The organism is Streptomyces sp. NPDC058685 (assembly GCF_042714725.1).
In the GTDB taxonomy this organism is placed as follows: domain Bacteria; phylum Actinomycetota; class Actinomycetes; order Streptomycetales; family Streptomycetaceae; genus Streptomyces.
The window spans coordinates 115343-173013 of sequence record NZ_JBHXSL010000010.1; the positions used below are offsets into that span (position 1 = coordinate 115343).

Genomic DNA, 57671 nt, shown 5'->3' on the forward strand with positions numbered 1-57671 from the left:
GGCCGGTTGGGCACCACCGTGCTCGCGGTCACCCACGACCAGGGCGAGGCCTTCGCGCTCGCCGACCGGGTCGTGGTCATGCGTGAGGGCCGGATCGCGCAGGCGGGGACGCCGCTGGAGGTCTGGCAGAAGCCGGCCGACGCGTTCGTGGCCCGCTTCCTCGGCTTCGACAACGTGGTGTCCGCGACGGTCAGCGGTACCGCCGCGGACACACCGTGGGGGAAGGTCCCGGTCCCGGACGGTTCGCGACAGGGCGAGGCCCGGTTGCTGGTACGGCCCACGGGCGTACGCCTCACGGGCGCCGGCGACGGGATGCGGTGCACGGTCGCGAGCCGTTCCTTCCGCGGAAACCATGTGGCCGTGCGGCTTCGGCCGGCCGACGGCCCGCCGCTGGAGGCCGAGTGCGCACCGGCCGACGCACCGCACGAGGGTGCCGAGGTGGGTGTGGTCTTCGCCGCCGACGACGTGGTGGTGCTGGGCTGACCCGCCGCCGACGGCGCCCGCAGCAGGACGGCGAGCCATGGCGACGCGGCGTGATCGACCCGGCCCTCCTTCGTGATCGCCTCCCAGCGCTCGACCTCTCAGATGTGTCGATAACGCCTAAAATGACCATGTAGCCTCCCGGGCACGGGGTCTGGGACCGCCGAGCACAAGGGGTGTGAAGCCGGTATGAGGACCACCCGGGCCGACTCCGACGCCCCGACCCCTGCGCGCCCCTCGAGAACCGTTTCGGGGGCGTCGCGTACTGTCCGGCGCACTGCTCTGGTGGGCGCGTGCGCGGCCGTCCTGGTCGCGGGCGGTGTCCTGCCCTCGGGGACGGGTTTCGCGGCCGTCGCCGCCGCGTCGGCGACCGCCGCGTCGAGTTCTCACGACCCCACTCCGTCGGCGCTGAAGACCATCGATCCGGCCGCGCTCCAGTCCGCCGTGGAGGGCGCGGCGAAGAAACTCATGATTCCCGGCTCCGTGGTCCTGCTCCGCACCCCGCAGGGAACGTTCAGCGCGACCACCGGCACCACCGAACTGGGAAAGTCCGCCGAGCCCACGACGAAGGACCACTTCCGGATCGCCTCCAACACCAAGACCCTGACCTCGGCGCTGATCAACCTGCTTGCCCAGGACGGCAGACTCCGGATGACCGACCCGGTGTCCGACTACGTTGCGGGAGTGCCCAACGGCGGGAACATCACCATCGCCGAGCTGCTGAAGATGCGCAGCGGCCTCTACAACTACACGAACGCTCCCGAACTCGCGGCGTCCCTCGACGCCGAACCCCAAAAGGCCCGCACACCGCAGCAGATGCTCGACATCGCGTTCCGGCGCCCGCCCGACTTCGCACCGAACGCCTCCTACGAGTACAGCAACACCAACTACGTACTGCTGGGCCTCGTCGCGGAGAAGGTGGGCGGCCGCCCGCTGGCCGAGCAGTTCCGGACCCGGCTTCTCGCGCCGCTCGGGCTGGCCGGGACCTCACTGCCCGGCACCGGCGATGTGAACCTCCCGGCCCCGTACTCGCACGGCTACATGTACGGCGGTACGTCCTACGCGCTGGTCGACAAGCCCTACCCCGCCGATCTTCAGGCCGCGGCCAGGTCCGGGAAGCTCGAGCCGGTGGACTACACCCACCAGAACCCCTCGTACGCCACCGCCGCCGGCGGCGCCATCTCCACCGCGGACGACATGGCCACCTGGATCCGGTCCCTGGTGACGGGCAAGGTCCTCGACCCCGCCGCCCAGAAGCAGTGGCTCAACAGCCTCCAGGCGGAGGACCCGGCCGCGCCCGACGGGCAGAAGTACGGGTACGGCATCACCTATCAGCGCTTCGGTCCACGCGCGGCGATGTACTACCACGGCGGCGAACTGCCCGGCTTCAACTCCTTCATCGGCCACGACCCGGAGAACGACGTCACGCTGGTCATCTGGGCGAACCTGACCCTGTCGCCCGACGGGAAGACCACGGCCAACTCCCTGCTCCCCTCGGTCCTCAACCAGGTCTACGCCGGCCTCTCCCTGCCCACCGTGTAGCGGTCAGGGCTGCTTCACCGCACCGGCCCGCTGTGGGCCAGCCGGTCCGGCCCCACCGCCTGTTCCGGGTCCTCGGGCAGTTGCTCCGGTTCCTGCCCGGTCGCCCCGTGTGCCTCGGGAGCGCCGAACCAGGCCACCGCCACCGCACCGGCCACCGCCAGCAGGAAACCCGTCATCGCCACCCAGGCGAAACCGGGCCGGGAGGTGTCGCCCAGCCACAGGACGCCGATCATGCCGGGCAGCACGGTCTCACCGACCACCAGTGCCGCCGTCGCGCCGTTCACCGAGCCGATCTGCAGGGCGACCGTGTGCAGATACATGCCGCCGATGCCGGCGACGAGGATCGCGTAGAGCGCGGGGTCCGTGAGCAGTGCGCCCAGGTCGAAGGGGTCGATGCCGTTCAGGATGCGCACGCCGACGCCGAGCGCGCCGAAGCCGAGGCCCGAGAGCAGACCCGCGAGGATCGCGGCGCGCGCTCCGAGGAGCCGTACGGCCACGGTGCCACCGGCCATCAGCAGCAGCGAGATCGCCAGCAGCCACCAGTGCGTGGCGATGGGAGTGTGACCGCTGCCTTCCGGACCCGCCGCCGTGGCGAGCAGCACCAGGGCCGAGCAGACGACGCCGATCGACGTCCACTCGGCGCGGTTCAGCCGGATGCCGAGCAGCTTCACACTGAGCACGGCCGTGATCACGAGGTTGGCGCTGATGACGGTCTGGGAGAGGAACAGCGGAAGCATCCGGGCGGCGAGGGCGCCGAGCCCGAAGCCCACGAAGTCCAGGATGGTGCCGACGATGAACTCCCAGGTCATCGCGGCTTTCGCGGTGGACGACAGATTCGGGCCGCCGTGTTGCGTGACACCGGCCGCGGCCGCCTCGCGCCGTGCGGACCTGCGGGAACCGACGGCTTGCAGCACCGACCCCGTGCCGTAGCAGATCGAGGCCGCGACAGCGGTCAGAAGGCCGATCAGCACCAAGGGCTCCATTCACGTCGGTCGGTTCAGCTCTCCGGCTGGACTGCCAGACGTGATTTCGGAGGATGGCGTTGCTTTTCGGTGCCTTGCGCTTCGCGCCCCGAGGCGTTCCTTCGGGAGCTTTCGCGGAACTGCGGGGAGTGCTCGCGGACTACGGGAGGCCGCCGCCGAGCCGTGCCAGTGCGGCCGGTGCCTCCTCCACGGATTCGACCAGGGCGATACGGGACTCCATCGAGCGGCCCGCCGCGAGGGCCTGGAGCAGCGGCCAGGCCGGCAGCTTCTCCGTCCAGTGCGCCTTGTTCACGAGGACCATCGGGGTCGGTTCGCCGCGGGACTCGTAGTAGTTCGGCGTCGCGTTGTCGAATATCTCCTGGAGCGTGCCCGCGGCGCCCGGCAGGAAGATCACGCCCGCGTTGGACCGTGCCAGGAGGCCGTCCTCACGGGTGGCGTTGGCGAAGTACTTGGCGATGTGTCCGGCGAAGGCGTTCGGCGGCTCATGACCGTAGAACCAGGTCGGGATGCCGACGGAGTCCCCGCCGCCCGGCCAGCGGTCACGGATGTCGAGGGCGGCGGCCGCCCAGTCCGAGACGGACGGGACGAACGAGGGTGTCTTGGCGAGGAGTTCGAGAGCCTCGGGCAGCATCTCGTCCGGGTGCGGTGCGGCGTACGCACCGAGGTTCGCGGCCTCCATCGCGCCCGGACCGCCGCCGGTGGCGACGGTGAACCCGGAGCGGGTGAGCGCCCGTCCGAGCCGCGCGGCGCCCTCGTACGCGGCGGTGCCGCGGGCCATCGCGTGGCCGCCCATCACCCCCACCACACGGGCGCCGACGAGGTGTTCGTCCAGGGCGTCGGAGATCGCGTCGTCGTGAACCGCGCGGAGCATCGAGGCGAAGATGTCGCCGTCGGCCTTGGTCTCCTGGAACCAGGCGTACCCGCGGGCGTCGGGTGTGGCCTCGTAGCCGCCCCGGGCGAGGTCCGCGAAGAGTTCGTCCGCGGTGTAGAGCAGCCCGCGGTACGGGTCGAAGGGGAGGTGGGGCACGGGCGGGAAGACGAGCGCGCCCTCGGCGCGGACCTTGGCGGCCGCGTCGGGCTGCATCGGGCAGCCGAGGAACACGGCGCCGGTGCAGTCGAGGGAGAGGAGCGGGAACGTGCGGTCCGTCAGATCGACGGACTGGACGCGGTAGCCGGCGAGTGAGCCGTGGCCGACGACATCGTCGAACTCCTCGATGGTCTCGATCTCGCGGTCGTTGCTGTGCCCGCTGCAGTCGGGTCCTGATCCGTGCGCCATGCGGCCACGATAGGGGGTGGGGCCGGGACGGCGGCCCCACCCCCTGTCCGGCGCAGGCTGCCGCCGGCGAACCACGGCGGCTCGGTGGGCTCAGCCCGAGAGCGGGATCGCCGCCAGCGTCGCCACGGTCCAGGTCAGGGGACCGAAGACCAACAGCAGGGCCGCCAGGCGCAGTCCGGCCGCCGCGCGGAGCATGGCCGCGGGGGTGCCGAGCTTGCGGAGGTTCGCGGTGGTGATCGCGCGGGCGTGGCGGGACTCGGCCACCGAGGTCAGCAGCGTCGCCGTCGTGCACGCGATGACCAGCGCGGCGCCCAGTCCGGTGAGCGGGCCGAAGGGGCGCGGGCCCGTGTCGTACAGCGTCGAGGCCGTGATCACCGCCGACGCGACCGCGGACACCACCCCCAGCGGACGGCCGATGCCGCGGGCCTCGTCCATCAGCGTCCGTCCGGCGAGCAGCCGGATCGCGCCGGGCCGCAGGGTCTGCAGGAGCCGGCCGCAGAAGTGGGTGATGGCCGGACCCGCGAGGGCGAGGCCGAGGGCGGTGAGCGTCCAGCCGGCGAGGACACCGACCGGGTTCGACTCGAAGGAACCGGCGAGCGGGAAGGACGAACCGGGGCTGGTCCGGGCCGTGTACGTCTCGATGGCCAGTCCCGCCGTCGTCAGCGCACATCCCCAGGGCAGACCTGCCGGCGGGCCCTTGGGCTCCTCGACGGGCTCCGGGTCGAGGCCCGTCGGCGTCCGCCGGGGCCGCAGGGTCAGAGCCGTCGCGGCCGTCGCGCTCAGCGGCGCGATCGCGAGCAGCATCAGCATGGCTGCCAGGGGCAGCGGCCGGTCGGCGGCGAGCAGTTCGGAGGCGGCCCCGTCGAGCGGCAGCCCGGTCAGATCGCCCCGCAGATGGAGGAAGAACAGCAGCGCGACCATGCTGCCGAGGGCGCCGGACATGGCCGTGGAGACGGCGGCGAGCGCCGCAAGACGGCCGGGTCCGAGACCGATCGCGGAGAGTCCGGGCCGCGGCCGGGTGCTCGGATCCGCGCGGGCCACGGCCACGGCGAAGTGCACGGTCGCGGCGAGCGGGATCAGACACCAGGTGAGGCGGCCGACGGACGCGGCCGATCCGGGGTGGGCGAGCGCGTACGACAGCGTGCACAGCAGCAGAAAACCGACCCCCGCCGAGGCCGCGGCCACCAGCAGCCGGCGCAGCAGGGCCAGGGGGTGGGAGCCGCGGGCTAGACGGAGAGCGAGCACTCGGCCCGGCCTTCCGCCTCGGCCGTCAGGGAGTTGACGCGACGGCCGTCCAGGAGCGAGATCGAACGGTCCGCGAGCGCCGCCACCTCCGTGTCGTGCGTCGCGAGCACCACGGTGATCCGGTGCGAGCGCGCCGCAGCCGTGATCGTACGGAGCACCTGGGCCCGCTCGGCCCGGTGCAGGGTGGCCGTCGGCTCGTCCGCGAACAGCACGGACGGCTCGCTGACGAGTGCCCGGGCGGTGGCGATCCGCTGGCGTTGTGCCTGGTCCAGGGCGCGCGGGCGCTTACGGGCGCAGGCGCCGATGTCGAGGCGCTCCAGCCATTCCGTCGCGGCCTTCTTGGCCTTGCGGTGGGAGGTGCCGCGCAGCAGCAGCGGCAGTGCGGCGTTCTCCCACGCCGTCAGCTCGGGCAGGAGGGTCGGCTCCGGGTCGATCCAGCCGAACCGCTCACGGCGCAGCCGCTCCCGCTGGAGCGGGGCCAGGGTGTGCACGGGGGAGCTGTTGAACCACACCTCGCCCTCGTGCGGGACGAGTTGGCCCGACAGGCACTGCAGCAGTGTCGTCTTCCCGCTGCCGCGCGGGCCGCTCACGGCGAGGATCTCGCCTTCCCGCACCCCCAGCGAGACCCCTGCCAGCGCGGGGGAGCCGCTGTGCGCGTGGTGCAGGGAGCGTGCCCAGATCACATCGTTGTCCGGCGGGGCCACCATGGTGTCACCTCGGTTCTGATCAGATTTGCCCTCCCCCGTACGGGGGAACGACGTCAGGGCCGATCGGTCACTCGCACGCTAGGTAGTCGGATGCGGGGTCCGGGGAAACACACGGCCCGGGTGCCCCCATCTCACTCGGATGGGCGCACCCGGGCCGTGTCGGCGCCGGGGAGGCGGGGAGGACTAGAGCTTCGTCCAGGCCTCCGTGAGGACGGACCGGAGGATGCCCTCGATCTCGTCGAAGGTCTCCTGGTTGGAGATCAGCGGCGGAGCCAGCTGGACGACCGGGTCGCCACGGTCGTCGGCGCGGCAGTACAGGCCGTTGTCGTAGAGCGCCTTCGAGAGGAAGCCGTAGAGCACGCGCTCGGTCTCCTCGTCGGTGAAGGTCTCCTTGGTGGCCTTGTCCTTCACCAGCTCGATGCCGTAGAAGAATCCGTTGCCGCGGACGTCGCCGACGATCGGCAGGTCGTGCAGCTTCTTCAGGGTCTCGAAGAAGGCGCCCTCGTTGTCCAGGACGTGCTGGTTGAGGCCCTCCTTCTCGAAGATGTCGAGGTTGGCCAGGCCCACCGCCGCGGAGACCGGGTGGCCGCCGAACGTGTAGCCGTGCAGGAAGGTGTTGTCGCCCTGGTAGAACGGCTCGGCCAGGCGGTCGGAGATGATGCAGGCGCCGATCGGGGAGTAGCCCGAGGTCATGCCCTTGGCGCAGGTGATCATGTCCGGTACGTAGCCGAACTTGTCGCAGGCGAACATCGTGCCGAGGCGGCCGAAGGCGCAGATGACCTCGTCGGACACGAGCAGCACGTCGTACTGGTCGCAGATCTCACGGACCCGCTGGAAGTACCCGGGCGGCGGCGGGAAGCAGCCGCCGGCGTTCTGCACCGGCTCCAGGAAGACGGCGGCGACCGTCTCCGGGCCCTCGAAGAGGATCTGCTGCTCGATCTGGTCGGCGGCCCAGCGGCCGAAGGCCTCGGGGTCGTCGCCGTGGATCGGGGCGCGGTAGATGTTGGTGTTCGGCACCTTGTGCGCGCCGGGGACCAGCGGCTCGAAGGGGGCCTTCAGCGCGGGCAGACCGGTGATGGAGAGCGCGCCCTGCGGGGTGCCGTGGTAGGCGACCGCGCGCGAGATGACCTTGTACTTGGTGGGCTTGCCCTGCAGCTTGAAGTACTGCTTGGCCAGCTTCCACGCGGTCTCCACGGCCTCGCCGCCACCGGTGGTGAAGAAGACCTTGTTCAGGTCGCCCGGAGCGTGCTGGGCCAGGCGCTCGGCGAGCTCGACGGCCTTCGGGTGGGCGTAGGACCACACCGGGAAGAAGGCGAGCTCCTGAGCCTGCTTGTAGGCGGTCTCGGCGAGCTCGTGACGGCCGTGGCCGGCGTTGACGACGAACAGGCCGGACAGGCCGTCGAGGTAGCGCTTGCCCTTGTCGTCGTAGATGTAGGTGCCCTCACCGCGCACGATGGTGGGCACGGGTGCGTTCTCGTACGACGACATACGTGTGAAGTGCATCCACAGGTGGTCGTACGCGGTCTTGGAGAGGTCCTTGCTCACGGCTATCGGGTTCCCCACATGTAGGTCTGCTTCTTGAGCTTGAGGTAGACGAAGCTCTCGGTGGACCGCACGCCGGGGAGCGCGCGAATCCGTTTGTTGATCACTTCGAGAAGGTGGTCGTCGTCCTCGCAGACGATCTCCACCATGAGGTCGAACGAGCCCGCGGTCATCACCACGTACTCGCACTCGGCCATGGCCGTCAGCGCTTCGGCTATCCCGTCGAGGTCGCCCTCGACGCGGATGCCGACCATCGCCTGGCGTCGCAGACCCACGGTGAGCGGGTCGGTGACGGCGACGATCTGCATCACGCCCTGGTCGAGCAGCTTCTGGACGCGCTGGCGCACGGCCGCCTCGGACAGGCCCACGGCCTTGCCGATCGCGGCGTACGGACGGCGTCCGTCCTCCTGGAGCTGCTCGATGATCGCGAGGGAGACGGCGTCGATCGTCGGGGACGATCCGTTCGTCTTCCTGGATTCTGCGCTTCGACTGGCCACGGGGTCACTGTGCACCGGGACTCGTCTGTCTCGCAAGCCCTGAGCGATGATATTCGTCGTTGAAGGGCTTGGATCTCACCGAATCCGAAGATGGGGAGGGTCGGGGCTGTTGAAAGCGTCGGCCGTGCGATTAGGGTGGGTTGTCTCACCCATCGGAATCTGACAGGAGGGGTGGCAACAGTGACCACCGAGCTGCGTCGTCTGCGCAACTACATCAACGGGGAGTTCCGGGACGCCGCCGACGGGCGGACGATCGATGTCATCAACCCGGTCACCGGCGAGGTGTACGCCACGTCGCCGCTCTCCGGGCAGTCGGATGTGGACGCGGCGATGGACGCTGCCGCGGCGGCCTTCCCGGCCTGGCGCGACGCCACGCCCGCCGAGCGCCAGAAGGCGCTTCTGAAGATCGCGGACGCGTTCGAGGAGCGGGCCGAGGACCTCATCGCGGCAGAGTCGGAGAACACGGGCAAGCCGCTGGAGCTGACCCGTACCGAAGAGATCCCGCCGATGGTGGACCAGATCCGCTTCTTCGCGGGTGCCGCGCGCATGCTCGAGGGCCGCTCGGCCGGCGAGTACATGGAGGGCCTCACCTCCATCGTCCGCCGCGAGCCGGTCGGCGTCTGCGCCCAGGTCGCGCCGTGGAACTACCCGATGATGATGGCGGTGTGGAAGTTCGCTCCGGCGCTCGCGGCGGGCAACACCGTCGTGCTGAAGCCGTCGGACACCACCCCCGCCTCCACGGTGCTGATCGCCGAGATCATCGGCTCGATCGTGCCCAAGGGCGTCTTCAACGTCATCTGCGGTGACCGTGACACCGGCCGCACGATGGTCGAGCACCCGACGCCGGCGATGGCGTCGATCACCGGTTCCGTACGCGCGGGCATCCAGGTCGCGGCCTCCGCGGCCAAGGACGTCAAGCGGGTCCACCTGGAGCTGGGCGGCAAGGCGCCGGTCGTCGTCTTCGAGGACACCGACATCGCCAAGGCCGTCGAGGACATCTCGGTTGCGGGCTACTTCAACGCCGGCCAGGACTGTACGGCCGCGACCCGCGTGCTCGTGCAGGAGTCGATCCACGACGAGTTCGTGGCGGCGCTCGCCAAGGCGGCGTCGGAGACGAAGACGGGCGCTCCGGACGACGAGGACGTGCTCTACGGCCCGCTGAACAACGCCAACCAGCTCGCCCAGGTCACCGGCTTCATCGACCGGCTCCCGGCGCACGCGAAGGTGGAGGCGGGCGGCCACCGCGTCGGTGACAAGGGCTACTTCTACGCCCCCACCGTCGTCTCCGGCCTGAAGCAGGACGACGAGATCATCCAGAACGAGGTCTTCGGCCCGGTCATCACCGTGCAGTCCTTCACGGACGAGGCGCAGGCCCTGGAGTGGGCGAACGGCGTCGAGTTCGCGCTGGCCTCGTCGGTGTGGACGAAGGACCACGGCCGCGCGATGCGGATGTCGAAGTCGCTGGACTTCGGCTGCGTGTGGATCAACACCCACATCCCGCTCGTGGCGGAGATGCCGCACGGCGGCTTCAAGAAGTCGGGCTACGGCAAGGACCTGTCGGCGTACGGCTTCGACGACTACACCCGCGTCAAGCACGTGATGACGTCGCTGGACGTCTGACCGGCTTCACCCGCCGGCCGCTCGACAGCCCCCGCGCCCCGTCAGGGCGCGGGGGCTGTCGCATGCCCGGAGCCACGAGGAGCTACGACAGGGGGGTCCGGTGCAGCGCGATGAGCAGTCGCCATGCCTGGCCGGCCATCTCCTCGGGGTCCGCCTCGATCGCGCCGTGGAGCCAGTCGGCGAGCAGGCCGGCGAAGGTGGCCGCCACGGCCGTGGCGATCAGGTCCGGGCGGGGAGCGCCGACCAGTTCGCGTTCGCGGCGGCTGCGGGCGCGCAGCTCCGTGTGCAGCAGATCGCCGAGCGGGCCGCTGCCGCCCTCGCGCAGGAGTGGGCGGTAGAGGTGCGCGTGTGCCGACAGGCCGGTGAAGAAGTCCGTCAGCGGCGGGGGCGGGGCCGCCGGGTCGGGGACGCCGCGCCAGGCGTGCAGGGCCTCCACCGCCTCCCGTACGACTTCGGCGCAGGCGTCGACCGCCAGCGCCTGAAGGTCCGCGTAGTGCAGGTAGAACGTGGCGCGGCCTAGCCCCGCCCTGCGGACGACCGCGGCCACGCTGATCTCGTCGAGCGCACGGTCCGCGCACTCCTCCAGCAGCGCTGCCCGCAGCCGGGCCCGGGTGCGTTCCGCCCTGGGGTCGCTCATCCGGCCACCAGGACCGCTGCCAGGGCGAGCGCTCCCGGCAGCGCCTGCGCAAGGAGGATGCGGCGGTTCGCGGTGAAGCCGCCGTACAGGCCCGCGACGACCACGCATGCGGTGAAGAAGACCTGCACCCGGTAGCCCGTGGGATCCGGGGCGATCAGGCCCCAGACGAGGCCCGCCGCCAGAAAGCCGTTGTAGAGGCCCTGGTTGGCGGCGAGCGGGGCGGTGGCCCGGGCCATCTCGGCGTCGAAGCCGGAGAGTTGACGGCCCGGTCCGCGCTCCCAGAGGAACATCTCCAGGACCAGTATGTAGAGGTGCAGCGCGGCCACCAGGCCGACCAGGACGTGGGCCGTTGCGCTCATGACCGGCTCGTTTCTGTTGTGCGGACAGGCTTCATGGACGGGTGTCCATGAAGTATAGACACCTGTCCATGATCGACAGGGTGTCCCCTCCCGCTCCCAGGGGTCGACGCACCGTCCATTGCCGTCCGCACGCCCCGGCCGCCATCCTGCGGACGTGCCCGCGATCCGGATGAACCCCATGTCACGGCGGACCCTGCTGCGCGCCTTCGGCGCGGGCGCCGCTCTCGCCGGCCCCGCCGTACTCGCCGGATGCGGGGTGCCCGCGGCCTACGTCGAGCCCGGCGACCGTGCGGCCCGCGACGACTCGGGCCACGACCGCACGCTCGACTTCGCCAACTGGCCCCTCTACATCGACACCGACGACGAGAACACCTCCGAGCGCCCCACTCTCGACGCCTTCACCGAACGCACCGGGATCTCCGTCACCTACACCGAGGAGATCAACGACAACGACGAGTTCTTCGGAAAGATCAGCCCTGCCCTGATGAACCATCAGGAGACCGGCCGCGATCTGATCGTCGTCAGCGACTGGATGGCCGCCCGCTTCGTACGCCTCGGCTGGGTGCAGGAGATGGACCGTACGAAGCAGCCCAACGTCACCCGGTATCTGGACCCGCAACTGCGCTCGCCCGCCTTCGACAAGGGGCGCATGCACAGCGTCCCCTGGCAGTCGGGAATCACCGGCATCGCCTACAACCGCAGGAAGCTCGGCCGTGAACTGCGGCGTACGAGCGATCTGTGGGCGGACGATCTGCGCGGCCGGGTCACGCTGCTGTCCGGGCTCGACGAATCCTTCGCCCTGCTGATGCAGGCCGACGGCGTCGACATCACCCGGTGGACCGCGGACGACTTCCACGCCGTCTGCGACCGGCTGGAGAAGCTGGTGAAGCGCCGGCACATCCGGCGCTTCACGGGCAACGACTACATCAAGGACCTGGACACCGGTGACGTCGTCGCCTGCCAGGCGTACTCCGGCGATGTCATCCAGCTCCAGGCGGACAACCCCGACATCGAGTTCGTCGTGCCCGAGGAGGGCGGCGAGCTGTGGGCGGAGAGCCTGATGATCCCCAACCTCGCCCGCCACAAGCGCAATGCGGAGGCACTGGTGGACCACTACTACCGGCCCGAGGTCGCCGCCGAACTCGCGAGCTGGGTCAACTACGTCTGCCCGGTGCCGGCCGCACGCGACGTACTGGCCTCGTCCAAGGACGAGGAGACGGCAGCGCTCGCGGAGGACCCGCTGATCTTCCCCGACGACGTGATGCGCAGACGGCTCGCGATCGCCCGGGACATCGCCTCGGAGGAGCGCGCCGACTTCGCCCGGCGATGGAACTCCCTCGTCGGGCTGTAGCGGGCTTCTCCGGAGCGGGTGCGCGTCTGCGGGTGCGCCGCGTGTCGGGGAGCGCCGCGTGTCCGGGCGCACACCCGAGCGGCCCGGCGCGTGAAGGAGACGCCCGTCAGCGGGAGTTCGCCCTCGGGGTCAGGGCTTGCGGGCCACCGCGCCGAACTGCGCCACCTGCGGGAAGCGGCTCTCCCGCGTCACGTCGTGCCGCCAGCGGGAGCACGAGACGATCCCGGGCTCCAGCACCTCCAGGCCCTCGAGGAACGAGGCGAACTCCGCGCCGCTGCGGGCGGTGATCGGGGGAGTGGCGTTCTCGTTCCAGAAGCGCATCGCGTCCTCGTTGCCCTCCCCGCCCAGTTCGAGGGTGGGGTGGGTGAGGACCAGATAGCTGCCCGAGGGTACGGCGTCCATCAGCGTGCGCACGATGGACCGCGCCTCGTCGGTGTCCATCACGAAGTTCAGGATGCCGAGCATCATCACGGCCACCGGCTTGTGCAGGTCCAGCGTCGGCTCGACGGCCCGCACGATCCCGGCCGCGTCGTGGGCGTCCGCGTCCAGGTACTCCGTCGTACCGCCGGTGGAGCTGGTGAGCAGGGCGCGGGCGTGTGCCAGGACGATCGGGTCGTTGTCGACGTAGACGATCCGCGCGTCGGGAGCGATGCGCTGGGCGACCTCATGGGTGTTGTCGACGGTCGGGAGCCCGGTGCCGATGTCCAGGAACTGCCGTACGCCCGCCTCGCCGGCCAGGAACTCCACCGCACGGCCCAGGAACGCCCGGTCGGCACGGGCCACTTCGCCGATGCTCGGGTACAGGCCGGTGACGTGGTCGCCCACCGCGCGGTCGACCGGGTAGTTGTCCTTGCCGCCCAGCCAGTGGTTCCAGACCCTGGCGTTGTGCGCTACGTCGGTACGGATCCTGTCGGTCACTTCTGCTCCTCCGCCGGGTGAGTGGGTCCATCATGCCGGAACGATCAAGAAGGCGGACCGGTAAGGGAGTTGTCCCGGACGACGGATGCCAGGGCGTCCACCCGGTTGGTGGTGACGGCGTCCACGCCGGCCCGGATCAGCCGGCGCATGGTGCGCCGGGTGTCGGCCGTCCAGGCGGAGATCAGCATGCCGTCCTTGTGCACACGCTCCGCGAGCTCCTGACCGACCAGCCCGAAGCGGTAGTTGAGGAACCGAGGGCGTACGGCGTCGATGAGGACCGGCCGCGGCGGCGCCAGCGAGGTCCACGTCAGGGCGATCTCGGCCGCCGGGTCCTCGTTCCGTACCGCGAGCATGGCGACGGGGCCCGCGCAGTAGTACACGCGCTCGGCCGCGCCGCACTCGCGGACCAGGCCGACCACCGTGCGTACCGACTCCTCGGTGGCGCCGGGGAGATCGATCATCAGGCGGTGCGCGCCGACGTCGAGCAGGGCGTCCCGCAGGGTCGGCACACCGCCTCGCGTCAGCTCATCGACCTGGGCACGGGTCAGCCCCGACAGCGGCCGGTCGTGCCCCCACAGGCGCTTGAGTGTCGCGTCGTGCAGCAGCACGGGCACACCGTCGCGGGTCAGTCGTACGTCGATCTCGACCGCGTCCGCCCCCCGTGCGACGGCCGAGCGGAGCGAGGGCAGGGTGTTCTCGCGCACGCGGTAGGGATCGCCGCGATGGCCGACGACACCGACGACGCGCACGGGACCGTTCTCCACCGGGGTCAACGCGCGAGCCATGCCGTGGTGTACGCGTCGATCTCCTCGGCGATACGCGCCTTGCCCGCCGGGTCGAGGAACGAGGCCTCCACGGCGTTCTTCGCGAGCGCGGCGAGACCGCGCTCGTCGAGGCCGAGCAGCCGGCCCGCCACTCCGTACTCGTTGTTGAGGTCGGTGCCGAACATCGGCGGGTCGTCGCTGTTGACGGTCACCAGTACGCCGGCCGCGACCATCTCCTTGATGGGGTGGTCGTCGAGAACGGTGACGGCCCGGGTCGCGATGTTGGACGTCGGGCAGACCTCCAACGGGATCCGCCGCTCGGCGAGATGGGCGAGCAGCGCCGGGTCCTGGACGGAGCTGGTGCCGTGCCCGATCCGCTCGGCCCGCAGATCGTTCAGCGCGTCCCAGATGGTCTGCGGTCCGGTCGTCTCGCCGGCGTGCGGCACGGAGTGCAGTCCGGCGGCGATGGCGCGGTCGAAGTACGGCTTGAACTGCGGGCGCGGCACCCCGATCTCGGGTCCGCCCAGACCGAAGGCGACCAGGCCCTCGGGGTGCAGCTCCACCGCGAGCCGGGTGGTCTCCTCCGCCGCCTCCAGGCCCGCCTCACCGGGAATGTCGAAGCACCAGCGCAGCACCACGCCCAGCTCGGCCTCGGCGGCCGTGCGGGCGTCCTCGATCGCGGCCATGAAGGCCTTCTCGTCGATACCGCGGCGGGTCGAGCTGAACGGCGTCACGGTCAGCTCGGCGTAGCGGATGTTCTGGCGGGCCATGTCGCGGGCGATCTCGAAGGTGAGCAGCCGGACGTCCTCGGGGGTGCGGATCAGATCCACGACCGAGAGATAGACCTCGATGAAGTGGGCGAAGTCCGTGAAGGTGAAGTAGTCGGCGATCGCCTCGGGGTCGGTCGGCACCTTGGAGTCCGGGTGCCGGGCGGCGAGTTCGGCGACGATGCGCGGTGAGGCCGATCCGACGTGGTGAACGTGCAGCTCGGCTTTGGGGAGTCCGGCGATGAAGGGGTGCAGATCGGTCATCGGGGTCCTCCGTGTGCTGTGCGGCCGCTGGTGTCAGGGATCATCGTAGGCGGCCGTTCCGCGACACGGGTCAGGCCGTAGCATGAGCGCGAACCACGATGGGGGAGAACCATGGCAGAGAACCAGGCCCAGCCGCCGGGCGGACCCGAGCCCCGTGACCGCGACCCGTGGGCTCCGCCGTCGAGCAGCGCGCCTCAGGACAGGGTTCCGCTGCACAAGCCCGCCACCCCGGCTCCGCCGGTCCCGCCGGTGCACGACCAGATGACGGTCACCTCGATGCCCGGCGTCGGGGACACCGGCTCGGTCCCGCCGCCCCCGATAGCCCCGGGCGGTCCCGCCCAGCCCGCCCCCGGCCCGTACGGCTACCCCGCGGCCCCTCCGGTGACCGGGCCCGCCGCCGGCGATCCCTTCGGCCACGCCGGATATCCCGGCTACCAGACCTACGGCCAGCCCGGCTGGCAGGCAGCGCCGGCGAACGGCATGGGCACGACGGCGATGGTGCTCGGCATCCTCTCCGTCTGCCTGTTCTGCCTCTACGGCGTCGTCGCCATCGTCCTCGGCGTCCTGGCCCTGATCTTCGGCATCCTGGGCCGCAAGCGGGTCCAGCGCGGCGAGGCCACCAACGGCGGGATGGCACTCTCCGGGATCATTCTCGGCTCCGTCGGCATCGTCATCGGCCTGGTCGTCGTCGGCCTGCTGGCCTGGGGCATCACCGAGGCGATCAACGACGAGCGGAACAGGAACGACGACTTCGGCAACACGCTGGTGATCGACGACGCGGCACCGCAGGCGTCGCTGTCGGCCGCACGCTGACCGCACGACGCGTTCCTGGGGCGATTCGCGCCCACAGAAGCCCGGGCCGGTTCACGTCGGCCGGGCCCCCGCGCCGGTGCCGCACCCACAGCCCCGGCTGTCGGGGCGCCTGACGCCCAGCGACCTTGCTCCCGGGACCGGCCCGCATCGGCAGGTCCGCGGGCGGGTCCCCGCCGGCGGGCTCCCGAGCCAGGTCCCGTACCCACGTCACCGGTGCTCGGGCACCGGGAAGCCCGGCGAGCCGGGACATGCGGTCCCCGCGCCGGGCATCGGCTGCGGCCCCTGCGACGCCCGTGTCCGCGGACTCCCGTGCCGGCGTACGTCGGGGAAGGCGCCATTCGGCTCGCGTCCGGGCACCCGCAGTCCTGGAGCCGGGCCGCCGGCACGTGCGGCGTCCGGCGAAACCTGTCGGGCCGGCTCGCGTCGCCCGGCCCGTGGGCCGAGGCCCCGCACCCGCAAGCTCCCGCTCGCTGCCGCTGGGAAGCCTGTTCGCCGGCGGGTCGCGGCCGCGGGCTCCTGAGGCCGGCGCGCCTTCGCCTACCCGCACCCGCGGCCTCGGCCCGCCACGAGGCGCGGCTCCCTAGGCGCCCTGCTCCCCGGCAGTCCGTAGCTCCTCGCGCGCCTCCATCAGCGCGAAACCCAGCAGGTTCTGCCCGCGCCAGCGCCTGGGGTCCTGTGCCCGCTCGTCGTCCGCCGCCAGCCCGATACCCCAGATCCGGTCCCGCGGGCTGGCCTCGACGAGCACCCGGTCTCCCGTGTTCAGCAGGAACTCCCGCAGATCCGCATGCTGCGCGAACTTGTGCACGCTGCCCGAGCGGACGATCGCGAACCGCTCCCGCTTCCAGAGCGCGTCGTCGAAACCGCGCACCTCGCGCCCGGCCCGCTTCGCCGCCCCCGGGTTCGTCGCATCGAGCGCCTTCCGCTCCGCTTCCGCGTCGCCGAACAGCCGCGCCTTGTGGGCCATCATCCAGTGCTCGGCCGTCGCATACCGCACGCCGTCCACCTCGAACGGCGCCTCCCACCACTGGCTGAGGCAGCTCGGACCGACGCTGCCGTCCTTGCGCGGTGCGTGCCCCCAGAAGTGCAGATACTTGACATGTCGACCACTGCTGACCTGCCGGATCAGCTCATCCATCCCCATGCACGCGAGTCTCGCATCCACCACTGACACTCCGTACGGGGATGAGGGGCGGAACGCGACACATGGTCGACCGAATCCGTCGCGTAACCAAAAGGCAACTACGGAATCACTTGTTGGGTAACAGGTGCTCTGCCAGGATCGGCACTCAAATCGAGCTGGGACAACGGAGAGCGTCATGGGCAACCGCTTCCAGGTGCAGGACCGCTTCGCGGACGGCGCGCAGTACATCGGCGGCCGACCGCGGCCCGGCACCTCAGGACGTACGCAGGACATCGTGGACCCCGCGACCGGTGAGACGGTCCACAGCTACGAGCTCGCCGGGGCCGCCGATGTCGACGCGGCCGTCGCCGCCGCGCGCGAGGCGTTCCCCGCCTGGTCGGGTGCCACGCCCGGCGAGCGCTCCGACGCCCTCCACCGGTTCGCGTCCGTGCTCGCCGAGCAGTCCGAGGACCTGGCCGGCGCGGAATCCCTCCAGTGCGGCAAGCCGATCAAGCTCAGCACCGAGTTCGACGTGCCGGGCACCGTCGACAACACCGCCTTCTTCGCCGGCGCAGCCCGTCACCTCCAGGGTCAGTCGGCCGGTGAGTACAGCGGCGACCACACCTCCTACGTACGCAGGGAGGCCATCGGGGTCGTCGGCTCCATCGCGCCCTGGAACTACCCGCTCCAGATGGCGGCGTGGAAGGTCCTGCCGGCCATCGCCGCCGGCAACACCATCGTGCTCAAGCCCGCCGAGATCACCCCGCTGACCTCGCTGATGTTCGCGGCGGCCGCGACCGAGGCGGGCATCCCCGACGGTGTCGTCAACGTCGTCAACGGCGCGGGCCGGGACGCGGGGGAGCACCTCGTCGGGCACCCGGACGTCGCCATGACGTCCTTCACCGGCTCCACCGCCGTCGGCAAGCGCGTCGCCGAGATCGCCACCTCCACCGTGAAGCGGCTGCACCTCGAACTCGGCGGCAAGGCCCCCTTCCTCGTCTTCGACGACGCGGACCTGGAGTCGGCGGTGCACGGGGCGGTCGCCGGCTCCCTCATCAACACCGGCCAGGACTGCACCGCCGCCACCCGTGCCTACGTGCAGCGCCCGCTCTACGACGCGTTCGTCGGCGGAGTGGCCGATCTGATGGCCACCGTGCGGCTGGGCGACCCCTTCGACCCCGCGACCGACCTCGGCCCGCTCGTCTCCCACCTCCAGCGCGACCGCGTCGCCGCATTCGTGGACCGGGCGCGCGGCTACGCCACCGTCGTGACCGGCGGCGAGGCCCCGCAGGGGGCGCTGAAGAGCGGCGCCTACTACCGGCCCACCCTGGTCGCCGGCGCCGCGCAGGACAGCGAGATCGTGCAGGCCGAGATCTTCGGACCGGTCCTCGTCGTCCTCCCCTTCGACTCCGACGACGAAGGCATCGCGCTGGCCAACGACACCCCGTACGGCCTCGCCGCCTCGGCCTGGACCCGGGACGTCTACCGCGCCGGCCGCGCCACCCGTGAGATCAAGGCCGGCTGCGTGTGGGTCAACGACCACATCCCGATCATCAGCGAGATGCCCCACGGCGGCTACCAGGCCTCCGGCTTCGGAAAGGACATGTCCGTCTACTCCTTCGAGGAGTACACGCAGGTCAAGCACGTGATGTTCGACAACACCGCGGTCGTCCGCAAGGACTGGCACCGCACTGTTTTCGGGGACCGATAGCCAGCACCGCCCGACCAGCGGCACCCATCCCGAAAGGGCACTGTTCATGGACCACAACGAGCCCGACGGCCTGTCCGCGGCCCAACTGGCCGCGGTGCGGCGCAGTCTGACCAACGGCCGGGGAGCCCTCACCCGCCGTTCGATGCTGCGCGCCACCGGCGTCGGAGCCCTCACCGTCGGCGGCATCGGCACGCTGAGCTCCTGCGGCATCCCGCCCGCCAAGCGCGAGGGCGAAGCGGCCTCGGACGACCACTCCGCGAAGGAGAAGCAGATCGCCTTCTCCAACTGGACGGAGTACATGGACGTCAGTGAGGACGAGAAGAGCCGTCCCACACTGACCGAGTTCACCCGGCGCACCGGGATCAAGGTCAAGTACACCGAGGACATCAACGACAACGTCGAGTTCTTCGGCAAGATCCAGCCGCAGCTCGCCGCCGGCCAGGAATCCGGCCGCGACCTGATATGCGTCACCGACTGGCTGGCCTCCCGGATGATCCGGCTCGGGTGGGTGCAGAAGCTGGACCCGTCGCTGCTGCCCCACGCGTACGCGAACCTCTCCGCCCAGTTCCGCAGCCCCGACTGGGACCCGGGACGCTCGTTCTCCTACCCCTGGACGGGCATCTCGACGGTCATCGCCTACAACACCAAGGCGACCGGCGGGAAGAAGGTGGACTCCGTCACCCAGCTGCTCGACGACCCCTCCCTGAAGGGCCGCGTCGGCTTCCTCACCGAGATGCGCGACACCGTCGGCATGACGCTGCTGGACATCGGCAAGGACCCGGCGAAGTTCACCGACGCCGACTACGACGCCGCCATCGGCCGGCTCCAGAAGGGCGTCGACAAGAAGCAGATCCGCCGCTTCACCGGCAACGACTACACCTCGGACCTGGACAAGGGCGACCTCGCGGCCTGTCTGGCCTGGGCCGGTGACGTCATCCAGCTTCAGGCCGACAACCCCGCGATCCAGTACGCGATCCCGGCCCCCGGCTACATCACCTCCAGCGACAACCTGCTGGTCCCGGCGCAGGCCAGGCACCAGCGCAACGCCACCCGGCTCATCGACTACTACTACGAACTCCCGGTGGCGGCCCAGCTCGCCGCGTACATCAACTACGTGTGCCCGGTGGAGGGCGTCGGCGCCGAACTGGCGAAGATCGACCCCGAGCTGGCCTCGAACACCCTGATCCTCCCGGACAAGGCCATGGCCGCCAAGTCCCACTCCTTCCGCTCCCTCACCAGCGCGGAAGAGAAGGCCTACGAAGAGAAGTTCGCCAAGCTCATCGGCGCCTGACCTCCTCCGCTCCACCGACACCACCGGGATCGCGACCCATGACTGAAAAGACTGCGGGCGGCGAAGTCCGCCTCTCCGGGATCGGCAAGACCTACGGCTCCTTCACCGCGGTGCACCCACTGGACCTGACCGTCCCGCAGGGCTCGTTCTTCGCCCTGCTCGGCGCGTCCGGCTGCGGCAAGACCACCACCCTGCGGATGATCGCCGGTCTGGAGGACCCGACCACCGGATCCGTGTTCCTCGGCGACCGAGACGTCACCGGCCTGCCGCCGCACAAACGCCCCGTCAACACCGTCTTCCAGAGCTATGCGCTCTTCCCGCACCTCGACATCTACGAGAACGTCGCGTTCGGCCTGCGCCGCCGCGGCATCAAGTCGGTGAAGAAGCAGGTCGGCGACATGCTCGACCTCGTCCAGCTCGGAGACTTCGCCCAGCGCAAGCCGCACCAGCTCTCCGGCGGGCAGCAGCAGCGTGTCGCCGTGGCCCGCGCGCTCATCAACCACCCCCAGGTACTCCTGCTCGACGAGCCGCTCGGCGCCCTGGACCTCAAGCTGCGCCGCCAGATGCAGCTGGAGCTCAAGCGCATCCAGACCGAGGTCGGCATCACCTTCGTCCATGTCACCCACGACCAGGAGGAGGCCATGACCATGGCCGACACCGTCGCGGTGATGAACGGGGGCCGTGTCGAGCAACTGGGCGCACCCGCCGAGCTGTACGAGAACCCGCAGACCACCTTCGTCGCCAACTTCCTCGGCACCTCCAACCTCATCGAGGCCGAGGTGGCGTCGAACACCGGCGGGGAGGTCGTCGTCACCGCCGCCGACGCCAAGTTGCGGCTGCCCGCGCAGCGCTGCGCGACCGCGCCCACCACCGGCGGAAAGCTGCTGGTCGGCGTGCGGCCGGAGAAGATATCGCTGGCGCACGCGGACGACGCGGGAAGTATCGCGGACGGCCGCAACCGCTTCACCGGCACCATCGCCGACTCCAGCTTCATCGGCGTCTCCACGCAGTACGTCATCGACAGCCCGGTCTGCCCGGAGCTGGAGGTGTACGCGCAGAACATCGAGCGGGACCCCCGGCTGGTCCCCGGCGCCCGGGTCGTCCTGCACTGGAACCCCGAGCACACCTTCGGTCTCGACGCCGGCCAGGACATCGACGCCGGTGTGGAGACGGTGGAGGCGACGCCGTGACCGTCACCGAGGCGCCGCCCGCGCCACCCGCCCCCGAACCGGTCGTCCACAAGCCGTCCGTGCGCCGCAAGCTGGTGCCGTACTGGCTTCTGCTGCCCGGCATGCTGTGGCTGCTGGTCTTCTTCGCGCTGCCGCTGGTGTACCAGGCCTCGACCTCGGTGCAGACCGGCTCGCTGGAGGAGGGCTTCCAGGTCACCTGGCACTTCCAGACGTACTGGGACGCGCTCACCGAGTACTGGCCGCAGTTCCTGCGCTCGGTGCTGTACGCGGGCACGGCCACCGCGCTGTGCCTGCTGTTCGGCTACCCGCTGGCGTATCTGATCGCCTTCAAGGCCGGCCGCTGGCGCAATCTGCTGCTGGTCCTGGTCATCGCGCCGTTCTTCACCAGCTTCCTGATCCGCACGCTGGCCTGGAAGACGATCCTCGCGGACAGCGGTCCCGTGGTGGAGACGCTCAACTCCATCGGTTTCCTCGACGTCACCAACTGGCTCGGGATGACCGACGGCAGCCGGGTGCTCGCCACACCGCTGGCGGTGGTCACCGGTCTCACCTACAACTTCCTGCCCTTCATGATCCTGCCGCTCTACACCTCGCTGGAGCGGATCGACCCGCGGCTCCACGAGGCGGCGGGGGACCTGTACGCGAAGCCGTCCACCACCTTCCGCAAGGTGACCTTCCCGCTGTCCATGCCGGGTGTGGTCTCCGGGACGCTGCTGACCTTCATCCCGGCCAGCGGCGACTACGTGAACGCCGAACTGCTCGGCTCCACGGACACCCGAATGGTCGGCAACGTCATCCAGTCGCAGTTCCTGAGGGTGCTCGACTACCCCACCGCGGCCGCGTTGTCGTTCATTCTCATGGCAGTCGTGCTGATCGTGGTCACGGTCTACATCCGGCGGGCCGGGACGGAGGATCTGGTCTGATGCGTTGGATACGGCGCAACCTCGTGGTGATCGCGGGCCTGCTCACGCTCGCCTATCTGATCCTGCCGAACATCGTCGTGATGGTGTTCTCGTTCAACAAGCCGGCCGGGCGGTTCAACTACTCCTGGCGGGAGTTCTCCACCGACGCGTGGCGGGACCCCTGCGGCGTGGCCGACATGTGCGGCTCGCTGTCGCTGTCGCTCCAGATCGCCCTGTGGGCGACGATCGGCGCCACCGTCCTCGGTTCGATGATCGCCTTCGCGCTGGTCCGCTACCGCTTCCGGGCGCGCGGCGCGATCAACTCGCTGATCTTCCTGCCGATGGCGATGCCCGAGGTGGTCATGGCCGCCTCGCTGCTCACGCTCTTCCTCAACCTGGGTGCCCAGCTGGGCTTCTGGACCATCCTCATCGCGCACACCATGTTCTGCCTCAGCTTCGTGGTGGTGGCGGTCAAGGCGCGCGTGCTGTCGATGGACCCCCGTCTCGAGGAAGCCGCCCGCGACCTGTACGCGGGACCTGTGCAGACCTTCCTGCGGGTCACGCTGCCGATCGCGGCACCCGGCATCGCCGCCGGCGCGATGCTCGCCTTCGCCCTCTCGTTCGACGACTTCATCATCACCAACTTCAACTCGGGCAACACCGTCACCTTCCCCATGTTCGTGTGGGGCTCGGCCCAGCGTGGAACGCCCGTCCAGATCAACGTCATCGGCACGGCCATGTTCGTCATCGCCGTACTGATCGTCGTGGCCGGCCAACTGATCAGCGGCCGGAGAAAGAACAGCGCCGCGGCCAAGTAGGCCCGTGGTACGGCCCGCACGGCCCTCGAAGGAGTGGAAACCATGGCCCCGGACGCCATGACCTTTGCCTCATCCCTTTCCGACGCCCAGCCCGTCGCCTTCTGGCTGGACGACCCCGCCAAACCCGCCGCACTGCCCGCGCTCACCGGCGACGAGCACTGCGACCTCCTCGTCGTCGGCGGCGGTTACAGCGGGCTGTGGACCGCGCTGCTCGCCAAGGAGCGCGATCCCGGCCGGGACGTCGTACTGATCGAGGGGCACGAGGTGGGCTGGGCCGCCTCGGGCCGCAACGGCGGCTTCTGCGCCGCCTCGCTCACCCATGGCCTCGGCAACGGGATCGCCCGCTGGCCAGGTGAGCTCGCACGACTGGAGGAGCTCGGCGACCGCAACCTCGACGCCATCGAGGAGGCGGTCGCACGCCACGGCATCGACTGCGACTTCGAGCGCACCGGCGAGATCGACGTCGCCACCGAGCCCTACCAGGTCGCGGAGCTGGCGGAGATGCACGAGGAGGCGCGGCGGCACGGCGTCGGCGGACTCGAACTCCTCGACGCCGACGCGGTGCGCGCCGAGGTGAACTCCCCGACCTTCCTCGGCGGGCTGTGGGACCGCCGCGGTGTCGCCATGCTCCACCCGGCGAAGCTCGCCTGGGGCCTCAAGGAGGCCTGCCGCGGCCTCGGGGTCCGCATCTACGAGAACACCCGCGGCCTGGAACTCGCCGCGTCCGGTGCGGGGATGGCCGTCCGCACCCCGTACGGCCGGGTCTTCGCCCGCCGGGTCGCGCTCGGCACCAATGTCTTCCCCTCGCTGGTGAAGCGGGTGCGCGCGTACACCGTCCCGGTCTACGACTACGCCCTGATGACCGAACCGCTCAGCGAGCAGCAGCGCGCCGAGATCGGCTGGGAGGGCCGGCAGGGCCTCGGCGACGTCGCCAACCAGTTCCACTACTTCCGGATCACCGCCGACCACCGCATCCTGTGGGGCGGTTACGACGCGATCTATCCGTACGGCGGGAAGGTCAGCGCGGAGCTGGACCACCGGCCCGAGACCTATCTGAAGCTCGCCGGCCACTTCTTCCGCTGCTTCCCGCAGCTGGAGGGGCTGCGCTTCAGCCATGCGTGGGGCGGGGCGATCGACACCTGTTCGCGGTTCTCCGCGTTCTTCGGCACGGCGCACGGCGGCAAGGTCGCCTACGCCGCCGGCTACACCGGTCTCGGGGTCGGCGCCACGCGCTTCGGCGCCGATGTGATGCTCGACCTGCTGTCGGGGGAGCGGACCGAGCGCACGGAGCTGGAGATGGTGCGCAGCAAGCCGATGCCCTTCCCGCCCGAGCCCGTCGCCTGGGCCGGTATCGGGCTCACCAAGTGGGCGCTGGCCAGGGCGGACGCCCAGGGCGGGCGGCGCAATGTGTGGCTGCGGGCCATGGACCGGATGGGACTCGGCTTCGACAGCTGACCGGCGTGACCCAGATCACTACCAACTGGTAGCCCCAACCCGCGTCATACGAGGGCCCCGGGCCGCTCTCCCCTGTGGACGCACCGTCGGTGCGCAGGGAAGGGAGATGGGTCATGAACGACTCGGGGGCCAGGGCCGCGGTGGAGTGGCTGGCGTCGGTCGCACCGGACCCGGATGCCTGCCGGTGGGAGTGGGAGCGCAACCCGCTCGGGGTCGCGCTGCTGCCCGCCGGCAGGCGCTGGGACGTACTGATCCTGCCGGCGGAGCTGGGCTATCCGACGCTCGATGTCCTCACCAGGCTGGTCGACAGGCCGGGGCCGGTGCTCGCCGACTTCGGCGACTCCCGCATGGGGTTCTTCGTGCCGCCCGGCACGGCCACACGGTGGCTCGGGACCGGTGTGCGCAGCGCGGGCGCCGGCACCTGGATCGTCGTGCCCTACCCGGGGCGGGCCGGTGGCGGCGGAGTGCGCTGGCTCGTCGTGCCGGACGGCTCGGGCACCCTCACGGATCCGACGTTGCTGGAACTCGCGATGCACGAGGCGGCGGGGGCCATGGCGCGTCGCGAGGGGGAGTGAGGGGCCAGGGCGTGTCGTTTGCATCCTGCCGGGTTCGCGTGCCGTGTCAGAGGTCTTGACAACGGCATTGGTCTGGACCAAATTGCGGGAGCTCCCACTCGAATCCCCCCATGCCCGGAGGCAGTTGTGGACCGCACCAGACTTTCGGCCGCCCTGACGGCGGCCGCGCTCGCCCTCGGCGGACTTGTCGCCACGTCCACCGCCGCCGAAGCGGCCGACGCCGAAGTCGCCCGCAACGGCGGCTTCGAGGCCGGTCTCACCGGCTGGAGCTGCTCCGCGGGCAGCGGAGTCGTCGTCAGTTCTCCCGTACACAGCGGGAGTTCGGCGCTGAAGGCCACCCCGGCCGGCAGCGACAACGCCAAGTGCAGCCAGACCGTCACCGTCAAGCCCAACTCCGACTACACCCTCAGCGGCTGGGTCCAGGGCGGCTACGTCTACCTCGGCGCCTCCGGCACCGGCACCACCGACGTCTCCACCTGGACACCGTCCGCGTCCGGCTGGCAGAAACTCTCGACGAGCTTCCGCACCGGCGCCTCGACCACCTCGGTGACCATCTACACCCACGGCTGGTACGGCACGGCGGCCTACCACGCGGACGACGTCTCCCTGTTCGGCCCGGGCGGCGACCCGGTCCAGCTGCCGGCCGCCCCCACCGGCCTCACCGCGGGATCACCGGGTTCCACCTCCGTACCACTGAGCTGGTCGTCCGTCTCCGGCGCCACCGGCTACAACGTCTACCGCGGCGCCACGAAGGTCACCTCGGTGACCGGGACGGCGGCCACCGTGACGGGGCTGTCGCCCAGCACCACCTACAGCTTCCAGGTCACCGCGACCAACAGCGCGGGCGAGTCACCGAAGTCCGCGGTCGTGGGCGCGACCACCACCGCCGGTGGCGGCAACCCGGGCACCGGCCTCCCGGCCCACGCCCTCGTCGGCTATCTGCACGCCAGTTTCGCCAACGGCTCCGGCTACACCCGCATGGCGGACGTCCCCGACTCCTGGGACGTCATCAACCTCGCCTTCGGCGAACCCACCTCGGTCACCTCCGGCGACATCCGCTTCAGCCTCTGCCCGGCGGCCGAGTGCCCGAACGTCGAGTCCGTCGCCGACTTCAAGGCCGCCATCAAGGCGAAGCAGGCCGCCGGCAAGAAGGTCCTGATCTCCATCGGCGGCGCCAACGGGCAGGTGCAGCTGGCCAGTACCGCCGCGCGTGACGCCTTCGTCTCCTCCGTCTCGAAGATCATCGACGAGTACGGTCTCGACGGCCTGGACATCGACTTCGAGGGCCACTCCCTCTCGCTCAACACCGGAGACACGGACTTCCGCTCGCCGACCTCACCGGTGATCGTCAACCTCATCTCGGCGATCAAGACCCTCAAGGCGAAGTACGGTTCGGACTTCGTCCTCACGATGGCCCCGGAGACCTTCTTCGTGCAGCTGGGCTACCAGTACTACGGCTCCGGCCCCTGGGGCGGCCAGGACCCGCGCGCCGGCTCCTACCTCCCGGTCATCCACGCGCTGCGGGACGATCTCACCCTGCTGCACGTCCAGGACTACAACTCCGGCTCGATCATGGGTCTGGACAACCAGTACCACTCCATGGGCGGCGCGGACTTCCACATCGCCATGACCGACATGCTGCTCACCGGCTTCCCGGTGGCCGGCGACCAGTCGAAGTTCTTCCCGGCGCTGCGGCCCGAGCAGGTCGCCATCGGCCTGCCGGCGTCCACCCAGGCGGGCAACGGGCACACCTCACCCACCGAGGTGAACAAGGCGCTCGACTGTCTGACGAAGAAGGTGAGCTGCGGCTCGTACGCCACCCACGGCACCTGGCCGGCCCTGCGCGGACTGATGACGTGGTCCATCAACTGGGACCGCTTCAACCAGTGGGAGTTCTCCCGGAACTTCGACGCATACCGCTGGAGCTGATCAGCAGGAGCATCCCGCACAGGCACCAGCTGCCGATGACGTCCAGCGGCCAGTGGTAGCCGCGCAGCACCAGACCGATGCCCGTCGCCAGGGTGAGCACCAGGGCGACGGGCATCGACCGTCGCAGCCGCAGATACGGGGCGAGGAGCAGGGCGGCCGTCCCGTAGGCGACCATCGCGGTCGCCGTATGGCCGGAGGGGTAATAGCCGCCCGCGTCGGTGAGCGGTCCCTGGCGGTCGATCAGCGCCTTGATCGGCACGACGAGTGCAGGCACGGCGGCCATCGTGAGGACGGCGGCCAGCGCGTCACGGCTCGCGGCCCTTCTGTCGCGCCACAGGGCATACGCGAGGGCGGCGGCCAGCACGGGCAGAGCGACGGCCACGCTGCCGAGGTCGGCCAGCGCCTCGGTGAGCGGCCGGGGGCCGTGGCCGGCGATACGGAGTTCGACGCGCTCGTCCAACGAGCGCAGCGGGCCGCCGGCGGCGACCTGCCAGGTGATCAGCGAGAAGAGCACGGCGCACAGGACGGCCGGCCACAGCTGACGAGGAAAAGCCGGCCACCTCGGAACAGGGGGGGTAGTTCCGAAGCGGCCGGCCTGACCGGTTTGCCGCGCGCCCCGGGGGGTTTGGGGCGGGCGGCCATCCGATCGGTGAGGAGTTCCGGAGCCAGAAGCTCCAGTGGTGTGCGCGAGGGCACGGCCAGGACGAAGCTGGGGAGGCCTCGGCCTGGAGTCGCCCGCAGTCCCCTGCGAGCGGGGTGTTTCTCTCATCTGCAGAAACCGTACGGCAGGGGCCGGGGGGACCGACAGACGGATCTCCATCCCGCCATCGCCCCCCCACACGTTCTTCACAGGCCCCGACCGTTCCGGCTGCTCCGCCGCTGATCACCCACGGTCCGGGCCACGGTTCCGGTCATGCTCGGGCCATGGTTCGAGCGCCTGGTCAGATGCCGGCGAACGCCTGCTCGAGGATGTCCAGACCCTCGTTGAGCAGGTCCTCGCCGATCACCAGCGGCGGCAGGAAGCGCAGCACGTTGCCGTAGGTGCCACAGGTCAGGACCAGCAGGCCCTCGGCGTGGCAGGCCTTGGCGAGCGCGGCGGTCGCGGCCGCGTTCGGCTCCTTGCTCTCGCGGTCGGTCACCAGCTCGATGGCGATCATGGCGCCACGCCCGCGGATGTCGCCGATGATGTCGAACTTCTCGGCCATCGCGCCGAGGCGGCTCTTCATGACCTCCTCGATGCGCTTGGCCTTGCCGTTGAGGTCGAGCTCCTTCATGGTCTCGATGGCGCCGAGCGCACCGGCACAGGCCACCGGGTTGCCGCCGTACGTGCCGCCGAGGCCGCCCGCGTGCGGGGCGTCCATGATCTCGGCGCGGCCCGTCACGGCGGCGAGCGGCAGACCGCCCGCGATGCCCTTGGCGGTGGTGATCAGGTCCGGGACGATGCCCTCGTCCTCGCACGCGAACCACTCGCCGGTACGGCAGAAGCCGGACTGGATCTCGTCCGCGACGAAGACGATGCCGTTGTCCTCGGCGAACTGCGCGATCGCCGGCAGGAAGCCCTTGGCCGGCTCGATGAAGCCGCCCTCGCCGAGGACGGGCTCGATGATGATCGCGGCGACGTTCTCGGCGCCGACCTGCTTGTTGATCATGTCGATGGCCTGTGCGGACGCCTCGGCGCCGGCGTTCTCGGCGCCGGTCGGCCAGCGGTAGCCGTAGGCCACCGGGACGCGGTAGACCTCCGGTGCGAACGGGCCGAAGCCGTTCTTGTACGGCATGTTCTTGGCGGTCAGCGCCATCGTCAGGTTGGTGCGGCCGTGGTAGCCGTGGTCGAAGACGACGACGGCCTGGCGCTTGGTGTACGCGCGGGCGATCTTGACGGCGTTCTCGACGGCCTCGGCGCCCGAGTTGAACAGCGCGGACTTCTTCGCGTGGTCACCCGGCGTCAGCTCGGCGAGGGCCTCGGCGACCGCGACGTAGCCCTCGTACGGCGTGACCATGAAACAGGTGTGGGTGAAGTCGGCGAGCTGCGCGGACGCCCGGCGTACGACGGCCTCGGCCGAGGCGCCGACCGAGGTCACGGCGATGCCGGACCCGAAGTCGATGAGGCGGTTGCCGTCGACGTCCTCGATGATCCCGCCGCCGGCGCGCGCGGTGAAGACGGGCAGCACGGACCCCACGCCACCAGCGACCGCGGCGGTGCGGCGGGACTGAAGTTCCACGGACTTCGGTCCGGGAATGGCGGTGACGACGCGGCGCTCCTGCGGGATTGCGGTCATGAGGGGCTCCTGGGGTGCTGTGGGACGCTTCGTGTTTCCTTCTCCGCAGGCTAGGCGCGGGGGAGGGGGGTGGGCATGCGCCGTTCGGGAGTGTTGGGGGTGTGTCGTTGTCCGTGCCGGACATAGGCGAGGCCCGTGGCGGACATGAGCAGGGCCGGTGCCGGACACGGGCGGGGTCCGCGCCCCACGGGTGGGCGGGTTCGCGCGGGACAGGGGCGGCGGCTTCGGCGCCGGACACGGGCGGGCGCGCAGCGACCCTTCGTGCACGCCGGGCGGGGCGAATCGGTGAACTACCCCCACCGGGGCACTAGATTGACGGTGCACAGAGCGGGCCTGGCTGGTCAGGGGGCAGCGGTTTCATGGAATCCGAAGGCACATTCGACGCACGTGGCACACGGGCCAACCCTGTGCCACGGCCCGCGGGGCCGCCGAGCCTTCCCGGGATTCCCGCCGTACCCGGTCACGCGCCGACCACCCGTCCCGCCGTCGCCGACTGGCTGCGCATCCCGCGCCCCGGTGCCGAACCGGGCGTGTGGCGCCTCGGCCACCGCGCCCGTCCGGCCGAGGAGCCCGAGCTCGTACCCGCCCGCCGCCTCTTCGCCGGAGCGCTCATCTCGCTGCTCGCGGGCTGGCTCCTGTGGTCGCTGCTCTGGAACGGCTACCTCGGCCGGTACTGGATCTGGCCCCTGCTCGTACTGACCCCGGACTCCTGGCGCTCCGATCCGCCCACCTGGGCCACCGCGAGCTACGTCTACTACGCGCTCGTCGGGGGCGCCCTGCTCGTCTTCTTCGCGCGGATCGGCCATGTGCCCGAGATCTGGCACCGCTATGTGCGCCGCACCGACAAGCCGGCGCCGGTGCCCGTGCCCCCGCCCGAGGCCGACCCCGCCGAATGGCCCGAGCTGCGCAGCGCCGGCCTGGCGGAGGCGGCCCAGCGGCTCACCGAGGCGACGCGCGCCGGCGCTCTCGGGGACGTCGACTACGCGCGGATCCGGCGTGCCTGGCAGGGCGTCCACGCCCGGCCGGACCGGCTCGCCGCGTTCAGCGAGACCGTCCGCACGGATGCCGCGGCCGCCTGCGCCCATCCCTCGGGCGTACGGGACCTGCCCGTCCGCACGGCCACGCACGACCTGGCCACCGGACAGGTGAAGATCGGCACGGCCGTCGACGACGAGCGCAACCCCTACCCCCGCCGCACCACCGGCGTCGCCCTCGAACCCGCCCTCCTCGGAACCTCGCTCCTCGCCGTCGGGCCCTCCGGGTCCGGCAAGAGCGTGCGGCTCGTGCGGCCCGTCGTCGAGTCGATGTGTCTGCACGCGCTCGCCAACCGCGCCGCCGTCGTCACCGTCACCGCCCACGGCACGGGCCTCGCCCCCGACGACGCCTTCGACCTGGTCATCTCCGTCGGCCGCCCCGACTCCACCCACGACCTCGACCTCTACGGCGGCGCCGACGACCCCGACGAGGCCGCCCGCGTGCTCGCCGAGGCGCTCGTCGGGGATCTCGCCGCCACCCTGCCCGGTGGCGACAGCCGGCGGGCCGCGACCGCGCTGGCCCAGCTGATCGGGCCGTACCGCTGCGTCCACGGGCGCTTCCCCGCCGTGCCCGAGCTGCGGGAGCTGCTCAGCGGCGCCCCCGTCGCCGTCGGAGCGCTGCGGGCCGCGCTGGAGGCGCAGGGCGATCCGGTCGCCGCGGCGCAGCTGCGGGAACTGGACGCCCGCGAGCGCCAGTCCGCCCGCGCCGACGACATCGGCGTCCTGCTCGCCGAGCGGATCGCCTTCCTGGACCGGCCCGCCTTCGCCACGTTCTTCCGTACCGACGGCGGCGGACGGCAGTTCTCGCTGCGCGCCATCGAGCATCCGCTGCGCGTCCGCGTGGACCTGCCCGAGCGGGGTCACGCCGAGGCATCGCGGATCGTGGCGCGGCTGATCCTCGCGCAGTTCACCGAAGCGGCGCTGACCCGGTCGGACCGGTCACTGTTCGCCGCGCTCGTCCTCGACGACGCGACGTACACCGTCACCGCGGACTCGGTGCGCGCCGTCCAGCGGCTGCGCTCCGCCAACGCCGGTGTCGTCTTCGCGCTGCGCACCCTGGAGGACGTGCCCGAGCCGCTGCGCGGACCGCTGCTCGGTGCGGTCGGCTGCCGGATGGCGTTCGCCGGGCTCGCGCCCTGGGACGGCGGACGGTTCGCCGAGGCCTGGGGCACCGAATGGGTCCAGACCCGCGACGTGACCAACCGGCAGATCATCTCGGACGAGCCGCTGACCAAGGCGCTGCACATGATGCGTCGCCTGGTCACCGGCAAGGCGGCGACCGCCGAGGCGATCACGGTCCGGGAGGTCGAGCGCGCCCGCTGGTCCGCATCGGACCTCGCGCACGCGGTGCCCGCCGGCCACGCCGTGCTCTCCCTCACCAGCGTCCGCGGCGAGCACGCGCCGCCGCTGCTGGTGGACTTGCGCACCTGAGCGGGATCCCCCGCGGCCGAGGTACGGGCTCCCGCCGCGGAGCCCGTACTGCTACGCCCTGGCAGAATCGAAGTACGCCGTTCATACGGGACGGCGAAATTCATCGCTGCTCGAAGGGCCGAGAAGTCCCATGCCGCCCACGCTCGCCTCGCTCGTCCAGCACTCGGCGCTCAAACTCACCGTGCGCTCCGGGGAGGACCGGCTCGAGACGCCTGTGCGCTGGGCACACGTCAGCGAGCTCGCCGACCCCGTGCCGTACATGGAGGGCGGCGAGCTGCTGCTCGTCACGGCGATGACCCTGGACGCCGAGGACCCCGAGGCCATGCGCCGCTATGTGCGCAGGCTGGTGGGCGCCGGCGTCGTCGGGCTCGGCTTCGCGGTCGGCGTGTACTACGAGGACATCCCGGACGCGCTGCTCGACGCGGCGAAGGAGGAGGACTTCCCGCTCCTCGCCGTACCGCGCCGGACGCCCTTTCTCGCCATCAGCAAGGCGGTCTCCGCGGCGATCGCGGCCGACCAGTACCGCGCGGTGACCGCAGGCTTCGAGGCCCAGCGGGAGCTGACCCGGGCGGCGCTGGCCGAGGGCCCTGGCGCGGTCGTCGCCAAGCTGGCCGCCCATGTCGACGGCTGGGCCGCGCTGTACGACGCCTCGGGTTCCGTCGTCGCGGCCTCGCCCGAGTGGGCCGCGCGGCGGGCGGCCCGGCTCACCGGGGACGTGGAACGGCTGCGGGAGCGGGCGGCCCCCGCGAGCGCGGTCGTCGGCGACACCGACGACGACCGCGTGGAACTCCAGTCGCTCGGCAGCGGACGGCGGGTGCGGGGAGCGCTCGCCGTGGGCACCGGCGCGCCGCTGGGCACCGCGTCGCGGTACGCCGTGCACTCGGCCGTCGCCCTGCTCACCCTGTCCACGGAGCGCTCGCGCGCGTTCCAGGAGGCGGAGCAGCGGCTCGGCGCCGCGGTGCTGCGGATGCTGCTGTCCGGTCAGCCCGACCATGCGCGCGGGGTTGCCGGAGACCTCTACGGCGGGCTGCTCGACGCCCCCTTCCGGCTGCTGATCGCCGAGCCCGCGGGGGAGCAGGCGCCGGGCGCGGAGCAGCCCCTCCAGGTCTTCGCCGACATGCTGGAATCGGCGGCGGCGCGGGCGGCCGAGCCGGTGCTCGCGGTGCCGGACACGGAGGACCGGCTGGTGGTGCTGGCCGCGGACGGCGGCGCCGTGGTCACCGCCTGCACGGCGGCGTACGGCGAGCAGGAGGCCGACGACGCCGCGCTGGTCGTCGGGCTCTCGGCCCCCACCGGACCGATAGCGGCTGCGGGCGCCTACAAGCAGTGCGAGCAGGCGCTCTCCGTCGCCCGGCGGCGTGGCCGGGCCCTCGTCGAGCACGAGGAACTGGCCGCGGGATCGATCCTCCCGCTGCTCGCGGACGACGCGGTGCGGGCGTTCGCGGACGGCATGCTGCGGGCGCTCTACGAGCACGACGCGACCGGGCGGGGCGATCTGGTGGCCTCGCTGCGGGCGTGGCTCTCGCGGCACGGCCAGTGGGATGCGGCGGCGGCGGACCTGGGCGTGCACCGGCACACCTTGCGGTACCGGATGCGGCGGGTGGAGGAGATCCTCGGGCGGTCCCTGGACGACCCGGACGTGCGGATGGAGTTGTGGCTGGCCCTGAAGACGTCGGCCGGTTCCGCCTGAACCGTCGGCCGTTCCGGGTGGGCGGACGGCCCGAGCCCTTGGACTCCCGGATCCCCGGATTCCCGGATTCCTGGACTCCCGGACTCCCGGACTCCCGGACTCCCGAACTCGCGGAATTCGGCCACTCCTTGAAGGATTTCCCGTTTCGGTGCCCGAACTCGGGCAAAAATCTGGCACTCCGTCGTCGAAATGCCTAGTGTCCTGCCTCGTGGTCGCCGGCGTCGGGGGTTCCTGCGCGCCGTCCAGGGACGAGAAGGACCGATGACACGACGCGCTGCCTCATCCGGCACATCCGCTGCCTGCACCTCTGCCGAAACTCTCGCCGGCGCCGGGGCCGGAACCGGGGTCGACGGGGTTTCCGGCCCCGACCGCCGCATCTCCGGAGCCGTCTGGGCGGCGCTCGCCATCGTGTACGTCGTCTGGGGCTCCACCTACCTCGGCATCCGCATCGTCGTCGAAACGATGCCGCCCTTCCTGTCCGCCGGCGCGCGCTTCGTCGTCGCGGGCCTCGTCCTCGGGGCGCTCGTGGCCTGGCGGCAGGGCGCGTCCGCGCTCAGGGTCACCCGCAGGCAGCTGGCGTCGGCGGCGATGGTCGGTCTGCTGCTCCTGCTCGGCGGCAACGGCCTCGTCGTCCTCGCCGAGACGTCCGTTCCCTCGGGCCTCGCGGCACTGCTGATCGCCGTCGTACCGGCCTGGGTGGTCGTGCTGCGCCGGGCGTCCGGCGAACGGCCGGGCCTCGGGGCGTACTGCGGCGTCCTCCTCGGACTGGCGGGCCTGGCGGTCCTGACGCTGCCCGGACTCAGCGGTGACGTACGGCTGTGGGGAGTCCTCACGGTGATCGTCGCGACCGTGATGTGGTCGGTCGGCTCGTTCTCCTCGTCGCGCATCCCGATGCCGGCGAACCCGTTCGCGGCGAGTGCGTACGAGATGGTCGCGGGCGGCATCGGCTGCGCGCTGGTCGGTCTCGGCCGGGGCGAGCAGCATGGCTTCGTCCTCGGCGAGGTCTCGGCCCGCTCCTGGACGGCGCTCGCGTATCTGGTGGTGTTCGGCTCGATCGTGGCGTTCACCGCGTACGCGTGGCTGCTGCACTCGGCGCCCCTGTCGCTGGTGGCGACGTACGCCTACGTCAACCCGGTGGTGGCGGTGCTGCTGGGCGCGCTGATCCTGAACGAGGAGCTGTCGTGGCCGATCGCGCTGGGCGGAGGGGTGGTGGTGGCGGGGGTGTGCCTGATCGTGTCGACGGAACGTCGGCGGTGAGACGGGGGTGGTGGCAGGGAACGGCGGGTTCTGCCGTCGCACGATCCGCACGGACCGTTCGCCGCGTCCGCCCGCGGGGGTCGCCACCGGCACGACAAAGCGGCGGGGGCGGCCACACCAACACTCCATCGCGGACAAACGCCAGGACGGCCTTCCGCCCCTACCGTGGGGCGCAGACATCCCCATCTATCTCGGAAGGGCCGGGACATGACTTCCACCCACGCCTTCTGGCTCGCCGGCCGTCAGGCCACCGGTGAGGCCACCTTCGACGTCACCTCCCCCTGGGACGGACGGCTCGTCGGTCAGGTCTCCGTCCCGACCGAGGCCCAGGTCGAGGAGGCGGTCGCCGCCGCGTACGCCGTGCGCGACGAGTTCGCCGCCACCCCCGCCCACGTACGCGCCGCCGCCCTCGACCACGTGTCGCGCCGGCTCGTCGAGCGCACCGAGGAGATCGCCCAGCTGATCTCCGCCGAGAACGGCAAGCCCGTCAAGTGGGCCCGCGGCGAGGTCGGCCGTGCCGTGTCCGTCTTCCGGTTCGCCGCCGAGGAGGCCCGCCGCTTCAACGGCGGCGAGGCCCAGCGCCTGGACACCGACGCCGGCGGTCAGGGCCGTCTCGCGCTCACCCGTCGTTTCCCCAAGGGTGTCGTCCTCGGTATCGCGCCGTTCAACTTCCCGCTGAACCTCTGCGCGCACAAGATCGCCCCGGCGATCGCGGTCGGCGCCCCGATCATCCTCAAGCCCGCGCCCGCCACCCCGCTCTCCGGCCTGATCATCGGCGAGCTGCTCGCCGAGACCGAGCTGCCCGCGGGCTCCTGGTCCGTGCTGCCGGTGCCGAACGACAAGATGCCCGCCCTCGTCCAGGACGAGCGGCTGCCGGTCATCTCCTTCACCGGTTCCGACAAGGTCGGCTTCGCGATCATGGACTCCGTGCCGCGCAAGCACTGCACCCTGGAGCTCGGCGGCAACGGCGCGGCCGTGGTCCTCGGCGACTTCGCCTCCGAGATGGACCTGGACTGGGCGGCGACCCGTATCGCCACCTTCTCCAACTACCAGGGCGGGCAGTCCTGCATCTCCGTGCAGCGCGTGATCGCCGACGCCTCCGTGCACGACCGCCTGGTCCCGAAGATCGTCGCGGCGGTCGAGGCCCAGGTCACCGGTGACCCGTCCGACGACGCCACCGATGTCGGCCCCCTCGTCAGCGAGGACGCCGCGAAGCGGGTCGAGGCCTGGGTCGACGAGGCCGTGCAGGCCGGCGCCACGCTCCTGGCCGGCGGCAAGCGTGACGGTGCGTCGTACGCGCCGACCGTCCTCGCCGACGTCCCCGCCGACTCCACCATCGCCTGCGAGGAGGTCTTCGGACCCGTCCTCACCATCCGCAAGGTGGACGGCGAGGCCGAGGCCTTCGCCGCCGTCAACGACTCCAAGTACGGCCTTCAGGCGGGTGTGTTCACGCACGACGTGCAGACCGCCTTCCGCGCCCACCGCGCCCTGGAGGTCGGCGGCGTGATCGTCGGCGACGTGCCGTCCTACCGCGCGGACCAGATGCCGTACGGCGGAGCCAAGCAGTCCGGTGTCGGCCGCGAGGGCGTGGCCTTCGCGATGGACGACTACACGTACGAGCGGGTTCTGGTCCTCACTGGACTGGCCCTGTAGCGCCCGTACGTCACCGACCACGGCCGGAGCCCACTGTGCGGGGGCTCCGGCCGTTCCCGTACCCCGTCGTACGGGGCTTTCGGTACGGCACGCGGACTGGTGGAGCGCGCGGTAATCGGGTACTACGAACGAGTAGCACCGGCCGGTAAAGGCGCTTCCGTGCCCCGGCCCATGCCCCCGGCCCCGACTCGCGGCGAGGTGAGCCTCATGACCGCACCACTCGAGAAAAACCGTCCCAAGGTCAGCGAGCGTGAAGCACGACAGGTCGCCGAAGCCGCGCGCGAGAAGGACTGGCGCAAGCCGAGCTTCGCCAAGGAACTCTTCCTGGGCCGCTTCCGGCTCGACCTGATCCATCCCCATCCCATGCCCGCCGGCGAGGACGCCCGCCGCGGCGAGGAATTCCTCGCGAAACTGCGCGACTTCTGCGAGACCCGGATCGACGGCGCGCTCATCGAGCGCGAGGCACGGATCCCCGACGAGGTGATCAACGGGCTCAAGGAGCTCGGCGCCCTCGGCATGAAGATCGACATCAAGTACGGCGGCCTCGGCCTCACCCAGGTGTACTACAACAAGGCCCTGGCGCTCGTCGGCTCCGCCAACCCCGCCATCGGCGCGCTCCTCTCGGCGCACCAGTCCATCGGCGTACCGCAGCCCCTGAAGATCTTCGGCACGCAGGAGCAGAAGGACGCGTTCCTGCCGCGCCTTGCCCGTACCGATATCTCCGCCTTCCTGCTGACCGAGCCGGACGTCGGCTCGGACCCCGCCCGGCTCGCCACCACGGCCGTCCCCGACGGCGACGACTACATCCTCGACGGCGTCAAGCTCTGGACCACCAACGGCGTCGTCGCCGACCTCCTCGTCGTGATGGCCCGTGTGCCCAAGTCCGAGGGGCACAAGGGCGGCATCACCGCCTTCGTCGTCGAGGCCGCGAGCGAGGGCATCACCGTCGAGAACCGCAACGCCTTCATGGGCCTGCGCGGCCTGGAGAACGGCGTCACGCGCTTCCACCAGGTCCGGGTCCCGGCCGCCAACCGCATCGGCGCCGAGGGCGCCGGACTCAAGATCGCCCTCACCACGCTCAACACCGGCCGGCTCTCGCTGCCCGCGATGTGCGTCGGAGCGGGCAAGTGGTGCCTGAAGATCGCCCGTGAGTGGTCGGCGGTGCGCGAGCAGTGGGGCAGGCCGGTCGCCAAGCACGAGGCCGTCGGCGCGAAGATCTCCTTCATCGCGGCGACCACCTTCGCGCTGGAGGCGGTGCTCGACCTCTCGTCGCAGATGGCCGACGAGGACCGCAACGACATCCGAATCGAAGCGGCGCTCGCCAAGCTCTACGGCTCCGAGATGGCCTGGCTGATGGCCGACGAGCTGGTGCAGATCCGCGGCGGCCGTGGCTTCGAGACCGCCGACTCGCTGGCGGCGCGCGGCGAACGGGCCGTCCCCGCCGAGCAGTTGCTGCGCGACCTTCGCATCAACCGCATCTTCGAGGGCTCCACCGAGATCATGCATCTGCTGATCGCCCGCGAGGCGGTCGACGCCCATCTCGCCGTGGCCGGGGACATCATCGACCCCGACAAGACGCTCGGCGACAAGGCGAGGGCCGGCGCCAACGCGGCGGCCTTCTACGCCCGCTGGCTGCCGAAGCTGGTCACCGGTCCGGGTCAACTGCCCCGCACGTACAACGAGTTCCACCCGCCCGGACACCCGGACCTGTCCGGACACCTGCGCTATGTCGAACGTTCGGCCCGCAAGCTCGCCCGGTCGACGTTCTACGCGATGTCCCGCTGGCAGGGCCGCATGGAGACGAAGCAGGGCTTCCTCGGCCGGATCGTCGACATCGGAGCCGAGCTGTTCGCGATGAGCGCGGCCTGCGTACGCGCCGAACTGCTGCGTACCACCGAGGCGCACGGCCGTGAGGCGTACCAGCTGGCCGACGTGTTCTGCCGGCAGTCCCGCATCCGGGTCGAGGAACTCTTCACCCGTCTGTGGTCGAACACCGACGACCTCGACAACAAGGTCGTGGGCGGTGTGCTGTCCGGCACGTACACCTGGCTGGAGGAGGGCATCGTCGACCCGAGCGGCGAAGGTCCCTGGATCGCGGACGCGACCCCGGGCCCGGCGCAGCGGGAGAACGTCCACCGCCCCATCCGCTGACCCGTGCGCGCCCGGTGCCCCGGCCGTCGTCGATCTCCGGATCAGCGGCGGCCGGGGCACCGACGCGCCGACCGCGTCCGGGGTGCGGCCGTGCCCACGGCCCCCCGGTCATCCCGGCTCGGGCGCCGGTTCGCGGGACGCACTGTCCGACCGCACAGCAGTTGCGGCCACAATGGGGGGATGAGCGACAGCCCATCCCCTCTCGCCGATCCCCATATCGCCTTCGATCCGTCCGAAGGCCGCCGGGACATCGTCGTCCTCGGCTCCACCGGGTCCATCGGCACGCAGGCCATCGACCTGGTCCTGCGCAATCCCGACCGCTTCCGCGTCACCGCACTCTCCGCCGCCGGCGGGCGGGTCGGGCTCCTGGCCGAGCAGGCCCGGCAGCTGCGGGTCGACACGGTCGCCGTGGCACGCGAGGACGCCGTGCCCGCGCTGCGCGAGGCGCTCGCGGGGCAGTACGGCACCGAGCCCCTGCCGGAGATCCTGGCCGGGCCGGACGCCGCCACCCAGCTCGCCGCATCCGCCTGCCACACCGTGCTCAACGGCATCACCGGTTCCATCGGCCTGGCCCCGACCCTTGCCGCGCTGGAGGCGGGTCGCACCCTCGCCCTCGCCAACAAGGAGTCGCTCATCGTCGGCGGGCCGCTGGTGAAGGCGCTCGCCGCGCCCGGCCAGATCATCCCGGTCGACTCCGAGCACGCCGCCCTCTTCCAGGCACTCGCCGCGGGCACCCGGGCCGACGTGCGCAAGCTCGTCGTCACCGCGTCGGGCGGCCCCTTCCGCGGCCGGACCCGCGCGGAACTGGCGAACGTCACCCCCGACGACGCCCTCGCGCACCCCACCTGGGCGATGGGCCCGGTGATCACCATCAACAGCGCGACGCTGGTCAACAAGGGACTGGAGGTCATCGAGGCGCACCTCCTCTACGACATCCCGTTCGACCGCATCGAGGTCGTCGTCCACCCTCAGTCCTATGTCCACTCGATGGTGGAGTTCACGGACGGATCGACCATCGCCCAGGCCACCCCGCCCGACATGCGCGGACCGATCGCCGTCGGCATCGGCTGGCCCGAGCGGGTCCCGGGCGCGGCCCCGGCCTTCGACTGGACCACGGCGTCGACCTGGGAGTTCTTCCCGCTGGACACCGAGGCGTTCCCGTCCGTCGGACTCGCCCGGCACGTGGGGCAGCTGGGCGGTACGGCACCGGCGGTGTTCAATGCCGCGAACGAGGAGTGCGTCGACGCGTTTCTCGCAGGGCGGCTGCCGTTCAACGGAATCCTGGATACGGTCACCGAAGTCGTCACCGAGCACGGAGTGCCCGCCGAGGGAACCCGGCTGACGGTGTCGGACGTCCTGGAAGCGGAGACCTGGGCCCGGGCGAGGGCCCGGGAACTGGCAGTGAAGGCTACGGCGGAGGCTCGCGCATGACGATTCTGTTGACGGTCCTCGGCATAGCTCTCTTCGCAGTGGGGCTGCTGATCTCCATCGCCTGGCACGAGCTCGGCCACCTCTCCACGGCCAAGCTCTTCGGCATCCGCGTCCCCCAGTACATGGTCGGCTTCGGGCCGACCATCTGGTCGCGGCACAAGGGTGAGACGGAGTACGGCATCAAGGCCATCCCCATGGGCGGCTACATCCGCATGATCGGGATGTTCCCGCCCGGCGAGGACGGCCGGCTGGAGGCGCGGTCGACATCGCCCTGGCGCGGAATGATCGAGGACGCCCGCTCGGCGGCCTTCGAGGAACTGAAGCCCGGGGACGAGAAGCGGCTGTTCTACACGCGCAAGCCCTGGAAGCGCGTGATCGTGATGTTCGCCGGGCCGTTCATGAACCTGATCCTCGCCGTCGCGATCTTCCTCGGGGTCGCGATGACCTTCGGCTTCGCGACCCAGACCACCGAGGTCGCCGGGGTCCAGAAGTGCGTGATCTCCCAGAGCGAGAACCGCGACACCTGCGCCAAGGGCGACCCGGTCTCGCCCGCCGAGGCCGCCGGGCTGAAGACGGGCGACAAGATCGTCGCCTTCAACGGCAAGCCGGTCGACGACTGGGCCACCCTGTCGAACCGCATCCGCGAGACCATCGGCCCGGCCACCATCACCGTCGAGCGCGGCGGACAGGAACAGGTCCTCGAGGCCACGCTCGCCAAGAACTCGGTGGCCAAGAAGAACGCCGACGGCGAGGTCGTCCCCGGGCAGTACGTCCCCGCGGGCTACCTCGGCTTCGCCGCCAAGACCGAGATCCTGCCGCTGTCCTTCCCCGATTCGGTCGACCGCATGGGCGACATGATCGAGAACGGCGTCGAGTCCATGGTGGCGCTGCCCGCCAAGGTCCCGGACCTGTGGAACGCCGCCTTCAGCGACGGCGACCGCAAGGACGACTCCCCGGTGGGCGTGGTCGGCGCGGCCCGGATCAGCGGTGAGGTGATGAACCTCGACGCACCGGCACAGAACCTGATCGCGATGTTCATGATGCTGCTCGCCGGCTTCAACCTGTCGCTGTTCCTGTTCAACATGCTGCCGCTGCTGCCGCTGGACGGCGGTCATATCGCGGGCGCCCTGTGGGAGTCCGTACGCCGCAATCTCGCCAAGCTGTTCCGGCGCCCCGATCCCGGCCCCTTCGACGTGGCCAAGCTGATGCCGGTCGCCTACGTGGTCGCGGGCATCTTCATCTGCTTCACCCTGCTCGTCCTGGTCGCCGACATCGTCAACCCCGTCAAGATCAGCTGAGCGGATCCGCCGCGGCGGACAGGTACGGAGACGGCCGGACACCCCATGTGTCCGGCCGCTCACCTTTTCGGGGTGTTTGCCTGCGCGATGTGCTGACGACAACCCGGGTGCCGTAATCTCGACTGCTGGAGCCCGCCGATCTCGGGACCTCGATCCACTCCTTGGGGTTGCACAGCAGATGACCGCGATTTCTCTCGGTATGCCATCCGTTCCGACCAAGCTCGCCGACCGCCGGGTGAGCCGGAAGATCCAGGTCGGCACCGTCGCCGTCGGTGGCGACGCCCCCGTCTCCGTGCAGTCGATGACGACGACCAGGACGTCGGACATCGGTGCCACGCTGCAGCAGATCGCTGAACTGACCGCGTCCGGTTGCCAGATCGTGCGGGTGGCGTGTCCGACGCAGGATGATGCGGACGCGTTGTCGACGATCGCCCGGAAGTCGCAGATCCCGGTGATCGCGGACATTCATTTTCAGCCGAAGTATGTGTTCGCGGCGATCGACGCGGGTTGTGCGGCGGTGCGGGTGAACCCGGGCAACATCAAGCAGTTCGACGACAAGGTGAAGGAGATCGCGCGGGCGGCGGGTGATGCGGGGACCCCGATCCGGATCGGGGTGAACGCGGGTTCGCTGGATGCGCGGCTGCTGGCGAAGTACGGCAAGGCGACGCCGGAGGCGCTGGTGGAGTCGGCGCTGTGGGAGGCGTCGCTGTTCGAGGAGCACGGTTTCCGGGACATCAAGATCTCGGTGAAGCACAACGACCCGGTCGTGATGGTCAACGCCTACCGGCAGCTGGCGGCGCAGTCGGACTATCCGCTGCATCTGGGTGTGACGGAGGCGGGTCCGGCGTTCCAGGGCACGATCAAGTCGGCGGTGGCGTTCGGTGCGCTGCTGAGTGAGGGGATCGGGGACACGATCCGGGTTTCTCTGTCGGCGCCGCCGGCGGAGGAGGTCAAGGTCGGTATCCAGATTCTGGAGGCGCTCAATCTGCGTCAGCGCCGGCTGGAGATCGTGTCGTGTCCGTCGTGCGGTCGGGCGCAGGTGGATGTGTACAAGCTGGCGGATGAGGTGACGGCGGGTCTGGAGGGTATGGAGGTGCCTCTGCGGGTCGCGGTCATGGGCTGTGTGGTGAATGGCCCGGGTGAGGCCCGTGAGGCCGATCTGGGTGTGGCGTCCGGCAATGGCAAGGGTCAGATCTTCGTCAAGGGCGAGGTCATCAAGACGGTGCCCGAGTCGAAGATCGTGGAGACCCTCATCGAAGAGGCGCTGAAGATCGCCGAACAGATGGAGAAGGACGGCGTCATGTCCGGCGAACCCGAGGTCTCGGTCAGCTGACAGGCGCCATCGGCCCCGGGCACGCAGTGTCGTGCACCGGGGCCTGTTGCTGAGCTCGGCACCCGGGGTACCCGCCAGGTACAGTTCGGAGATCAGCAGACCGTATGGTGAGGCCCCTCGTGTTGACGCAGACCACCACCCGGGTCCTTGAACCCAGCGACCTCGGCGCAGCGCTCGCCGTCCTCGAGAGCGAGCCCGTGACGAACGCCTTCGTGGCGTCCCGGGTCCAGGTCGCCGGGCTCGACCCCTGGCGCCTCGGCGGCGAGATGTGGGGCTGGTACGCGGACGGGCGGCTCCGCTCGCTCTGCTATTCCGGCGCCAACCTCGTGCCGATCTGCGCCGGACCCGAAGCCGTACGCGCCTTCGCCGACCGGGCCCGCAGAGCCGGCCGCCGCTGCTCGTCCATCGTCGGCCCCGCCGACCCCACCGCCCAGCTGTGGCGGCTGCTCGAACCGAGCTGGGGCCCCGCCAGGGACGTACGCGCCAACCAGCCGCTCATGGTCACCGAGCAGGTCCCCGACGACATCGAGCCCGACCCGCACGTCCGCCGCATCCGCAAGGACGAGATGGAAGTGATCATGCCCGCGTGCGTGGCCATGTTCACCGAGGAGGTCGGCATCTCCCCGATGGCGGGCGACGGCGGACTGCTCTACCAGGCTCGCGTGGCCGAACTCGTCTCCGCGGGACGGTCGTTCGCCCGTATCGAGGACGGCAGGGTCGTCTTCAAGGCCGAGATCGGCGCGGCGACCACCGACGCCTGCCAGATCCAAGGGGTGTGGGTGGACCCGGAGTTCCGCGGCCGGGGACTGTCCGAGACGGGCATGGCGGCCGTGCTGCGCTACGCGCTCGCCGATGTCGCCCCGGTCGTCAGCCTGTACGTCAACGACTACAACACCGCTGCCAGGGCGTCGTACCGGCGCGTCGGCTTCCGTGAGGTCGGAGCCTTCATGAGCGTGCTGTTCTGACGGAGCGCGACGGCAAGTAGGGTTCGCGCATGGCAGCACTTCCCGGAGGCGCACCCCGGACCCCCGACATCTCCGTCGGACCGGTCGATCTGGCCGCGCGCATCGACGAGGCCCTCGCGGTGCAGGCCCTCGCCTTCGGGCTGAGCGACGACGAGGTCGAGGTCCGCCGCCACATCGTCGACCGCCACCTCCTCCAGCCCGGCGCCTGCGCCCTCGGCGCACTCAGCGGCAACGGGCGCCTCGTCGGCTTCGTCTACGGCATGCCCAACGACCGCACCCACTGGTGGTCCACCGTCGTCGAGCCCTATCTGCGGCGAGGCGACAGCGACGGCTGGCTCGACGACTCCTTCGTCATCACCGAACTGCACGTCCACCCCGCCTTCCAGGGCCAGGGCATCGGCCGCGAACTGATCACCACGATCACCGACCGGGCCCTTCAGCCGCGGTCGATCCTCTCCGCCATCGACATCGAGAGCCCGGCCCGCGCCCTCTACCGCTCGCTCGGCTACCGGGACCTCGCACGCCAGGTCCTGTTCCCCAGCGCCCCCAGTCCCTACGCCGTGATGGGCGCCCCGCTGCCCCTGCTCCGCGGGAACTGATTTCCGCCCGCAGCCACCGCCCGGATAACCTCGCTGCCAGCATCCTCATACGACGCAGGAGAATTCCCCATGGCAGCCCAGGTCCAGCGCATGTCCCGTCTGATGGTCAAGACACTGCGCGACGACCCGGCGGACGCCGAGACGCTCAGCCACAAGCTGCTCGTCCGCGCCGGGTACGTCCGGCGCAACGCGGCGGGCATCTGGTCCTGGCTGCCGCTCGGCAAGAGGGTCCTGGAGAACGTCACACGCGTCGTGCGCGAGGAGATGGACGCCATCGGCGCCCAGGAGGTCCTGCTGCCGGCCCTGCTGCCCAAGGAGCCCTACGAGGCGACGGGCCGCTGGGAGGAGTACGGCGCGGAGCTGTTCCGCCTCAAGGACCGCAAGGGCGCGGAGTACCTGCTCGGCCCGACGCACGAGGAGATCTTCACCCAGCTGGTCAAGGACCAGTGCACGTCCTACAAGGACCTGCCGGTGATCCTCTACCAGATCCAGGCGAAGTACCGCGACGAGGCGCGTCCCCGTTCGGGCATCCTGCGCGGCCGTGAGTTCCAGATGAAGGACTCGTACTCCTTCGACACGACCGACGAGGGCCTGGCGGAGTCGTACGCGCTGCACCGCGCCGCGTACATCAAGATCTTCGAGCGGCTCGGGCTCTCCCACCGCATCGTCTCGGCCGTCTCCGGAGCCATGGGCGGCTCCGCGTCGGAGGAGTTCCTGGCGCCGGCGGCCGCGGGCGAGGACACCTTCGTGTACTGCCCGTCCTGCGACTACGCCGCGAACACGGAGGCCGTGACCTTCGCCGCCCAGGTGGCTTCCGGTGACCACCCCGCGGTGGAGGAGCTGGACACCCCCGAGACCCCGACCATCGAGACGCTCGCCGCGCTCCTGGAGGTGCCCGCCTCCGCGACGCTGAAGAACCTGCTGGTCAAGGTCGACGGCGAGATCGTCGCCGTCGGTGTGCCCGGTGACCGCGAGGTCGACCTCGGCAAGCTGACGGACCACCTCGCGCCCGCCACCGTGGAACTCGTCACCGCGGACGACTTCACCGGCCGGCCCGACCTCGTACGCGGCTACGTCGGCCCGCAGGGCCTGGAGAAGGTCCGCTACATCGCCGACCCGCGGGTGGCCCGGGGCACGGCCTGGATCACCGGCGCGAACAAGCCCGACACCCACGCCCGCAACGTCGTCGCGGGCCGCGACTTCGAGGTGGACGACTATCTCGACGTCGTCGTGGTCCAGGACGGCGACCCCTGCCCGCAGTGCGGTACGGGGCTCAAGCTCGACCGCGCGATCGAGATCGGCCACATCTTCCAGCTCGGCCGGAAGTACGCGGACGCCTTCCAGCTCGACGTGCTCGGCCAGAACGGCAAGCCGGCGCGGGTGACGATGGGCTCGTACGGCATCGGCGTCTCGCGCGCGGTGGCGGCACTGGCCGAGCAGACGGCGGACGAGCAGGGCCTGTGCTGGCCGCGGGAGATCGCCCCGGCGGACGTCCACGTGGTCGCCGCGGGCAAGGCGCTCCAGACGGAGCTCGCCCTGGACGTCGCCGACCAGCTGGCGGCGGCGGGCCTGCGGGTCCTGGTGGACGAGCGTCCCGGGGTCTCGCCGGGCGTGAAGTTCACGGACGCCGAGCTGATCGGAGTCCCGAAGATCCTGGTGGCGGGTCGCCGCTCGGCGGAGGGCGTGGTGGAACTGAAGGACCGCCGCACGGGGGAGCGGGAGGAGCTCGAGGTCTCGGAGGCGATCGCGCGCCTGCGGGGCTGAGCGAACGGGGGTGCGCCATTCCGGCCCGCCCGGCGCGCGAGGACCTGCCGGTAGGGCGTGCGCGGTAGTGATGGTGCGGGTGGTTGGCGGGGCGCTGCCCCGGGCCCCGCGCCTCAATCGCCGGCGGGGTTTGATGTGCGGCCTGTTGCCTTGGCGAGGGCGGAATGTGCGGCCGGTTGCCGGCGGGGCTTGATGTGCGGCCTGTTGCCCTGACGCGGCTGGGCTTGTCCGGCCCTGTGTGCGGGGCGAGTTCAGCCCGTCCGGCGATTGAGGACACGCCTGTAGGGCGTGCCCGGCGGTGAGGGTGCGGGTGGTTCGCGGGGCGCTGCCCCGGGCCCCGCGCCTCAATCGCCGGCGGGGTTTGATGTGCGGCCTGTTGCCCTGGCGGCAGCGACGGTGCGGGCGGCACAAGGACCCCGCCGGGGCGGGGCCGGCGACCCTCAGAGCCAGCTCGCGAACTCCAGGCTCATTTCCGCCTCTTGCGCCCGGCCCGACGACTGCGCCCTCGTCGCCGACTCCACCGCGCGGAACAGCGTCCAGCCCCGCAGCCGGTCCGGGTCCACCTCCAGCGAGTCGGCCAGTTTGTTCACCCGGCGGCGGGCCGCCGACGCCCCCGAGGACGCGGCGACCAGGTCCTCCACCCGGTCGCGGACCAGCCGCGCCAGGTCGTAGGCGCGTTCACCCACCAGCGGTTCCGGGCCCACCGCCAGCCACGGCGTACGGTCGCCCGCGAGAACCTTGCCCTGGCGGAAGTTGCCGTGCAGCAGCAGCGTCTCCGGCGGCGCGGCGGTCAGTTCGTCGCGGGCCGCGAGCGCCTCGGACACCAGCGCCGACGACGTATCCGACGACGCCTCCGCCGAGACCCGCATCGCCTCCGCCTGCCGCGCAGTCCGGTCCGCCACCGACTCGAAGCCGTGGCCCGCGGGCGGCTCGACCCACAGACGCCGTACGATCCCCGACGCCTCCAGCAGCGCCTTCGCCTCCGGCAGCGAGCGCAGGCTCATCTCCGGGTGCAGCCGCTCCAGCAGCAGCGCGTCGCCGGGAGCCGCGAGCAGGCGGACCGCGCCCCAGCCGTCCCAGTGCTCCAGCGCGGCCCGTTCCAGGGACGGCGCGGCCGTCGGCGGGGCGAGCTTCAGCGCGGCCGGGGTGCCGTCCTCCAGGCGTACGAGGACGACCAGACTGCTCCGGCCCCCCGGTGCCATCACCCGCTCGACGTCCAGCCCCTCCCGGGACACCGCCTCGTCGGTGAGCCCGGGCAGCAGCCCGAGCCAGTCGTCGCTCTCGCCGAGCGCCCGAACCAGACGCCGGGGCGCTTCAAAACCCACGTGTGTGCTTCCCTTTCACTGCCCGGCCGCCCGCTCGGCGAGCCCAGGAAAGGCTACGCCGCTGCCGCGCCAGCGCACGGCACGCACCGCCGCCTCCCGCAGTGCCCCGGCGGCCTCGCGCCGCAGCTTGCCGTCGGCGGCCCGTACGAGATCGGAGCAGACGCCCGCGACCCGGTCCTCCAGCGTCGCCGCCAGGCGCACGGCCGCGGCCGAGTCCGGAACCGCGAAGGGCAGGCTGTACGCCGCTGCTGCCGCGTCCGGCGTGCCGCCGAGGTCCCGCACGGTGCGGACGAGCGCGTCGCGTCGGGCGCGGTGCGCTCCGTGCGCGGCGGTGGCCTCGGCCCGGCGGGCCTCGCCGACGCGGGCGCCGACGACCCCGTAGCCGTAGACCGCGGCGTGCTCCGCGGCGAGTGCCGCCTGGAGGGCCTTCAGGACCTCGTCCGTGCTCATCGCGCGGCCCCGTTCGTCAGCAGGTAGACGTGCGTCGCGCCCGCAGCGGCGACCGATGCCAGCAGGCGGGCCAGTTCGGGCGGGGCCTCGTCCAGAGCGACGGTGTGCGCCTCGCAGGCACGTTTCTCCGCACTGGCGAGCGAGGCGAGTGCTTCCGCCGGAACCGTCGGGACCGGCGCCGCGAGGGCCACCGGGGGCGTCCCGCCGAGCGCGGCGACGTGCGCGGCGACGGCTGTACGCAGCGGGGTGAGCCGCGCGGTCAGCGCCGGATGCTGCGTGATGGTGGCGTCGTAGTGGTCCCGCAGGGACCCGCTCGCCGCGGCCAGGCGCCTGCGCAGGGCCTTCTCCGCCCGGGCCGGGTCGGCCGCCGGTCCGGACGTCCGGGTCTCGGCGGTCGGCCCGTCCGAACAACCCGTCAACACCGCCGCCGCGGCCGCACCCGTGGCCATGAGCGCACGTCTGCGTGTCGTCCCCGTGCGCCCCACGCGTCTCTCCCTCGGCATCTCGTGATCATCGCCGCAGGCGAGCGTACCTGCGGGTGCCGTGCAGGTGGACGGCAACACCCCTCGGGACCGGATACCCTTTGATCTGACACGCGACGATCCCACAACAGCACACGCGGCCGAGGAGTCACCCGGATGAGCACCACCCAGAGCGAGAGGCTGCGCGGGCTGCTGGAACCGCTCGTCAGCGCCGCGGACCTGGATCTGGAAGAGATCGAGGTGTCCCGGGCCGGCCGGCGTCGCATGCTGAGGATCATCGTGGACTCCGACGAAGGCGCCACGCTGGACGCCTGTGCCGAGCTGAGCCGCGCCATCTCCGCCAAGCTCGACGAGACCGACGCCATGGGCGAGGACGAGTACGTCCTCGAAGTGAGCTCGCCCGGCGCGGACCGCCCCCTGACCGAGCACCGCCACTACGTGCGTGCCGTCGGCAGGCTCGTGAAGCTTCAACTCACCGAGGGCGGGGACGTGGTGGCCCGCATCCTGGCCGTGGACGACGAGGGGCTCGACCTCGAGGTGCCCGGCGTGAAGGGCCGCAAGCCCACCGCCCGCCGGGTCGCCTTCGCCGAGATCGCCAAGGCTCGCGTGGAGATCGAGTTCAGCCGCAAGGACAAGAAGGAAGAGGAGGCGTAGCCGTGGACATCGACGTGAAGCTCCTGAAGGGCTTGGCACAAGAGAAGGAGATCCCCTTCGACCTGCTGGTCGAGGCGATCGAGTCGGCCCTCCTCATCGCGTACCACCGCACCGACGGCAGCCGCCGTCACGCCCGTGTCGTGCTCAGCCGCGACACCGGCCATGTGACCGTGTGGGCGAAGGAGGAGCAGGCCGATCTGGAGGAGGGCCAGGAGCCCAAGGAGTTCGACGACACTCCCTCGGACTTCGGCCGTATCGCCGCCACCACCGCCCGCCAGGTCATCCAGCAGCGGCTGCGGGACGCCGAGAACGACGTCACCTTCGGCGAGTACGCCCGCCGCGAGGGCGATGTCGTCGCCGGCATGGTGCAGCAGGGCAAGGACCCGAAGAACGTCCTCGTCAAGCTGGACGACAAGCTCGAGGCGATCCTGCCGGTGCAGGAGCAGGTCCCGGGCGAGGAGTACACCCACGGTCTGCGTCTGCGCACGTACGTCGTGCGGGTGGCGAAGGGTGTGCGCGGCCCGTCCGTGACGCTCTCGCGCACCCACCCCAACCTGGTGAAGAAGCTTTTCGCGCTGGAGGTCCCGGAGATCGCGGACGGCAGCGTCGAGATCGCGGCGATCGCCCGCGAGGCCGGTCACCGCACCAAGATCGCGGTCCGCTCCACCCGTTCCGGACTCAACCCCAAGGGCGCCTGCATCGGCCCCATGGGCAGCCGGGTCCGCAACGTCATGGCCGAGCTGCACGGCGAGAAGATCGACATCGTGGACTGGTCGGACGACCCCGCCGAGATGGTGGCCAACGCCCTCTCGCCGGCCCGTGTCAGCAAGGTCGAGGTCGTGGACCTCGGTGCGCGCTCGGCCCGGGTGACCGTCCCCGACTACCAGCTGTCACTGGCGATCGGCAAGGAGGGGCAGAACGCCCGTCTGGCCGCCCGTCTCACCGGCTGGCGCATCGACATCCGCCCGGACACGGAGCAGAGCGACGACGACGGCCCCGACCAGGGCTGAGGAATGCCACCGGGCTGAGCGCCGTTCCACGGACGGGGCGCCTCACCGGGATCGAGACAACGATCGTTCGATTTCTGCCCCGAAGGGGTGAGGTCGCTACGGGGAGGTAGACTTAAACGTGTCTGGCCGGACGCACGACCGCGCATGCCCTGAACGCACATGTGTGGGATGCCGGGAGCGGGCGGCCAAGAGCGATCTGCTGCGCATCGTGGTGGTCGGTGGCGAATGTGTCCCCGATGATCGCGGTACGCTGCCCGGCCGGGGTGCGTATGTACACCCCGCCTCGGTCTGTCTCGACCTGGCTGTACGCCGCCGGGCTTTCCCGCGGGCCTTCCGGGCCCAGGGACCGCTCGACACGGCTGGAGTACGGCGGTATGTCGAGCAGGCAGCACCGTAAGGAAAGAGAAGTACGGCACGGAACCCCGTGCGGTCAGGTACCTCGCGAGTTGGAAGTAGGTCGAGATTGCGATGAGCACTCGATGAGTACGCGATGAGTACGCCCATGAAGTAGCGACGGTCCGGCGGTAACCCGGACCTAAAAGGAGCGAAGTGGCTAAGGTCCGGGTATACGAACTCGCCAAGGAGTTCGGGGTTGAGAGCAAGGTCGTCATGGCCAAGCTCCAAGAACTCGGTGAATTCGTCCGTTCGGCGTCCTCGACGATCGAGGCGCCGGTTGTACGCAAGTTGACTGACGCACTGCAGGGGCCCGGCGGCAACGCCGGCAAGTCCGCTGCGAAGCCCGGCGCGCCTCGCAAGGCCGCGCCTTCCCCCGCAGCGGCAAACCGCGCGGGCGGTACCCCCACGCCCGGCGCGCCCTCCCCGGCGTCGTCGGCCCGTCCTGCTGCCCCCAAGCCCGGCGTCCCGGCCCCCAAGCCGGCCGCAGCCGAGGCTCCGGCGAGCAGCACTCCCTCGACCGCACCGGCTTCCGGTCCCCGCCCGGGTCCCAAGCCCGCGCCGGCCAAGCCCGCTCCGGCGGCTCCGGTGCCCGCGGCCGAGTTCTCCGCACCTGCCCCGGCGCAGCCCGCCGCGCCGCAGGCCCCCCGTCCCGGTGCCCCCGCCCCGCGTCCTGCCCGTCCGGCTCCGGCCGGCGGCCAGCGCGACGGCGGTCAGCGTGACGGTGGTCAGCGTGACGGCGGCCGCGGCGGCGACCGTCCTGCCCGCCCCGCGGGCCAGGGTGGACCGCGCCCCGGCGGCAGCCGTCCGGCCGGTCCCCGTCCGGGCAACAACCCCTTCACCTCGGGTGGCTCCACCGGAATGGCGCGCCCGCAGGCGCCCCGTCCGGGTGGCGCTCCCCGTCCCGGTGGCGGCGGCGCTCCCGGCGCCCCGCGTCCGCAGGGTGGTCCCGGCGGCGCTCCCCGGCCCCAGGGCCAGGGCGGCGCTCGTCCGTCTCCCGGCGGCATGCCCCGTCCTCAGGCGCCCCGTCCCGGTGGCGGCGGCGGTCCTGCCGGTAACCGCCCGAACCCGGGCATGATGCCGCAGCGTCCTGCTGCCGGTCCCCGTCCTGGTGGCGGTCCCGGTGGTGGCGGCGGCGGCCGTGGTCCCGGTGGTGGCGGTCGTCCCGGCGGTGGCGGCGGCGGTCGTCCCGGTGGCGGCGGCGGCTTCGCCGGTCGTCCCGGTGGCGGCGGCGGTGGCGGCTTCGCCGGTCGTCCCGGCGGTCCCGGTGGCGGCGGCGGCGGTTTCGCCGGTCGTCCCGGCGGTCCCGGTGGCGGCGGTGGCCGTCCCGGCTTCGGCGGACGTCCGGGTGGTCCCGGCGGCCGTGGTGGCACGCAGGGTGCGTTCGGCCGTCCCGGCGGTCCGGCGCGTCGTGGCCGTAAGTCGAAGCGGCAGAGGCGCCAGGAGTACGAGGCCATGCAGGCCCCGTCGGTCGGCGGTGTGATGCTGCCTCGTGGCAACGGACAGTCCGTCCGTCTGTCGCGCGGTGCGTCCCTCACCGACTTCGCGGAGAAGATCAACGCCAACCCGGCGTCGCTCGTCGCCGTGATGATGAACCTCGGCGAGATGGTCACTGCCACGCAGTCCGTCTCCGACGAGACGCTGCGCCTGCTCGCGGACGAGATGAACTACGTCCTCGAGATCGTCAGCCCGGAGGAGGAGGACCGCGAGCTTCTCGAGTCCTTCGACATCGAGTTCGGCGAGGACGAGGGCGGCGAGGAGTTCCTCGTGTCCCGTCCGCCGGTCGTGACCGTCATGGGTCACGTCGACCACGGTAAGACCCGACTGCTGGACGCGATCCGCAAGACGAACGTCGTTGCGGGCGAGGCCGGCGGTATCACCCAGCACATCGGTGCGTACCAGGTCGGCACCGAGGTCAACGGTGAAGAGCGCAAGATCACCTTCATCGACACCCCGGGTCACGAGGCGTTCACCGCCATGCGTGCCCGTGGTGCCAAGTCCACCGACATCGCGATCCTCGTGGTGGCGGCGAACGACGGTGTGATGCCCCAGACGATCGAGGCGCTGAACCACGCCAAGGCGGCCGGTGTGCCGATCGTGGTCGCGGTCAACAAGATCGACGTCGAGGGCGCGGACCCGACCAAGGTGCGCGGTCAGCTCACCGAGTTCGGTCTGGTGGCCGAGGAGTACGGCGGCGACACGATGTTCGTCGACATCTCCGCCAAGCAGGGTCTGCACATCGACTCCCTGCTGGAGGCCGTGGTCCTCACCGCGGACGCCTCGCTCGACCTGCGGGCCAACCCGGAGCAGGACGCGCAGGGTATTGCGATCGAGGCTCACCTCGACCGCGGCCGCGGTGCCGTCGCCACGGTGCTCGTCCAGCGCGGAACGCTTCGCGTCGGCGACACGATGGTCGCCGGTGACGCGTACGGCCGTGTCCGGGCGATGCTCGACGACAACGGCAACAACGTCGAGGAAGCGGCTCCGTCCACTCCCGTCCTGGTCCTGGGTCTCACCAACGTCCCCGGCGCCGGCGACAACTTCCTGGTCGTCGACGAGGACCGCACCGCACGGCAGATCGCCGAGAAGCGTGCCGCCCGTGAGCGGAACGCCAACTTCGCCCGCAAGGGTGTCCGGTTCTCCCTGGAGAACCTGGACGAGGCGCTCAAGGCCGGTCTGGTGCAGGAACTCAACCTCATCATCAAGGGCGACGCGTCCGGTTCGGTGGAGGCTCTCGAGTCCTCGCTGCTCCAGCTCGACGTCGGCGAAGAGGTCGACATCCGGGTGCTGCACCGCGGTGTGGGTGCGGTCACGGAGTCGGACATCGACCTGGCGATGGGCTCCGACGCCATCGTCATCGGCTTCAACGTCCGCGCTGCCGGGCGTGCCCAGCAGATGGCGGAGCGCGAAGGCGTCGACGTCCGGTACTACTCGGTGATCTACCAGGCCATCGAGGAGATCGAGGCGGCCCTCAAGGGCATGCTCAAGCCGGAGTACGAAGAGGTCGAGCTCGGTACGGCGGAGATCCGCGAGATCTTCCGCTCGTCCAAGCTGGGCAACATCGCGGGTGTTCTCATCCGCTCCGGCGAGGTCAAGCGCAACACCAAGGCCCGGCTCATCCGCGACGGCAAGGTCATCGCGGAGGACCTCAACATCCAGGGTCTGCGCCGCTTCAAGGACGACGTCACCGAGATCCGCGAAGGCTTCGAGGGCGGTATCAACCTCGGAAACTTCAACGACATCAAGATCGACGACGTCATCGCGACGTACGAGATGCGGGAGAAGCCTCGCGGCTGATCCGCGCAGCATCGGTCGGGGCCGCTCGGCGGGTTAAATATCCGTCGAGCGGCCCCGGCCGCTGCGTGTACGGTTCTTGTGTCCCTGCCAAACCCTGGCAGGCGTCATGAACCCGAACCGGCGGGACATCCGGATACATACATGTATGTGGGGACACTGTCCTTCGATCTGCTTCTCGGCGACGTACGGTCGCTGAAGGAGAAGCGCTCCGTGGTCCGCCCGATCGTCGCCGAGCTCCACCGGAAGTACGCGGTGAGCGTGGCGGAGACCGGAGACCAGGACCTCCACCGCAGGGCAGAGATCGGCCTCGCGGCGGTCTCCGGGGACACGGGGCACCTCACAGACGTACTCGACCGGTGCGAGCGCCTTGTCGCCGGCCGGCCGGAGGTGGAGCTGCTGTCCGTTCGACGCAGGCTCCACAGCGACGAAGACTGATGGCAAGGCAAAGAAGGAGAAGGACCAGTGGCCGACAACGCGCGGGCGAAGAAACTGGCGGACCTCATCCGGGAGGTGGTCGCCGAGAAGCTGCAGCGCGGCATCAAGGACCCGCGGCTCGGCACGCACGTGACCATCACGGACACCCGGGTGACCGGTGACCTGAGGGAGGCCACGGTCTTCTACACGGTCTACGGCGACGACGAGGACCGGGCCAGCGCCGCTGCCGGACTGGAGAGCGCCAAGGGCGTTCTGCGCTCCGCGGTCGGCGCCGCGGCGGGCACCAAGTTCACGCCCACCCTGGCTTTCGTGGCGGACGCCCTCCCGGAGAACGCCAAGACGATCGAGGACCTGCTCGACAAGGCACGGGCCTCGGACGCGAAGGTGCGGGAGGCGTCCTCGGGCGCCGCGTACGCCGGTGAGGCGGACCCGTACCGCAAGCCGGAGGACGAGGACGAAGCCTCGGAATGACACAGCAGAACAAGACGCCGGACGGCCTTGTCATCGTCGACAAGCCGTCCGGCTTCACGTCGCACGACGTCGTCGCCAAGATGCGCGGGATCGCGAAGACCCGCCGCGTCGGACACGCGGGGACGCTCGACCCGATGGCGACCGGCGTCCTGGTGCTGGGGGTCGAGAGGGCCACCAAGCTCCTCGGGCACCTGGCGCTCACCGAGAAGGAGTACCTCGGCACGATCCGGCTCGGTCAGACGACCGTCACCGATGACGCCGAGGGCGAGGTCACGGCATCCGTGGACGCCTCCGGGGTCACCCGGGAGGGCATCGACGCCGGTGTCGCGGCCCTGAGCGGCGCCATCATGCAGGTGCCGTCCAAGGTCAGCGCCATCAAGATCGACGGCAAGCGGTCCTACGCCCGCGTGCGCGGCGGCGAGGAGTTCGAGATCCCGGCCCGTCCGGTGACGGTCTCCTCGTTCCGGGTGTACGACGTGCGGGAAGCGGTCGCGGAGGACGGGACCGCCGTCGTGGACCTGATCGTCTCCGTCGTCTGCTCGTCCGGGACGTACATCCGCGCGCTGGCGCGTGACCTCGGTGCCGGTCTCGGCGTCGGCGGCCATCTCACCGCGCTGCGGCGGACCCGCGTCGGCCCGTACGGGCTGGACTCGGCGAAGACGCTCGACGAGCTCCAGAAGGACCTCACGGTCATGCCGATCGCGGAGGCCGCCGAGGCGGCGTTCCCGCGCTGGGACGTGGACGAGAAGCGCTCCCGGCTGCTGATCAACGGCGTACGGCTGGACATGCCGGCCTTCGACCGTGCCCCGGTCGCCGCGTTCGGACCCGACGGACGCTTCATCGCCCTGGTCGAGGAGCAGAAGGGCAAGGCCAAGAGCCTCGCCGTCTTCGGCTGACGGTCCACCGGGCGGAAACCGGCCCCGGAGGACGCCCGCCGGCTCGTCCGGGGGCGAGCAGGGTCTCATCGTGGAACGGGCAGGGTCGCTGCCCGTTCCACGATCCCCCTCGGACGGTGTCTATCCACCGGGCACCCTGGATTCACCCCATCGAGCAGGCGCTCGGAGTGAACCACGGGTGCACTCGGGGGCGCGTTCGAGATGCGTACTTCTCCCGCTGATCATTGCCGACCTACCGTCACACCATGGGACGCGGGGACCTGGCAACGCTGGTACGTATCTGCGATCTGGCGGGGCGGCCGCGTGGCACCGGGTTCGTGGCCGACCACCTCGGCACGGTCGTGACCAGCCATGAGGCTGTCGACGGGCTGGTGCGGGTGGTGCTGCACGCGCCCGGCGAGCGCACCTGCCTCGCGGAGGCCGATGCCATCACCCCACTGCCGGAGGCCGGCCTCGCGCTGGTGCGCACCGACGGCCTCGGCGTGCGGCCGCTGCCGATCGGTACGCGTGAGCGGATCGAGGCGGGGACATATGTACGGCTGCCCGCGGGCGGCTGGCGCGAGGCCCGGATCCTCGGATCGGCACAGGTGACCTACACCGCCACCGACCGCTTCCATCTCGTCGCCGAGGCAGTGGAGTTGGCGATCGGGACGGACGGCAGCGACGCCTTGCGGCTGGGCGGCGGGGCCGCCGGCGGACCCGTGCTCGACGCCTCGACGGGCGCCGTGCTCGCCGTCCTCGGCACGGCGCTCCAGAGCGGACATCGTGCGGCGGGATTCGCCCTGCCCCTGCGGACCGCCGCGGCGCCCGCGGACGGGCCTCTCGCCGACCTGCTGCGGCGCAATGCCGCGACCGTCCCGGCCTACGGGCGCGACCTCAACCTGGCCGCCGTCCTCGAACTGACCGCGACCTCCGTGGGCGCGGTCGGCGGCCCCAGCGCCTGGCCGGCACCGGTCGAACGGCCCGAACTGCTCAGGGAGTTCGGCTCCTTCACCGCCCTCGTCCTGGGACTCGTCGGCGATCCCGGCACCGGCCGTACCACCGAACTCACCGCGCTCGCCGGCCGCCGCGGCCAGGGTGCCCGCCCCGCGCCCACGGTATGGCTGCGCGGCGCGGATCTGCACGGCGGCGACACCTCCGTCGCCGACGCCTTCGCCCGCACGCTGGGACAGGCCGGGCGCATCATCGCCGCGTCGGGCGCGCACGGCGACATGGGCCACATCACGCCCGAACGGGTCGCCCGCCTGGCCCGGGCAGCCGGTCGCCCGCTGATGATTCTGCTCGACGGGCCCGAGGAGATGCCCCCACAGCTGGCCCACCGTCTGGCCCACTGGACCGCGGGCACGGTCCAGTGGCTCAGCGACTGCGGGGTGCGGATGGTGGTCGGCTGCCGCCCCGAGTACTGGGAGCAGGCAGGGGCGCTGTGCCCGCCGGAGGTACTGCACCGGCCCGCCGGGCCCGCGTTTCGGCTGCCGCCCGCGGTCCGCGTCGGCGACCTCTCGGCGGACGAGGCGAGGGAGGTGCGCGAACGGTACGGACTGCCCGCCGACGCCATCGACGCGGCCGACGAACGGCATCCGCTGGCGCTGCGGCTGCTCGCCGAGGTCCGCGAGGCGCTGCCCGGCGGCGTACCGGGCCGGCCCTCCCGCGAGGAGATCTTCACCGCGCATCTGGACCTGCTGTGCCTGCGGATCGCCGTACGCATCGCGGCCGCCTCCCGGCCACCGCTGCGAGGGGCTGCCGTACGCCGTCTTGCGGCGAGGGTGTCCGGCCGGGTCCACGAGGCCGCACGGCGCTGTCTGGGGCCGGGGCAGGGGGAGTTGGACCGCGAGTCGTTCGAGGAGATCTTCCCGTGGCGCACCGGCTGGGCGTCGGCGGTGCTCACGGAGGGCCTGCTCGTGCCGGCGGGCACCGGCTACCGCTTCGCCCACGAGGAAATGGCCGACTGGGTCCAGGGCGCCCATCTCGACCTGGACGCGGCCCTGCACTCCCTCGTGCACCGCTGGCACACGAGCGCGCCGGCGGGGCTGCCGTCGAGGCCGGGAGCGAGCGGCGGGGGCGACGGGTACGTTCCGCCGCCACCGGGGTCGGGCGCGCCCCGCGCTTCGACGCTCGCCGTACCGCGTCATCGCATCGGACCCGTCGTCCAGGCGCTGCTCCTGCTCGACAGTGTGCACGGCCCCGCCGCGCTCACCCGCCGTCTGGGGGAGCTGATCCATGCGCTGGAGCGCCTGGACGAGGTGCGTGAGGACTCCGGCGGCGACGGCCCGACCGACCCCGAGCGGGGCTTTCCGCAGAGGGCGACGGGCGAGGGGGATGCCGTGGTGGCCCCGGATCCGGCCGCCGCGGGGGACCGGACCGGAGCGCAGGACCGGGTCGACGACGCGCGCTGGTGGGGCGCTCACCTGCTCGGCGAGACCCTGCTGCGGGTGCCCGACGCCCGTGACCACCTCCCCGTCCTGCGGCTGCTCGCCGACCGGATCACCCGTCGCTCCGTACGCGAGGGGGGCCCTGAACACCTCGGCGGATTCGGCGAGTTCGGGCCCTGGTTCTGGGAGCGGCTCCAGGTGCCCGAGGACGAGCGGCTGGATCTGCTGCGGCGGCTCGTGCCCGCCGACGG

Annotated in this window: 49 protein-coding genes (2 of these 49 running past the window's edge); 32 read left to right on the forward strand and 17 right to left on the reverse strand. The window is 71.1% G+C overall.

What is annotated here, in order from left to right; translation table 11 throughout:
* Both ACFWU3_RS12335 and ACFWU3_RS12340 read left to right on the forward strand, forming a co-directional pair.
* Window positions 1-483: the 3' end of an ABC transporter ATP-binding protein gene (locus ACFWU3_RS12335; RefSeq protein ID WP_384435017.1), read on the forward strand. It extends 540 nt beyond the left edge of the window; only the last 483 of its 1023 coding nucleotides appear in the window; the start codon falls outside the window, past its left edge; the stop codon is at window positions 481-483.
* A 282-nt stretch (window positions 484-765) separates the two neighbouring features.
* Window positions 766-2022: a serine hydrolase domain-containing protein gene (locus ACFWU3_RS12340; RefSeq protein WP_384435020.1), complete on the forward strand. Its 1257-nt coding sequence runs from the start codon at window positions 766-768 to the stop codon at window positions 2020-2022.
* A gap of 14 nt (window positions 2023-2036) precedes the next feature.
* Here the strand turns inward: ACFWU3_RS12340 and ACFWU3_RS12345 are convergent, their stop codons facing one another.
* The 6 genes from ACFWU3_RS12345 to ACFWU3_RS12370 all read right to left on the reverse strand — a co-directional run bounded on the left by ACFWU3_RS12345 (window position 2037) and on the right by ACFWU3_RS12370 (window position 8287).
* Complete coding sequence (locus ACFWU3_RS12345) at window positions 2037-2993, reverse strand: hypothetical protein (protein WP_384435023.1); 957 nt, start codon at window positions 2991-2993, stop codon at window positions 2037-2039.
* A gap of 151 nt (window positions 2994-3144) precedes the next feature.
* Window positions 3145-4281, reverse strand: coding sequence for an LOG family protein (locus ACFWU3_RS12350; RefSeq protein WP_384435026.1), 1137 nt, complete (start codon window positions 4279-4281; stop codon window positions 3145-3147).
* A 90-nt stretch (window positions 4282-4371) separates the two neighbouring features.
* On the reverse strand, window positions 4372-5526 hold the full coding sequence (locus tag ACFWU3_RS12355) for a hypothetical protein (RefSeq protein WP_384435029.1): 1155 nt from the start codon (window positions 5524-5526) through the stop codon (window positions 4372-4374).
* Window positions 5508-6233 carry an ABC transporter ATP-binding protein gene (locus tag ACFWU3_RS12360; protein ID WP_384435032.1) on the reverse strand — a complete coding sequence of 242 codons (726 nt, stop codon included), beginning with the start codon at window positions 6231-6233 and terminating at the stop codon, window positions 5508-5510. Before ACFWU3_RS12360 ends, ACFWU3_RS12355 begins: the two co-directional genes overlap by 19 nt.
* Window positions 6234-6416: 183 nt before the next feature.
* Window positions 6417-7796 (reverse strand): aspartate aminotransferase family protein, encoded by a 1380-nt coding sequence (locus ACFWU3_RS12365; RefSeq protein ID WP_384435035.1) that lies wholly within the window; start codon window positions 7794-7796, stop codon window positions 6417-6419.
* Entirely contained in the window at window positions 7781-8287 is a 507-nt protein-coding gene (locus ACFWU3_RS12370) for an Lrp/AsnC family transcriptional regulator (protein WP_384435038.1), read from the reverse strand. The genes ACFWU3_RS12365 and ACFWU3_RS12370 overlap by 16 nt, the downstream gene beginning before the upstream one ends.
* 165 nt (window positions 8288-8452) lie before the next feature.
* On the opposite strand from ACFWU3_RS12370, the gene ACFWU3_RS12375 reads away from it, so the two are divergent.
* On the forward strand, window positions 8453-9892 hold the full coding sequence (locus tag ACFWU3_RS12375; RefSeq protein ID WP_313943808.1) for a gamma-aminobutyraldehyde dehydrogenase: 1440 nt from the start codon (window positions 8453-8455) through the stop codon (window positions 9890-9892).
* A gap of 82 nt (window positions 9893-9974) precedes the next feature.
* Here the strand turns inward: ACFWU3_RS12375 and ACFWU3_RS12380 are convergent, their stop codons facing one another.
* A complete protein-coding gene (locus tag ACFWU3_RS12380; protein WP_384435043.1) occupies window positions 9975-10529 on the reverse strand; it encodes a TetR/AcrR family transcriptional regulator in 555 nt (184 codons plus the stop codon).
* The gene (locus ACFWU3_RS12385; RefSeq protein ID WP_384435047.1) at window positions 10526-10888 is read right to left on the reverse strand and encodes a DUF1304 domain-containing protein; all 363 of its coding nucleotides are present in this window, start codon (window positions 10886-10888) and stop codon (window positions 10526-10528) included. Before ACFWU3_RS12385 ends, ACFWU3_RS12380 begins: the two co-directional genes overlap by 4 nt.
* A gap of 178 nt (window positions 10889-11066) precedes the next feature.
* On the opposite strand from ACFWU3_RS12385, the gene ACFWU3_RS12390 reads away from it, so the two are divergent.
* Window positions 11067-12239, forward strand: a complete 1173-nt coding sequence (locus ACFWU3_RS12390; protein WP_384435258.1) for a PotD/PotF family extracellular solute-binding protein — start codon at window positions 11067-11069, stop codon at window positions 12237-12239.
* 129 nt (window positions 12240-12368) lie between these two features.
* Here ACFWU3_RS12390 and ACFWU3_RS12395 read toward each other — a convergent pair whose 3' ends face one another.
* From ACFWU3_RS12395 to ACFWU3_RS12405, 3 genes are read right to left on the reverse strand one after another with little or no spacing between them, the layout of a single operon-like run.
* The gene (locus ACFWU3_RS12395; protein WP_313943805.1) at window positions 12369-13157 is read right to left on the reverse strand and encodes an SAM-dependent methyltransferase; all 789 of its coding nucleotides are present in this window, start codon (window positions 13155-13157) and stop codon (window positions 12369-12371) included.
* Window positions 13158-13201: 44 nt separating this feature from the next.
* On the reverse strand, window positions 13202-13942 hold the full coding sequence (locus ACFWU3_RS12400) for a glycerophosphodiester phosphodiesterase (protein WP_384435050.1): 741 nt from the start codon (window positions 13940-13942) through the stop codon (window positions 13202-13204).
* The gene (locus ACFWU3_RS12405) at window positions 13927-14952 is read right to left on the reverse strand and encodes an adenosine deaminase (protein ID WP_384435053.1); all 1026 of its coding nucleotides are present in this window, start codon (window positions 14950-14952) and stop codon (window positions 13927-13929) included. Before ACFWU3_RS12405 ends, ACFWU3_RS12400 begins: the two co-directional genes overlap by 16 nt.
* A gap of 111 nt (window positions 14953-15063) precedes the next feature.
* On the opposite strand from ACFWU3_RS12405, the gene ACFWU3_RS12410 reads away from it, so the two are divergent.
* Window positions 15064-15765 carry a DUF4190 domain-containing protein gene (locus ACFWU3_RS12410; RefSeq protein WP_384435056.1) on the forward strand — a complete coding sequence of 234 codons (702 nt, stop codon included), beginning with the start codon at window positions 15064-15066 and terminating at the stop codon, window positions 15763-15765.
* Between the two features lie 580 nt (window positions 15766-16345).
* Here the strand turns inward: ACFWU3_RS12410 and ACFWU3_RS12415 are convergent.
* Window positions 16346-16906, reverse strand: a complete 561-nt coding sequence (locus ACFWU3_RS12415; protein WP_384435058.1) for an NADAR family protein — start codon at window positions 16904-16906, stop codon at window positions 16346-16348.
* A gap of 175 nt (window positions 16907-17081) precedes the next feature.
* Between ACFWU3_RS12415 and ACFWU3_RS12420 the strand changes: the two genes are divergently transcribed.
* The 8 genes from ACFWU3_RS12420 to ACFWU3_RS12455 all read left to right on the forward strand — a co-directional run bounded on the left by ACFWU3_RS12420 (window position 17082) and on the right by ACFWU3_RS12455 (window position 26756).
* Window positions 17082-18596 carry a gamma-aminobutyraldehyde dehydrogenase gene (locus tag ACFWU3_RS12420; protein WP_384435061.1) on the forward strand — a complete coding sequence of 505 codons (1515 nt, stop codon included), beginning with the start codon at window positions 17082-17084 and terminating at the stop codon, window positions 18594-18596.
* Between the two features lie 46 nt (window positions 18597-18642).
* Complete coding sequence (locus tag ACFWU3_RS12425) at window positions 18643-19887, forward strand: spermidine/putrescine ABC transporter substrate-binding protein (RefSeq protein WP_384435064.1); 1245 nt, start codon at window positions 18643-18645, stop codon at window positions 19885-19887.
* 38 nt (window positions 19888-19925) lie between these two features.
* On the forward strand, window positions 19926-21077 hold the full coding sequence (locus tag ACFWU3_RS12430) for an ABC transporter ATP-binding protein (RefSeq protein ID WP_352207713.1): 1152 nt from the start codon (window positions 19926-19928) through the stop codon (window positions 21075-21077).
* Window positions 21074-22000 carry an ABC transporter permease gene (locus ACFWU3_RS12435; RefSeq protein WP_384435067.1) on the forward strand — a complete coding sequence of 309 codons (927 nt, stop codon included), beginning with the start codon at window positions 21074-21076 and terminating at the stop codon, window positions 21998-22000. Before ACFWU3_RS12430 ends, ACFWU3_RS12435 begins: the two co-directional genes overlap by 4 nt.
* The gene (locus ACFWU3_RS12440; RefSeq protein ID WP_313943796.1) at window positions 22000-22797 is read left to right on the forward strand and encodes an ABC transporter permease; all 798 of its coding nucleotides are present in this window, start codon (window positions 22000-22002) and stop codon (window positions 22795-22797) included. Before ACFWU3_RS12435 ends, ACFWU3_RS12440 begins: the two co-directional genes overlap by 1 nt.
* Window positions 22798-22839: 42 nt before the next feature.
* Complete coding sequence (locus ACFWU3_RS12445; protein WP_384435071.1) at window positions 22840-24252, forward strand: NAD(P)/FAD-dependent oxidoreductase; 1413 nt, start codon at window positions 22840-22842, stop codon at window positions 24250-24252.
* Between the two features lie 113 nt (window positions 24253-24365).
* Window positions 24366-24827, forward strand: a complete 462-nt coding sequence (locus ACFWU3_RS12450; protein ID WP_384435074.1) for a hypothetical protein — start codon at window positions 24366-24368, stop codon at window positions 24825-24827.
* Between the two features lie 126 nt (window positions 24828-24953).
* Entirely contained in the window at window positions 24954-26756 is a 1803-nt protein-coding gene (locus ACFWU3_RS12455) for a chitinase (RefSeq protein WP_384435076.1), read from the forward strand.
* Here the strand turns inward: ACFWU3_RS12455 and ACFWU3_RS12460 are convergent.
* Both ACFWU3_RS12460 and gabT read right to left on the reverse strand, forming a co-directional pair.
* Entirely contained in the window at window positions 26707-27525 is an 819-nt protein-coding gene (locus ACFWU3_RS12460; RefSeq protein WP_384435079.1) for a phosphatase PAP2 family protein, read from the reverse strand. The genes ACFWU3_RS12455 and ACFWU3_RS12460 overlap by 50 nt on opposite strands.
* 172 nt (window positions 27526-27697) lie before the next feature.
* Entirely contained in the window at window positions 27698-29032 is a 1335-nt protein-coding gene (gene gabT, locus ACFWU3_RS12465) for a 4-aminobutyrate--2-oxoglutarate transaminase (RefSeq protein WP_384435082.1), read from the reverse strand.
* Window positions 29033-29391: 359 nt separating this feature from the next.
* Between gabT and ACFWU3_RS12470 the strand changes: the two genes are divergently transcribed.
* The 11 genes from ACFWU3_RS12470 to ACFWU3_RS12520 all read left to right on the forward strand — a co-directional run bounded on the left by ACFWU3_RS12470 (window position 29392) and on the right by ACFWU3_RS12520 (window position 45638).
* A complete protein-coding gene (locus ACFWU3_RS12470) occupies window positions 29392-31497 on the forward strand; it encodes an ATP-binding protein (RefSeq protein ID WP_384435085.1) in 2106 nt (701 codons plus the stop codon).
* 130 nt (window positions 31498-31627) lie between these two features.
* On the forward strand, window positions 31628-33187 hold the full coding sequence (locus tag ACFWU3_RS12475; RefSeq protein WP_384435089.1) for a PucR family transcriptional regulator: 1560 nt from the start codon (window positions 31628-31630) through the stop codon (window positions 33185-33187).
* A 261-nt stretch (window positions 33188-33448) separates the two neighbouring features.
* Entirely contained in the window at window positions 33449-34444 is a 996-nt protein-coding gene (locus tag ACFWU3_RS12480) for an EamA family transporter (RefSeq protein WP_384435092.1), read from the forward strand.
* A 207-nt stretch (window positions 34445-34651) separates the two neighbouring features.
* The gene (locus ACFWU3_RS12485) at window positions 34652-36097 is read left to right on the forward strand and encodes an aldehyde dehydrogenase family protein (RefSeq protein WP_384435095.1); all 1446 of its coding nucleotides are present in this window, start codon (window positions 34652-34654) and stop codon (window positions 36095-36097) included.
* A gap of 207 nt (window positions 36098-36304) precedes the next feature.
* Complete coding sequence (locus ACFWU3_RS12490) at window positions 36305-38248, forward strand: acyl-CoA dehydrogenase family protein (protein ID WP_384435098.1); 1944 nt, start codon at window positions 36305-36307, stop codon at window positions 38246-38248.
* Between the two features lie 180 nt (window positions 38249-38428).
* The gene (dxr, locus tag ACFWU3_RS12495; protein WP_313943785.1) at window positions 38429-39679 is read left to right on the forward strand and encodes a 1-deoxy-D-xylulose-5-phosphate reductoisomerase; all 1251 of its coding nucleotides are present in this window, start codon (window positions 38429-38431) and stop codon (window positions 39677-39679) included.
* Window positions 39676-40977, forward strand: a complete 1302-nt coding sequence (locus tag ACFWU3_RS12500; RefSeq protein WP_313943784.1) for a site-2 protease family protein — start codon at window positions 39676-39678, stop codon at window positions 40975-40977. The genes dxr and ACFWU3_RS12500 overlap by 4 nt, the downstream gene beginning before the upstream one ends.
* Before the next feature lie 178 nt (window positions 40978-41155).
* Entirely contained in the window at window positions 41156-42310 is a 1155-nt protein-coding gene (ispG, locus tag ACFWU3_RS12505; protein WP_384435102.1) for a flavodoxin-dependent (E)-4-hydroxy-3-methylbut-2-enyl-diphosphate synthase, read from the forward strand.
* Window positions 42311-42414: 104 nt separating this feature from the next.
* On the forward strand, window positions 42415-43275 hold the full coding sequence (locus tag ACFWU3_RS12510) for a GNAT family N-acetyltransferase (protein WP_384435104.1): 861 nt from the start codon (window positions 42415-42417) through the stop codon (window positions 43273-43275).
* Between the two features lie 29 nt (window positions 43276-43304).
* Complete coding sequence (locus tag ACFWU3_RS12515) at window positions 43305-43874, forward strand: GNAT family N-acetyltransferase (protein WP_384435107.1); 570 nt, start codon at window positions 43305-43307, stop codon at window positions 43872-43874.
* A gap of 69 nt (window positions 43875-43943) precedes the next feature.
* A complete protein-coding gene (locus ACFWU3_RS12520; RefSeq protein ID WP_384435110.1) occupies window positions 43944-45638 on the forward strand; it encodes a proline--tRNA ligase in 1695 nt (564 codons plus the stop codon).
* A gap of 440 nt (window positions 45639-46078) precedes the next feature.
* On the opposite strand, the gene ACFWU3_RS12525 is transcribed toward ACFWU3_RS12520, so the two are convergent.
* The 3 genes from ACFWU3_RS12525 to ACFWU3_RS12535 are packed head-to-tail and all read right to left on the reverse strand — an operon-like array spanning window position 46079 to window position 47898.
* Window positions 46079-46963 (reverse strand): aminoglycoside phosphotransferase family protein, encoded by an 885-nt coding sequence (locus tag ACFWU3_RS12525; protein WP_384435112.1) that lies wholly within the window; start codon window positions 46961-46963, stop codon window positions 46079-46081.
* A gap of 15 nt (window positions 46964-46978) precedes the next feature.
* A complete protein-coding gene (locus ACFWU3_RS12530; RefSeq protein WP_384435115.1) occupies window positions 46979-47413 on the reverse strand; it encodes a ferritin-like domain-containing protein in 435 nt (144 codons plus the stop codon).
* A complete protein-coding gene (locus tag ACFWU3_RS12535; protein WP_384435118.1) occupies window positions 47410-47898 on the reverse strand; it encodes a hypothetical protein in 489 nt (162 codons plus the stop codon). Before ACFWU3_RS12535 ends, ACFWU3_RS12530 begins: the two co-directional genes overlap by 4 nt.
* 153 nt (window positions 47899-48051) lie before the next feature.
* Between ACFWU3_RS12535 and rimP the strand changes: the two genes are divergently transcribed.
* From rimP to ACFWU3_RS12575, 8 genes are all read left to right on the forward strand, one after another.
* A complete protein-coding gene (gene rimP, locus ACFWU3_RS12540) occupies window positions 48052-48549 on the forward strand; it encodes a ribosome maturation factor RimP (RefSeq protein WP_313943776.1) in 498 nt (165 codons plus the stop codon).
* 2 nt (window positions 48550-48551) lie between these two features.
* A complete protein-coding gene (gene nusA, locus ACFWU3_RS12545; RefSeq protein ID WP_384435121.1) occupies window positions 48552-49559 on the forward strand; it encodes a transcription termination factor NusA in 1008 nt (335 codons plus the stop codon).
* Between the two features lie 118 nt (window positions 49560-49677).
* A complete protein-coding gene (locus ACFWU3_RS12550) occupies window positions 49678-49956 on the forward strand; it encodes a YlxR family protein (protein ID WP_327679643.1) in 279 nt (92 codons plus the stop codon).
* 152 nt (window positions 49957-50108) lie between these two features.
* Window positions 50109-53249 (forward strand): translation initiation factor IF-2, encoded by a 3141-nt coding sequence (gene infB, locus ACFWU3_RS12555; RefSeq protein ID WP_384435124.1) that lies wholly within the window; start codon window positions 50109-50111, stop codon window positions 53247-53249.
* 141 nt (window positions 53250-53390) lie between these two features.
* On the forward strand, window positions 53391-53684 hold the full coding sequence (locus ACFWU3_RS12560) for a DUF503 domain-containing protein (RefSeq protein WP_313943772.1): 294 nt from the start codon (window positions 53391-53393) through the stop codon (window positions 53682-53684).
* Between the two features lie 27 nt (window positions 53685-53711).
* The gene (rbfA, locus tag ACFWU3_RS12565) at window positions 53712-54155 is read left to right on the forward strand and encodes a 30S ribosome-binding factor RbfA (RefSeq protein ID WP_313943771.1); all 444 of its coding nucleotides are present in this window, start codon (window positions 53712-53714) and stop codon (window positions 54153-54155) included.
* Entirely contained in the window at window positions 54152-55051 is a 900-nt protein-coding gene (gene truB, locus ACFWU3_RS12570) for a tRNA pseudouridine(55) synthase TruB (RefSeq protein ID WP_384435128.1), read from the forward strand. The genes rbfA and truB overlap by 4 nt, the downstream gene beginning before the upstream one ends.
* 245 nt (window positions 55052-55296) lie before the next feature.
* Window positions 55297-57671, forward strand: partial view of a trypsin-like peptidase domain-containing protein gene (locus ACFWU3_RS12575; protein WP_384435131.1) — the 5' portion only. It continues 1384 nt past the right edge of the window; 2375 of the gene's 3759 nt are visible here — the first part of the coding sequence; it begins with the start codon at window positions 55297-55299; the stop codon falls past the right edge of the window.

What these genes read in the sequence shown, in the direction of transcription:
- ACFWU3_RS12350 (WP_384435026.1), bottom strand. Translation starts at nt 4,281, where the DNA reads ATGGCGCACGGATCAGGACCCGACTGCAGCGGGCACAGCAACGACCGC.
- ACFWU3_RS12360 (WP_384435032.1), bottom strand. Translation starts at nt 6,233, where the DNA reads ATGGTGGCCCCGCCGGACAACGATGTGATCTGGGCACGCTCCCTGCAC.
- ACFWU3_RS12380 (WP_384435043.1), bottom strand. Translation starts at nt 10,529, where the DNA reads ATGAGCGACCCCAGGGCGGAACGCACCCGGGCCCGGCTGCGGGCAGCG.
- ACFWU3_RS12385 (WP_384435047.1), bottom strand. Translation starts at nt 10,888, where the DNA reads ATGAGCGCAACGGCCCACGTCCTGGTCGGCCTGGTGGCCGCGCTGCAC.
- ACFWU3_RS12390 (WP_384435258.1), top strand. Translation starts at nt 11,067, where the DNA reads ATGTCACGGCGGACCCTGCTGCGCGCCTTCGGCGCGGGCGCCGCTCTC.
- ACFWU3_RS12400 (WP_384435050.1), bottom strand. Translation starts at nt 13,942, where the DNA reads ATGGCTCGCGCGTTGACCCCGGTGGAGAACGGTCCCGTGCGCGTCGTC.
- ACFWU3_RS12405 (WP_384435053.1), bottom strand. Translation starts at nt 14,952, where the DNA reads ATGACCGATCTGCACCCCTTCATCGCCGGACTCCCCAAAGCCGAGCTG.
- ACFWU3_RS12410 (WP_384435056.1), top strand. Translation starts at nt 15,064, where the DNA reads ATGGCAGAGAACCAGGCCCAGCCGCCGGGCGGACCCGAGCCCCGTGAC.
- ACFWU3_RS12415 (WP_384435058.1), bottom strand. Translation starts at nt 16,906, where the DNA reads ATGGGGATGGATGAGCTGATCCGGCAGGTCAGCAGTGGTCGACATGTC.
- ACFWU3_RS12420 (WP_384435061.1), top strand. Translation starts at nt 17,082, where the DNA reads ATGGGCAACCGCTTCCAGGTGCAGGACCGCTTCGCGGACGGCGCGCAG.
- ACFWU3_RS12425 (WP_384435064.1), top strand. Translation starts at nt 18,643, where the DNA reads ATGGACCACAACGAGCCCGACGGCCTGTCCGCGGCCCAACTGGCCGCG.
- ACFWU3_RS12430 (WP_352207713.1), top strand. Translation starts at nt 19,926, where the DNA reads ATGACTGAAAAGACTGCGGGCGGCGAAGTCCGCCTCTCCGGGATCGGC.
- ACFWU3_RS12440 (WP_313943796.1), top strand. Translation starts at nt 22,000, where the DNA reads ATGCGTTGGATACGGCGCAACCTCGTGGTGATCGCGGGCCTGCTCACG.
- ACFWU3_RS12445 (WP_384435071.1), top strand. Translation starts at nt 22,840, where the DNA reads ATGGCCCCGGACGCCATGACCTTTGCCTCATCCCTTTCCGACGCCCAG.
- ACFWU3_RS12450 (WP_384435074.1), top strand. Translation starts at nt 24,366, where the DNA reads ATGAACGACTCGGGGGCCAGGGCCGCGGTGGAGTGGCTGGCGTCGGTC.
- ACFWU3_RS12460 (WP_384435079.1), bottom strand. Translation starts at nt 27,525, where the DNA reads ATGAGAGAAACACCCCGCTCGCAGGGGACTGCGGGCGACTCCAGGCCG.
- gabT (WP_384435082.1), bottom strand. Translation starts at nt 29,032, where the DNA reads ATGACCGCAATCCCGCAGGAGCGCCGCGTCGTCACCGCCATTCCCGGA.
- ACFWU3_RS12470 (WP_384435085.1), top strand. Translation starts at nt 29,392, where the DNA reads ATGGAATCCGAAGGCACATTCGACGCACGTGGCACACGGGCCAACCCT.
- ACFWU3_RS12475 (WP_384435089.1), top strand. Translation starts at nt 31,628, where the DNA reads ATGCCGCCCACGCTCGCCTCGCTCGTCCAGCACTCGGCGCTCAAACTC.
- ACFWU3_RS12480 (WP_384435092.1), top strand. Translation starts at nt 33,449, where the DNA reads ATGACACGACGCGCTGCCTCATCCGGCACATCCGCTGCCTGCACCTCT.
- ACFWU3_RS12485 (WP_384435095.1), top strand. Translation starts at nt 34,652, where the DNA reads ATGACTTCCACCCACGCCTTCTGGCTCGCCGGCCGTCAGGCCACCGGT.
- ACFWU3_RS12490 (WP_384435098.1), top strand. Translation starts at nt 36,305, where the DNA reads ATGACCGCACCACTCGAGAAAAACCGTCCCAAGGTCAGCGAGCGTGAA.
- dxr (WP_313943785.1), top strand. Translation starts at nt 38,429, where the DNA reads ATGAGCGACAGCCCATCCCCTCTCGCCGATCCCCATATCGCCTTCGAT.
- ACFWU3_RS12500 (WP_313943784.1), top strand. Translation starts at nt 39,676, where the DNA reads ATGACGATTCTGTTGACGGTCCTCGGCATAGCTCTCTTCGCAGTGGGG.
- ispG (WP_384435102.1), top strand. Translation starts at nt 41,156, where the DNA reads ATGACCGCGATTTCTCTCGGTATGCCATCCGTTCCGACCAAGCTCGCC.
- ACFWU3_RS12510 (WP_384435104.1), top strand. Translation starts at nt 42,415, where the DNA reads ATGGTGAGGCCCCTCGTGTTGACGCAGACCACCACCCGGGTCCTTGAA.
- ACFWU3_RS12515 (WP_384435107.1), top strand. Translation starts at nt 43,305, where the DNA reads ATGGCAGCACTTCCCGGAGGCGCACCCCGGACCCCCGACATCTCCGTC.
- ACFWU3_RS12520 (WP_384435110.1), top strand. Translation starts at nt 43,944, where the DNA reads ATGGCAGCCCAGGTCCAGCGCATGTCCCGTCTGATGGTCAAGACACTG.
- ACFWU3_RS12530 (WP_384435115.1), bottom strand. Translation starts at nt 47,413, where the DNA reads ATGAGCACGGACGAGGTCCTGAAGGCCCTCCAGGCGGCACTCGCCGCG.
- rimP (WP_313943776.1), top strand. Translation starts at nt 48,052, where the DNA reads ATGAGCACCACCCAGAGCGAGAGGCTGCGCGGGCTGCTGGAACCGCTC.
- ACFWU3_RS12560 (WP_313943772.1), top strand. Translation starts at nt 53,391, where the DNA reads ATGTATGTGGGGACACTGTCCTTCGATCTGCTTCTCGGCGACGTACGG.
- truB (WP_384435128.1), top strand. Translation starts at nt 54,152, where the DNA reads ATGACACAGCAGAACAAGACGCCGGACGGCCTTGTCATCGTCGACAAG.